The 57,671-nt window shown below is 37.1% G+C and carries 52 protein-coding genes, 2 tRNA genes and 4 pseudogenes (2 of these 58 cut by a window edge); 11 read left to right on the forward strand and 47 right to left on the reverse strand.

Annotation, left to right across the window (positions count from 1 at the left end; all coding sequences use genetic code 11):
* The 4 genes from J2S08_RS10395 to J2S08_RS10410 form a co-directional block, all read left to right on the forward strand.
* On the forward strand, positions 1-597 hold the 3' portion of the coding sequence (locus J2S08_RS10395; RefSeq protein WP_307229266.1) for an alpha/beta fold hydrolase. 129 nt of this gene lie to the left of the window's left edge; 597 of the gene's 726 nt are visible here — the last part of the coding sequence; the start codon falls outside the window, past its left edge; its stop codon occupies positions 595-597.
* 989 nt (positions 598-1,586) lie between these two features.
* The gene (locus J2S08_RS10400) at positions 1,587-2,720 is read left to right on the forward strand and encodes a response regulator aspartate phosphatase (protein WP_307229268.1); all 1,134 of its coding nucleotides are present in this window, start codon (positions 1,587-1,589) and stop codon (positions 2,718-2,720) included.
* A complete protein-coding gene (locus J2S08_RS10405) occupies positions 2,710-3,393 on the forward strand; it encodes a hypothetical protein (RefSeq protein WP_307229270.1) in 684 nt (227 codons plus the stop codon). The genes J2S08_RS10400 and J2S08_RS10405 overlap by 11 nt, the downstream gene beginning before the upstream one ends.
* 304 nt (positions 3,394-3,697) lie before the next feature.
* Positions 3,698-4,807: a response regulator aspartate phosphatase gene (locus J2S08_RS10410; protein ID WP_307229271.1), complete on the forward strand. Its 1,110-nt coding sequence runs from the start codon at positions 3,698-3,700 to the stop codon at positions 4,805-4,807.
* Positions 4,808-5,099: 292 nt separating this feature from the next.
* On the opposite strand, the gene J2S08_RS10415 is transcribed toward J2S08_RS10410, so the two are convergent.
* From J2S08_RS10415 to J2S08_RS10425, 3 genes are all read right to left on the reverse strand, one after another.
* Entirely contained in the window at positions 5,100-5,351 is a 252-nt protein-coding gene (locus J2S08_RS10415; RefSeq protein ID WP_307229272.1) for a hypothetical protein, read from the reverse strand.
* 109 nt (positions 5,352-5,460) lie between these two features.
* Positions 5,461-6,156, reverse strand: coding sequence for a GNAT family N-acetyltransferase (locus J2S08_RS10420; RefSeq protein WP_370875665.1), 696 nt, complete (start codon positions 6,154-6,156; stop codon positions 5,461-5,463).
* A 31-nt stretch (positions 6,157-6,187) separates the two neighbouring features.
* Positions 6,188-7,297: a mandelate racemase/muconate lactonizing enzyme family protein gene (locus J2S08_RS10425; protein ID WP_307229274.1), complete on the reverse strand. Its 1,110-nt coding sequence runs from the start codon at positions 7,295-7,297 to the stop codon at positions 6,188-6,190.
* 87 nt (positions 7,298-7,384) lie between these two features.
* Here J2S08_RS10425 and J2S08_RS10430 point away from each other — a divergent pair, with 87 nt between their 5' ends.
* Positions 7,385-8,650 (forward strand): transcriptional regulator, encoded by a 1,266-nt coding sequence (locus J2S08_RS10430; protein WP_307229276.1) that lies wholly within the window; start codon positions 7,385-7,387, stop codon positions 8,648-8,650.
* A gap of 36 nt (positions 8,651-8,686) precedes the next feature.
* Here the strand turns inward: J2S08_RS10430 and nhaC are convergent, their stop codons facing one another.
* Both nhaC and J2S08_RS10440 read right to left on the reverse strand, forming a co-directional pair.
* A complete protein-coding gene (gene nhaC, locus J2S08_RS10435) occupies positions 8,687-10,108 on the reverse strand; it encodes a Na+/H+ antiporter NhaC (RefSeq protein ID WP_307229278.1) in 1,422 nt (473 codons plus the stop codon).
* 301 nt (positions 10,109-10,409) lie between these two features.
* Positions 10,410-11,252, reverse strand: a complete 843-nt coding sequence (locus J2S08_RS10440) for an SAM hydrolase/SAM-dependent halogenase family protein (protein WP_307229280.1) — start codon at positions 11,250-11,252, stop codon at positions 10,410-10,412.
* Between the two features lie 928 nt (positions 11,253-12,180).
* Here J2S08_RS10440 and J2S08_RS10445 point away from each other — a divergent pair.
* Positions 12,181-13,218 carry an RpnC/YadD family protein gene (locus J2S08_RS10445; RefSeq protein ID WP_307229281.1) on the forward strand — a complete coding sequence of 346 codons (1,038 nt, stop codon included), beginning with the start codon at positions 12,181-12,183 and terminating at the stop codon, positions 13,216-13,218.
* Positions 13,219-13,297: 79 nt separating this feature from the next.
* Complete coding sequence (locus J2S08_RS10450) at positions 13,298-13,510, forward strand: hypothetical protein (protein ID WP_307229282.1); 213 nt, start codon at positions 13,298-13,300, stop codon at positions 13,508-13,510.
* A gap of 60 nt (positions 13,511-13,570) precedes the next feature.
* Here the strand turns inward: J2S08_RS10450 and J2S08_RS10455 are convergent, their stop codons facing one another.
* From J2S08_RS10455 to J2S08_RS10585, 27 genes and pseudogenes are all read right to left on the reverse strand, one after another.
* Positions 13,571-14,803: a peptidase U32 family protein gene (locus tag J2S08_RS10455; protein ID WP_307229284.1), complete on the reverse strand. Its 1,233-nt coding sequence runs from the start codon at positions 14,801-14,803 to the stop codon at positions 13,571-13,573.
* Between the two features lie 14 nt (positions 14,804-14,817).
* A complete protein-coding gene (locus J2S08_RS10460) occupies positions 14,818-15,735 on the reverse strand; it encodes a peptidase U32 family protein (protein WP_370875668.1) in 918 nt (305 codons plus the stop codon).
* A gap of 323 nt (positions 15,736-16,058) precedes the next feature.
* Positions 16,059-16,493: an ABC transporter substrate-binding protein gene (locus J2S08_RS10465; protein ID WP_307229407.1), complete on the reverse strand. Its 435-nt coding sequence runs from the start codon at positions 16,491-16,493 to the stop codon at positions 16,059-16,061.
* A 139-nt stretch (positions 16,494-16,632) separates the two neighbouring features.
* Entirely contained in the window at positions 16,633-17,262 is a 630-nt protein-coding gene (locus tag J2S08_RS10470) for a hypothetical protein (RefSeq protein WP_307229287.1), read from the reverse strand.
* Between the two features lie 457 nt (positions 17,263-17,719).
* On the reverse strand, positions 17,720-19,015 hold the full coding sequence (locus tag J2S08_RS10475; RefSeq protein WP_307229288.1) for a hypothetical protein: 1,296 nt from the start codon (positions 19,013-19,015) through the stop codon (positions 17,720-17,722).
* Complete coding sequence (locus J2S08_RS10480; RefSeq protein ID WP_307229289.1) at positions 19,012-20,310, reverse strand: hypothetical protein; 1,299 nt, start codon at positions 20,308-20,310, stop codon at positions 19,012-19,014. Before J2S08_RS10480 ends, J2S08_RS10475 begins: the two co-directional genes overlap by 4 nt.
* A gap of 1,116 nt (positions 20,311-21,426) precedes the next feature.
* A pseudogene (locus tag J2S08_RS10485) lies at positions 21,427-21,615 on the reverse strand (transposase); the annotation flags it as partial.
* Between the two features lie 278 nt (positions 21,616-21,893).
* Positions 21,894-22,373, reverse strand: a complete 480-nt coding sequence (rlmH, locus tag J2S08_RS10490; protein WP_307229291.1) for a 23S rRNA (pseudouridine(1915)-N(3))-methyltransferase RlmH — start codon at positions 22,371-22,373, stop codon at positions 21,894-21,896.
* Between the two features lie 50 nt (positions 22,374-22,423).
* Positions 22,424-22,633 (reverse strand): CxxH/CxxC protein, encoded by a 210-nt coding sequence (locus J2S08_RS10495; protein ID WP_307229293.1) that lies wholly within the window; start codon positions 22,631-22,633, stop codon positions 22,424-22,426.
* Between the two features lie 203 nt (positions 22,634-22,836).
* Positions 22,837-24,048 carry a S1C family serine protease gene (locus J2S08_RS10500; protein ID WP_307229295.1) on the reverse strand — a complete coding sequence of 404 codons (1,212 nt, stop codon included), beginning with the start codon at positions 24,046-24,048 and terminating at the stop codon, positions 22,837-22,839.
* Between the two features lie 428 nt (positions 24,049-24,476).
* A complete protein-coding gene (locus J2S08_RS10505) occupies positions 24,477-25,271 on the reverse strand; it encodes an MBL fold metallo-hydrolase (protein ID WP_307229296.1) in 795 nt (264 codons plus the stop codon).
* A gap of 117 nt (positions 25,272-25,388) precedes the next feature.
* Complete coding sequence (locus J2S08_RS10510; RefSeq protein WP_307229298.1) at positions 25,389-26,219, reverse strand: two-component system regulatory protein YycI; 831 nt, start codon at positions 26,217-26,219, stop codon at positions 25,389-25,391.
* Positions 26,206-27,540 carry a YycH family regulatory protein gene (locus tag J2S08_RS10515; RefSeq protein ID WP_307229300.1) on the reverse strand — a complete coding sequence of 445 codons (1,335 nt, stop codon included), beginning with the start codon at positions 27,538-27,540 and terminating at the stop codon, positions 26,206-26,208. Before J2S08_RS10515 ends, J2S08_RS10510 begins: the two co-directional genes overlap by 14 nt.
* Positions 27,537-29,360, reverse strand: a complete 1,824-nt coding sequence (walK, locus tag J2S08_RS10520) for a cell wall metabolism sensor histidine kinase WalK (protein ID WP_307229302.1) — start codon at positions 29,358-29,360, stop codon at positions 27,537-27,539. Before walK ends, J2S08_RS10515 begins: the two co-directional genes overlap by 4 nt.
* Before the next feature lie 6 nt (positions 29,361-29,366).
* Entirely contained in the window at positions 29,367-30,077 is a 711-nt protein-coding gene (gene yycF, locus J2S08_RS10525; protein ID WP_307229303.1) for a response regulator YycF, read from the reverse strand.
* A gap of 625 nt (positions 30,078-30,702) precedes the next feature.
* A complete protein-coding gene (locus J2S08_RS10530) occupies positions 30,703-32,184 on the reverse strand; it encodes a M23 family metallopeptidase (RefSeq protein ID WP_307229304.1) in 1,482 nt (493 codons plus the stop codon).
* Positions 32,185-32,994: 810 nt separating this feature from the next.
* Positions 32,995-33,067: transfer RNA gene (locus J2S08_RS10535), tRNA-Phe, on the reverse strand.
* 21 nt (positions 33,068-33,088) lie between these two features.
* Positions 33,089-33,164, reverse strand: a tRNA-Asp gene (locus J2S08_RS10540).
* A gap of 208 nt (positions 33,165-33,372) precedes the next feature.
* Entirely contained in the window at positions 33,373-33,606 is a 234-nt protein-coding gene (locus J2S08_RS10545) for a hypothetical protein (RefSeq protein WP_307229305.1), read from the reverse strand.
* A 192-nt stretch (positions 33,607-33,798) separates the two neighbouring features.
* Positions 33,799-34,016: pseudogene (locus J2S08_RS22515) on the reverse strand (IS1595 family transposase); the annotation flags it as partial.
* A gap of 38 nt (positions 34,017-34,054) precedes the next feature.
* Complete coding sequence (locus tag J2S08_RS10555; protein ID WP_307229307.1) at positions 34,055-34,453, reverse strand: GNAT family N-acetyltransferase; 399 nt, start codon at positions 34,451-34,453, stop codon at positions 34,055-34,057.
* An 81-nt stretch (positions 34,454-34,534) separates the two neighbouring features.
* Positions 34,535-35,827: an adenylosuccinate synthase gene (locus J2S08_RS10560; RefSeq protein ID WP_307229309.1), complete on the reverse strand. Its 1,293-nt coding sequence runs from the start codon at positions 35,825-35,827 to the stop codon at positions 34,535-34,537.
* A gap of 209 nt (positions 35,828-36,036) precedes the next feature.
* On the reverse strand, positions 36,037-37,167 hold the full coding sequence (locus J2S08_RS10565) for a serine hydrolase (protein ID WP_307229311.1): 1,131 nt from the start codon (positions 37,165-37,167) through the stop codon (positions 36,037-36,039).
* Positions 37,168-37,289: 122 nt separating this feature from the next.
* Positions 37,290-38,654, reverse strand: a complete 1,365-nt coding sequence (dnaB, locus tag J2S08_RS10570) for a replicative DNA helicase (protein ID WP_307229313.1) — start codon at positions 38,652-38,654, stop codon at positions 37,290-37,292.
* Between the two features lie 188 nt (positions 38,655-38,842).
* Complete coding sequence (gene rplI / locus J2S08_RS10575) at positions 38,843-39,289, reverse strand: 50S ribosomal protein L9 (protein ID WP_307229315.1); 447 nt, start codon at positions 39,287-39,289, stop codon at positions 38,843-38,845.
* On the reverse strand, positions 39,286-41,259 hold the full coding sequence (locus J2S08_RS10580) for a DHH family phosphoesterase (protein ID WP_307229317.1): 1,974 nt from the start codon (positions 41,257-41,259) through the stop codon (positions 39,286-39,288). Before J2S08_RS10580 ends, rplI begins: the two co-directional genes overlap by 4 nt.
* A 281-nt stretch (positions 41,260-41,540) precedes the next feature.
* Entirely contained in the window at positions 41,541-42,473 is a 933-nt protein-coding gene (locus tag J2S08_RS10585; protein ID WP_307229319.1) for a YybS family protein, read from the reverse strand.
* A gap of 338 nt (positions 42,474-42,811) precedes the next feature.
* Between J2S08_RS10585 and J2S08_RS10590 the strand changes: the two are divergent.
* Positions 42,812-43,569: pseudogene (locus tag J2S08_RS10590) on the forward strand (IS256 family transposase); the annotation flags it as partial.
* Positions 43,570-43,682: 113 nt separating this feature from the next.
* Here the strand turns inward: J2S08_RS10590 and J2S08_RS10595 are convergent.
* From J2S08_RS10595 to J2S08_RS10610, 4 genes are read right to left on the reverse strand one after another with little or no spacing between them, the layout of a single operon-like run.
* Positions 43,683-44,060, reverse strand: coding sequence for a thiol-disulfide oxidoreductase DCC family protein (locus J2S08_RS10595; protein WP_307229321.1), 378 nt, complete (start codon positions 44,058-44,060; stop codon positions 43,683-43,685).
* A gap of 31 nt (positions 44,061-44,091) precedes the next feature.
* A complete protein-coding gene (locus tag J2S08_RS10600; protein WP_307229323.1) occupies positions 44,092-45,297 on the reverse strand; it encodes a transglutaminase-like domain-containing protein in 1,206 nt (401 codons plus the stop codon).
* Complete coding sequence (locus J2S08_RS10605) at positions 45,294-46,238, reverse strand: HTTM domain-containing protein (RefSeq protein WP_307229324.1); 945 nt, start codon at positions 46,236-46,238, stop codon at positions 45,294-45,296. Before J2S08_RS10605 ends, J2S08_RS10600 begins: the two co-directional genes overlap by 4 nt.
* 21 nt (positions 46,239-46,259) lie before the next feature.
* Positions 46,260-46,904, reverse strand: a complete 645-nt coding sequence (locus J2S08_RS10610) for a DUF5819 family protein (RefSeq protein ID WP_307229326.1) — start codon at positions 46,902-46,904, stop codon at positions 46,260-46,262.
* A gap of 201 nt (positions 46,905-47,105) precedes the next feature.
* On the opposite strand from J2S08_RS10610, the gene J2S08_RS10615 reads away from it, so the two are divergent.
* Positions 47,106-47,408, forward strand: coding sequence for a hypothetical protein (locus tag J2S08_RS10615; RefSeq protein ID WP_307229328.1), 303 nt, complete (start codon positions 47,106-47,108; stop codon positions 47,406-47,408).
* Positions 47,409-47,672: 264 nt separating this feature from the next.
* Positions 47,673-47,903: pseudogene (locus J2S08_RS10620) on the forward strand (transposase); the annotation flags it as partial.
* A gap of 134 nt (positions 47,904-48,037) precedes the next feature.
* Here J2S08_RS10620 and J2S08_RS10625 read toward each other — a convergent pair.
* The 9 genes from J2S08_RS10625 to J2S08_RS10665 all read right to left on the reverse strand — a co-directional run bounded on the left by J2S08_RS10625 (position 48,038) and on the right by J2S08_RS10665 (position 55,686).
* On the reverse strand, positions 48,038-48,640 hold the full coding sequence (locus J2S08_RS10625) for a lysophospholipid acyltransferase family protein (RefSeq protein WP_307229330.1): 603 nt from the start codon (positions 48,638-48,640) through the stop codon (positions 48,038-48,040).
* A 32-nt stretch (positions 48,641-48,672) separates the two neighbouring features.
* Positions 48,673-49,677 carry a ketoacyl-ACP synthase III gene (locus J2S08_RS10630; RefSeq protein WP_307229332.1) on the reverse strand — a complete coding sequence of 335 codons (1,005 nt, stop codon included), beginning with the start codon at positions 49,675-49,677 and terminating at the stop codon, positions 48,673-48,675.
* Between the two features lie 77 nt (positions 49,678-49,754).
* The gene (locus J2S08_RS10635; RefSeq protein WP_307229334.1) at positions 49,755-50,786 is read right to left on the reverse strand and encodes a cytochrome d ubiquinol oxidase subunit II; all 1,032 of its coding nucleotides are present in this window, start codon (positions 50,784-50,786) and stop codon (positions 49,755-49,757) included.
* Positions 50,783-52,126: a cytochrome ubiquinol oxidase subunit I gene (locus tag J2S08_RS10640; protein ID WP_307229336.1), complete on the reverse strand. Its 1,344-nt coding sequence runs from the start codon at positions 52,124-52,126 to the stop codon at positions 50,783-50,785. The genes J2S08_RS10635 and J2S08_RS10640 overlap by 4 nt, the downstream gene beginning before the upstream one ends.
* Positions 52,127-52,534: 408 nt before the next feature.
* A complete protein-coding gene (gene rpsR, locus J2S08_RS10645; RefSeq protein ID WP_307229338.1) occupies positions 52,535-52,771 on the reverse strand; it encodes a 30S ribosomal protein S18 in 237 nt (78 codons plus the stop codon).
* A 130-nt stretch (positions 52,772-52,901) separates the two neighbouring features.
* A complete protein-coding gene (ssb, locus tag J2S08_RS10650; protein ID WP_307229340.1) occupies positions 52,902-53,405 on the reverse strand; it encodes a single-stranded DNA-binding protein in 504 nt (167 codons plus the stop codon).
* A 62-nt stretch (positions 53,406-53,467) separates the two neighbouring features.
* Positions 53,468-53,758, reverse strand: a complete 291-nt coding sequence (gene rpsF / locus J2S08_RS10655) for a 30S ribosomal protein S6 (RefSeq protein ID WP_307229341.1) — start codon at positions 53,756-53,758, stop codon at positions 53,468-53,470.
* A 190-nt stretch (positions 53,759-53,948) separates the two neighbouring features.
* Positions 53,949-55,049, reverse strand: coding sequence for a redox-regulated ATPase YchF (ychF, locus tag J2S08_RS10660; protein WP_307229343.1), 1,101 nt, complete (start codon positions 55,047-55,049; stop codon positions 53,949-53,951).
* A 439-nt stretch (positions 55,050-55,488) separates the two neighbouring features.
* Positions 55,489-55,686 (reverse strand): DUF951 domain-containing protein, encoded by a 198-nt coding sequence (locus tag J2S08_RS10665; protein ID WP_307229345.1) that lies wholly within the window; start codon positions 55,684-55,686, stop codon positions 55,489-55,491.
* A 371-nt stretch (positions 55,687-56,057) separates the two neighbouring features.
* Here J2S08_RS10665 and yyaC point away from each other — a divergent pair, with 371 nt between their 5' ends.
* Positions 56,058-56,678: a spore protease YyaC gene (gene yyaC / locus J2S08_RS10670; RefSeq protein ID WP_307229347.1), complete on the forward strand. Its 621-nt coding sequence runs from the start codon at positions 56,058-56,060 to the stop codon at positions 56,676-56,678.
* Between the two features lie 75 nt (positions 56,679-56,753).
* Here yyaC and J2S08_RS10675 read toward each other — a convergent pair whose 3' ends face one another.
* Positions 56,754-57,605, reverse strand: coding sequence for a ParB/RepB/Spo0J family partition protein (locus J2S08_RS10675; RefSeq protein WP_307229349.1), 852 nt, complete (start codon positions 57,603-57,605; stop codon positions 56,754-56,756).
* Positions 57,598-57,671: the end of a ParA family protein gene (locus J2S08_RS10680; protein WP_307229351.1), read on the reverse strand. 688 nt of this gene lie beyond the right edge of the window; the window shows 74 of its 762 coding nt (coding positions 689-762); its start codon lies off the right edge, out of view; its stop codon occupies positions 57,598-57,600. Before J2S08_RS10680 ends, J2S08_RS10675 begins: the two co-directional genes overlap by 8 nt.

Raw genomic sequence — 57,671 nt, forward strand, 5'->3', positions numbered from 1 at the left:
TGTCCAGATTTAAGAGGTCATGGCAAATCAGTTAATGACACTGATTACTTTTTTGCCCATTGTGCAAATGATATTAATGAAACATTAGCAACTTTACATGTTGATAGCTGTCATATTGCGGGCGTATCACTTGGTGGTTTAGCTGCATTATTGTTTGCTAAGCAATATCCAAGTAAAGTGAAGTCATTGACTTTCTCTGGCATCTTTCCAAAAAAACCAGATCATTGGGAAACCTTAATGAAGGAAGAAGAGGAACGTTTTGAAACGTTGTTTGAAAATGAAAAAATAGTTTCTCAATTAAATCAAATGCACGGGAAAAATAATTGGAAAGTACTGCTTAGATCATCGACTCAGCCTAATTGGTATCCTTTTCATGAGACCGGCAACATTGGCGGCCTTGCAGTTCCCGCTTTATGTATCGTTGGCGGAGCATCAGAACTTGAATTTTCAGCTGCTGTGTCTTTTAAACAATTAAATCCTACTATTCATATCGCAATCATTCCTTTTGCAGGACATTTAGTTCATAGAGAACAGCCAACATTATATACTCAAACGCTGCACACTTTTATCGAAACTTTAAAACAAGCCCAGCAGTAGATTTCTTCGTTTCCTAGCCAGCCTTCATCGAATAGACTTTTCTACATTGGGATTAAAGTTCGTTTTTACAAGTTGAAATATGAAATCCTTTCGCTATATTTTTATGTTTACATAGGTTGTTTAGATAAAGATCAAATTGTGGATGTTATAACCGTATACGAACCAAAAGTAAAAATAATTTAAATAAAACGGGTTTTCATTTTAATAACAAAGTCGTACATACAACCAATCAAACTAAACACTAAACAATTTTACAACCATAAGGTTAACTTATAAGGCTTATTCCAACTTGAACGATTAAAGAGGAATAAGCCTTTTTGTAGTAAAAAGGTTAAAAGTCTAGTGGCAGGAATTTATACGTCTCAAGGTTTGTTTTTATGTCGCTAGGTTCTACATCATTTCCCTTCATAACTCTGTTCTTTTTCTGTACACTAGACACTAGACAGCTATTTTTAAATCCTTCCCAACAAAGCTTTCAAAATGAAAAAGGAATATCTCCCCTACATGTCGAAATGAGTATAATGACAAAACAATTCGGTCTATTTGGAAGATGACCTATGCTTATTATCGACAAGAAAATTCATATGATCTTTATCATTTAGAACATACTACCATTCCAAATGTTCTTATTCAGGCATCAATATATTCGAAGTGATGTAAAAAAACCTTCAGAACATCATTGTAGCTAATAAATCGACATAATCATTATACATCTCTGAAAATAATCAACAAAATTGCTTTTACCAGTATTATTTTACATCATTCGAGCAAATTGGGTAATTAGACCTCTTTATTTGTAAACTAAACCCTATTATAATAAAAATATGTAATATTAGTATAAAATGGTTAAACATCTCTATATCCCCTTTAAACTGACATCTTCTGAAATAAAACATTTGAGGTGTTCCAGTGCATTGCTATTTTTTTGAGGCAACATTGATCACCTAGCTATAAATGGCGATGTTATGCTAATGAAAGGAGATGGATCAGTGAAACAGTTAATTTCTTCAGAAACCGTTGCAACAAAGCTAAACAACTGGTACGCTTTCATTCGAAAAAATCAAGTCTCAGAAGCACAGCACATAAAAGCTCAAATTGAAACAGAACTTGATCATATGGAGGAAGACCAAAACGTCTTGTTGTATTACTCCTTGCTAGATTTTCGCCACCAACTTATGCTCAGTTATGTAAAACCTCATTTGGCTACAGAAATAAATGGTTCACTAGCATTAATAGAAGAGAAAAAAGAAGTCATTGTCAACCACCAGCTAGGCGACATCATTCAATACTACTTTTGGTTTTTTAAAGGCATGTATGAATTTAGAAGAAATAATTTTCCTACCGCAATTTCTTTTTATAAGAAAGCAGAGAAAAAGATAACGATGGTAGTTGATGATGTAGAAAAAGCAGAATTTTATTACAAACTTTCTGAAATTTATTATCACATGAAACAAAACTATTACTCTATGCATTATGCCCACCTCGCTAGTAACATATTTAGTGCCCACAAAGGATTAGAAGAGAAAAAAATATATTGTGATTTCATTATTGCTGGAAACTTAAAAGACAGTTTGAAATATGATGAAGCTTTAGAAAAGTATACACAAGCACTATTTGCTGCAAGTAAAACCAACAATAAAAACTTAATTGCTTCAGCTTGCTATAATGTCGGTATTTGCTATTTTTACCGTCATGAATTAGACAAGGCTGCTAAGTATATGGAAGAAGCACTTGATATTTTTGGACAAGAAACCTCTTCTTATGTACCAAAGGTGTTGTACACTTTAATGTTTATAAAAGTAAAGCAAAGGAACAACGAAAAAGCAAGCATCCTCTATAAGCAAGGTATGCGTGCAGCTCATTCGTTAAACAATGAAGAGTACATCGCAAAATTGACTATTTTAAATGAATTGTACTTAGGAGAAGGCAACAATGAAATCATCGAACTAGAATTTGATTACTTAGAATCAAAAAATCTATATGAAGCTGTGGAAGAATTATCGATTGAAGCGGCTAAATATTATTCAGAAAATAGACTCTTTGAAGAATCGGTGTATTATTTCAACAAAAATATTAAAGCTAGACAAAAAATTCAAAAGGGAGATGAAGTGCATGAAGGTTAAGTATCTGTTAGGATTACTCATTTTGTTAGTCGTATTGGCAGCACCAACTAGTGGAATGATTCAAACAAAAAGCAGTAACGCTCAAATGCATGTTGCGGAAAGAGCGATTACCAGCTCCGTTCCTAATATGCAGCTGGCGGAAAGAGCGATTACTAGTTCTGTTCCTAGCATGTATCTAGCGGAAAGAGCGATTACTAGCTCGGTTCCTAATATTCAGCTGGCGGAAAGAGCGATTACTAGTTCTGTTCCTAGCATGTATCTGGCGGAAAGAGCGATTACTAGCTCGGTTCCTCGCATGCATCTGGCGGAAAGAGCAATTACTAGTTCTGTTCCTCGTATGCATCTGGCAGAAAGAGCGATTACTAGCTCCATTCCTAATATGCATCTGGCGGAAAGAGCAATTACTAGTTCTGTTCCTCGTATGCATCTGGCAGAAAGAGCGATTACTAGTTCTGTTCCTAATATGTACCTTGCAGAAAGAGCGATTACTAGTTCTGTTCCTAGCATGCATCTAGCGGAAAGAGCGATTACTAGCTCTGTTCCTCGTATGCATCTGGCAGAAAGAGCGATTACTAGCTCCATTCCTAATATGCAGCTGGCGGAAAGAGCGATTACTAGTTCCGTTCCTAATATGCATTTAGCGGAAAGAGCGATTACTAGCTCAGTTGCCTAGCATGTACATTGCATAAAGAGGGATCACAAGCTCTATTTCTCCGCAATACTATTAAAAGATGTGTTTACTGGATATATGCACGCACAAAACGTACTGGCTTAAACTTACTTTAATCACCTGGCCGAGTGCCAGGTTTTCTTTATCCTCGAATGATTTAAACCATAATAGTACGAATAGTATGATTAACTCTTATAAATTGACAGTTTCATTGTTGCGCCATTGGTAATTTTAGTATTTGTTGTATTATATTTCTATACTTGGTATTATAGTATTAGGTTAAAACTACAAAGGAGAGGAGTCTTGAATGAATGTAAAAGTCATTCCAAAAACAGAAGTTACTAGCCTTTTAAATGATTGGCATCAAGAAATTCGGTTTCGAAATTATACAAAGTCACAGGAGTTAAAAAAAGAAATTGACAACAAAATTCATCATATGGAAGAAGATCAATCAGTTCTTCTATACTATTCCCTATTAGATTATCGGTACAAAGCTTTCACAGAAGATTTTTCTACCGGTCTTCATTTAACAAAAGATAATTTCCAGGCTATTGAATCATTTGGTTCACCAACGAATGATCTTTTAAACTATTATTATTATTTTTTTAAAGCTTCCAATGAAACTGCTCTAGGTAACTATCGATATGCAGGTAAACTTTACAAACAAGCGGAAATCCTTTTAACACAAATCCCTGATGAAGTGGAGAAAGCTGATTTTTATTTTAAATATGCTGCATATTGTTACTGTATCCAACAACCTCTTTTGGTGATTAAATATACCTCAAAGTCAGAAAAAATTTTTTCTGAACAATTCGGATATGATTTTAATATTGCTTGTTGCAAAAATATGTTAGGAGTAGCTTGGATATCCTTAAAACAATTTGATCAAGCGGAAACCTTAATAATGGAAGCAATCGAGATTTTAAAAAGACGAAATAAAAAAAGCGAAGAACTAATTCTTTTAAGATTTCATCATAATTTAGGGATGCTTTATGCAGAAAAAAACCAGCCTATAGAAGCAATTAAATATTTTTCTAAAATATCAGCGAGAATACCTAACCATTTTAAATCGGTATTTTTAGAAGCGAGAGAACGAGTGAAATTAAAAGAAACAGAGGATGCTGCTAGGTTAATTGAAAGAGGATTAAAAATATGCCAGGAATTAAACAACAAACAATATAAATATCATTTTAACATTTTACAAGATCTAAACGAAAATGCTCCTGCAAAGGTTCTTGAAAAATCTGTATTGGATGCATTTACTTATTTTGAACATGAAGGCTTACATGAATATGTCCGGGAGTATGCTGAAACATTAGCAATCCGATTTCACGAAGAGGGAAATTATTCAAAAGCAAGCAACTATTTTTACTTAGTTCATAAAAAGAGAGAAAAACAATTTCAGAAAGGGAGATAAATATGAAGAAAAAAGTAATAGGACTATTAATGACTGTTGTTTTAATAAGTGGACTGTCAATTATAAACCAAAAACAAGAACATCCTACCCCATCCCATAGCAAGGTTATTCTACAATTTCATGGGGAGACACCTACAGGCTGGTAATAACAAAATGAATCCTAAAACAAAGGGTTCCCTTGTTCATTTTTCATCAGAATTCTTTCATACCTTACTTTTATTTCAATTATGAGAACAAGGCTAAGTTAAAAGAGTCCCCACTTAACGACCCTTTAACTTAGCCTTTTGTACTCTTAAAATGTAATAATCATCTGCAAAACAACGTTCGTATCATCATTGACTAATACATATAACGCTTTTGTTTTTGGGTGATTTGCAAAATATCTTATTGCCAAAGAATGTTTCAAGCTACCATCTAACATCCAGTTTTTCGGGAAAAAAATTTTTTCTTCCTTGCTCTGAGAAGCCAAGCATACATATTCAAATACTGTATTAAAATCATGATCATCTATATTTTTAATGACAGAACAATCCATTTTATCCAATCCATCTTAATCCTCCCCCAAAATATGTATTGGCCGGAAAAATACAAAAGAGTTGTCCCATCTATCAGTTTACCTGATTTTGGAACAACTCCCTAGTATTTCACTTGCTTTATTTCCTAAAATCAACCCAATAGTCGCCATTGCGGTTTGCCATTTGAAAGCAGCGCCAGCCATCTGCAAGCAGCGCCTGTTGACCAGCTGTGTCGTCCATGCGAAGTGTTCGAACTGCCGCTTCCGTTTTTTGTCTTCCTTCCTTTAGTTCCTTCACGAAAATATAGCGCAATTTGCCGCCGTATTTTTCTTTCAACGCTGCGATTTCCATTCCTTGAGCAAATTTATCCTTCAGGCTCGGAATATTAAAAGGTGCAACTGTACAGCATACATAGGCGTATGTCTTGTTTTGTTTTGCGAGCTCTTTCATGATAATCGTTGCCAAAGTTTGCTGCAAACGATTTCCGCGATAAGCGGGATGCACATTGGATATTTCTTGATAGATGACACTGGCTAACTCTTCTTTTGTTAAGCCAATATCTCTGCCTAAATGATCTTCATCTATCAAAGGAACCATCAACGCCCGAAAGGCAATGAGTTGTTCGTCTACGAACGCTCCGATCATGAGGCCGTTTCCTTCCAATATATATTGAAAATCGTCTCTCGTAAGCGGCGCTAATACTGCTTTATCTTCCAGAGAGGCAACAACTTTACCTTGCAACGTTAAAATGGCATCCAAATCTGTTAAAGATAATAGATGAACCTCAAATGGCTGCATCGAGTGCAGCAATATTCCTCTCTCAATCAGTTTCACTGCTTATCCCTCCTTACTTTTATTTTGTGCGTTATCTAATTGCATCTTGAAAAACGGTCATTTCTTGTAAGTGTTCATCATTGATGTCAATTCCTAACCCTGGTTGCTCGGTCAGTTGTATAAAAGGAACATCATAATGCAGATTGCCAACGTCTTTCGAAAACTTCAACGGTCCAGTCAGTTCCACACTTGTAATAATCTTTTTCGAAAAGGCGACATGAAATCCTGCCGCAGAACCAACTGATGACTCCACCATGGAACCAACTTGACATTCGATACCAACCATTTCTGCTTGATGCGCTAATTTTACAGCAGGATAAATACCCCCACATTTCATGAGTTTAATATTCACTTTATCAGCTGCGTTTTTCTGAATAATTTCCCGCATTTCCCGTATTCCTTTTAATCCCTCATCAATCATAAGCGGAATATCTGTCTTTGATCTAATAAACGCCATCCCATCAATATCATCGGCAAGAACAGGCTGCTCCAGCCAGTCAATTTCAAGATCGCGCAAAGAACGAATGGCAGTTAATGTTGCAGCGCTGTTTTTCCAGCCTTGGTTTACGTCGACGCGAATTGCTGGATTATTTCCTATTCGTTTTCGTACAGCCTCAATTCTTTTAACATCCTTTTTAATATCTGTGCCAACTTTCATTTTAAAAGAATCATAACCTTTAGCCATCATAGCAGCTGCTTCTTCAGCCATTTGTTCTGGCTCCGCTATGCTCAACACATGTGTGATTGGAAATTTATCATGATAGCGGCCGCCAATCAATTGGTAGACAGGTTGGCCAAGCTTTTTCCCCATTATGTCAAAGCAAGCAATGTCAATAGCGGCTTTTGCTGTTGGTGCTCCATAGATCGTACGATTCATGATTTCATGTAATTTCTCCATTTCCATTGGGTTTTGCCCTATTACTGCTGGACCCAACGTATTTTTCAACGTATGAAAAATGCCTTCCCACGTTTCTCCAGTTACATGTTCATCTGCAACACTTTCCCCATAACCGACAATCCCTTCGTCTGTTTCAATTTTGACAATAACAGATGGCATATATTGATAAGAGTGATAACTGATCACAAATGGTACATGAAGAGGCAAGTGAATGGCATATAGGTCAATCGCTTTAATTTTCAAAAAGTTCATTCCTTTCTGTTTACAATCATGGTTTATTTTGATATAGTTGTCGTAAAATAGACGCAAAATAGAGGAGTTGTAGCACTCATGACAAAAATTGCGGTTATCGGTTCAGCAGATTTTATCGCTCATATTTTGTCTGTTGCACCTCAAATAAAAGACATCGAAGTCGAACCATATGTGTATAAAGAGCCACAAGAAGCAGCGGAGCTGATCAAACATTTAAAGCCATGTGATGTTATCTTTTATTCAGGTGCATTGCCATTCTATTTTTCCAAAAACTTGCGAGAACAGCTGCCGATTCCGGCGCTCTATCTGGAGCAGGATGAAATGGCAATTGCTTCAACACTACTTTCTATTGTCCATCATCATAACATTCCGATTGAACGAATTTCAATCGATTTAACCGATGCTTCCTTTGTTGCTAATGTATTAACAGACATTGGTATTGAGCGTTCACCTGTTCATGTAATGGATTATACGAGCATGCTGCCAGACAAATTTGACACAGCAGCAATCGTTGACTTTCACCTTTCCCGCTTTAAATCGGGCGCAATTGATTTGGCATTAACGAGTGTCCATGCAGTATATGATCAACTACAAGCACTTCAAGTGCCGGCCAAGCGAATGATTGATCCAACTAAAGCAGTCATTCGCGGTTTGCAAGATGCCAAAGCACGTGCTGAATTAGCGAAACACCACGCTGCCACAGTTGCAGTCTGCTATTTGTCGTTAACGAAGCAGGATGAGTTTCAACATCAATATGTCGATGTTTTCGCTCATCTTTTACATGCTTCTGTTCAACAAATAGATGAATGTACTTTCACACTTTATAGTACACGCGGGCGTATTGAAGCACTTATGGAAAGCGGCGAATTTCATCACTTTCTATTAAAATGGCAAGATACAGTTGTAGCTGGTTTTGGCTATGGGACTACTGCTGCCGAAGCCGAACAAAACGCAAAAATTGCTCGGAGCTTTGCAGCTGATCACAAAACCGAAAGCTGCGGATATATTTTAACGGAAGAAAAAGAACTGCTTGGTCCTTTTCCAAAAGAAAAGAAAACACAACGTCTAAAAAATGACCATCCTGAATTGCTGCAAATTGCAAAACAAATAAAACTGAGCCCTGCAAACCTGTCAAAAATCATTCAGTTTAGCAAGTCTCGCCAGACGCTGCAATTTACCGCTGCCGATCTGTCCAGTTATTTGCAAGTGACACGCCGCTCCACCGAACGCATTTTAAAAAAATTAGTTGATCATGGATACGCCAAAATTGTCGGTCAAGAAATGACCTATCAGCAAGGCCGCCCTCGTTCAGTATATGAGCTCAATATACCAATCTATCAGTAAAAAGTGAAAAGTGCTTTTAGCAGACTTTTCGCTTTTTTATTCATTCAAAGTCATCTCTTCTGCTTTATTTAATGCGATTATTTCTGATTCTGTTAATTTTGTAATCGTGATTCCAGTAAACGCATAGATCATAGATATAATGGGAACAACGAAGTTCAGCACTGCATATGGAGCATATTCAAACGCATGCACGCCTAACGTACCAAATATAAAGACACCGCACGTATTCCATGGGATAAAGACAGATGTCAACGTTCCGCCGTCTTCAAGTGCACGCGATAAGTTTTTTGAATGGAGACCGTTATCTCTGTAAGCCTTTACATACATGCGCGACGGAATCACAATGGAAATGTATTGCTCAGAGCATGTAGCATTCGTTGCAAAACAAGATGCAATCGTTGATACAATAAGTCCTTTTGCTGTTTTTGCAAGCTTCAAAATTTGATTGACAATTGCTTTCAGCATGCCTGTCTGTTCCAAGACACCGCCAAATGTCATCGCTACAATTGTCATTGAAACCGTATTCATCATTGATTCTAGACCGCCGCTATTAAACAAATTATCAACCATTTCATTCCCTGTATTAATCACATAGCCATTTTGCAAAGCGCTAATTGCTTCAGCAAAAGAGCCTCCTTGTATGAAAACATGAGAAAGAAATCCAAGAAAAATCCCAATAATAAGTGCAGGAATTGCGGGCACTTTTTTGGCTACGAGGACAATAACAAACAATGGGATAATGAGTAGAAATGGTGAAATAACAAAGTTATTTTGCAATGCATGAATCGTTTGTTCAATATCCGTCGTGTCTACTCCACTTTTGCCAAAATTTTTCCCTAAAAACCAGTATACGGTCAAAGCAATGACCAGCCCTGGAACAGTTGTATAAAGCATATGGCGAATATGTTCAAATAAATTCGTATTCGTTAGTCCAGCTGCTAAGTTAGTTGTATCTGAAAGCGGTGACATTTTATCTCCAAAATAAGCACCAGAAATGATCGCACCTGCAACCATTGGTGCGGGAATTCCCATGCTCAGACCAATCCCCATGCCAGCGACACCGATCGTCCCCATCGTTGACCATGAACTTCCAACCGCTAATGAAACAATCGCACATATTAGAGTAATAGATATTAAGAAAAAGGAAGGTGTAATCATTTTTAATCCGTAGTAAATCATTGTTGCGACGATTCCGCCGCCTATCCAAGCACCAATAGTTAATCCAACAAGGATAATGATGACTACTGCTGGCAGTGCAAGGCGAATTCCTTTATACATCGCGTCCTCAATTTCTTTCCATTTAAATCCGTATCGAAGCGCAACAAGTGAAGCAACAGTCGTTCCGACAATAAGTGGAATATGTGGGCCTTGTTCGAATTTCACAACGCTGAGATACATTACTGTAATCATGATGACGAGCGGAATAATAGCGCTCCAAAACGGGATCTTTTTTTCCATACTTTTCCTCCTTGAAGACTTTACATTTTTTGACTATTTTTAATTGTCGTATAATAGACGCTATTAGCGTAATAATAAATGTTTTGTCTTAGCGTGTCAACTTGATTTTCACCTTCTCCCTATTAATATAATGGAAAAGGAAAGAACTTGTCTATGACATTAGATCGCACGCGCTTTTTAATGATACATGGTAAAAAAGGCAGATGTGTCTATTTTACCAAAAAAGTTTAAAAATACGAAGATTAAAAGAAAAAACCGTCTGCCATAAGCCAAACGGTTTAAATTCATGGTGCTAAGTTATTTAACATTTACAGATTATTATCTTTCTATTGATACTACCAGGCTCAATATGATACATTTCCGCAAATGAACCTTGATTAATAGCAATCCCAAGCTTTTCAAGTGAATTGACAAAGATTAATGGCTCTCCTACATGACTATCAGCGAAGGAACGGCCAAACGTCATCACATTTTGATATAATTGACGTTTTTCATCTTCTATGGTCACTTCAAATGAATCACCATACTGCACTTCTAATTCTTTAAAAAGGGATCGATCGATATTCGTCCATAGATTCCCAAAACGGATATCGAGAATATCAATATTTCCCATGATGACTCCATTTTTCATGCAAGCTTCCGATTTTGGCAGTTCAATGATAGAATCTACTGCAATTACTGGTCCTGCCTGTTCGAAAGTAATCACCTTTGATGCCAGTCTAGCCCCTGTATAAGCGTATACGTCACGGCCGTGAAAAGTATATGATTCTCCAGAATGCGGAAGCCGATTAATAGATTCATCAATGATTCTCGCTTCAATGATGCCGCTATTGTTCTTCATATGTGTCAGCGTACCGTTGTCTGGTGTAATGATATATTGGTTTGCAGCTGTCTTAGCAACAATACTTCTCCTTTCAGAACCGACACCAGGGTCGACGACAGATATAAATACGGTCTCTTCCGGCCAATAGGACATTGTCTGATAAAGACGATAGGAAGCCTCCCAAACATTATACTGCGGAATGTCATGTGTTAAATCAAAAATCCTGAGTGATGGATCAACCGACATTGCCACTCCATACATCGCACATACAGCCCCATCACTCGTGCCAAAATCAGTTTGTAATACCAATCTACTATTCACCATTCTCTCCTCCATTCATTTATAAAGTGAAACTTCTATCAGTGGGGGTTTTCTCTCATCCCCCACTGATGAGAAGTAGAACAAAGGCTAAGGTCGCAACGTCCTGTTGCAACGCCTTTGTGACCGACATCCTGTCGGCCCGAACCAATCGGACATTTACTGGCAGTTATCCCCCACCTTGACTTCTTCGATTCCTCTTAATCTTGAGGTGGGGGTCTTACTGCCAGTTAGATGTGGGATAAATAATGTCGTTAAAAACAAAAAAACCACGCCCCTATCGAATACGATAAGGACGTGGTTGAATACGTGGTACCACCTTATTTCGCTGTTTGCTCACGACAAACAGCCTTTGCCAGTACAAGAGTATCATACTCCTTATACTGTGGTATTGATAACGAGTACCAAATCTCGTCGGAACCTAATCACACCTATAAGGTCTATTCAAAAAGAAGTTGAATAAGCGTGCATCGTTGTCACTATGTTTTTACATTGACGAAATGCGTATAGATTTTCAGCAACTTTTTGAACATCCTATCAAATGTTTTCAGCACGAAACTTAGAGGCCATTGTTCAGATTCGTATTTTTGCTTCTTTTCAGCTCCCGAAGCTCTCTGTAAAAAATAACTTTATCCTACTTTCCCTCTTCACCGTTTTTAAAATATTTAGGTAATAAAGTGAAACTTCCATGAGTGGGGGTTTTCTTTCATCCCCTACTCATGGTTAGTTGAACCAATCGGACATTTACTGGCAGTATCCCCCACCTAGCGCTTCTGATTCCTCTTACTCCCTGAGGTAGGGGTCTACTGCCAGTTAGATGTGGGATAAATATTAAGATTCATTGTACGGGACTACTAAACAAAATGCAATATAGAACATACATTCGTTTTTTGTTATAATGGGAGTGAGAAACGGAAGGATGTGATAAAATATGTTAAAGATATTCGTATTAGAGAAACCAGTTCATTATGCATCTATTGACTATGATGGTCTTTGGAAAAAGTTAATTATCGAATTATTTGAAGAATTTGTTCTGTTCGTTGCCCCTGATTTGTATAAAGAGATTGATTTTACACACACACCGGATTTCTTGCAGCAGGAACTATTTAAAGAGGTGATAAAGGAAAAGAAAGGGAAAAAGATAGCAGATCAAATTGTTAAAGTTTTTTTAAAAGATGGACAAGAACAATGGATTCTGATCCATATTGAAGTACAAGGAGATCGTGATCCTGACTTTTCTAAAAGAATGTTTCGTTATTACTACCGTATCTTTGATCAATATGATCGAGATATTGTAGCAATTGCGCTTTTTACAGATTCTTCGAATCGTTTTCGACCTCATATGTTTCAAAAATCGTTATTTGGGACGAAGTTGACGTATGAATATAATGTATGTAAAATAATGGATCACCATGAAACAAAGCTTACACAATCCAAAAACCCATTTGCCATTGGTTTGTTAGCTGGAATCTTAGCTAATAAATCGAAAAAGGATGACAAGAAACGTTATCACTTCAAACGGAAATTAATAAAAATGATTTTAGAAAAAACTGACTTTCCCCCAAAAGAACAGCGCATCTACGTATCTACTCTCATCTATTTTATTGACTACTTATTACAAATTCCAGAAGATTTAACGACAAAACTGCGAAAAGAAATAAAAATTTCCAAGGAGGAAATCGACATGATGTACTTAGATAGAAATAATCTCCCGCCAACATTTGGGCATTGGATGAGGCTGGAAAGAGAAGAAGGAAAAGAAGAAGGGAGAAAAGAGGGTAGGAGAGAAGGAAGAAGAGAAGGAATAATGGAAGGGAGAAAAGCGGGTAAAGGAGAAGGAGAGCTTCAAGCGAAAAAAAGACTGGCCTATAAATTAATTCAGGAGCAGTTTTCTGAGGATTATGTTGCTCAGTTGACAGAATTACATTTAGAGGAGGTAAAGAAGCTACGGGATTCTGTGATGAATTAAGTATCCAAAGCTGAATTTATGCATTTTTGTGAATTAAAATAAAACTACGAAATGATAAATTTCCAAGGAGAAAATTGACATGATGTACTTAGACCGTAATAATTTGCCGCCAACATTTGGGCATTGGATGAGGGTGGAAAGAGAAGAAGGAAAAGGAGAAGGAGAGTTTCAGACGAAAAAAAGGCTAGCCTTGAAATTATTACAAGAGCAGTTTTCCGAGGATTATGTTGCTCAGTTGACAGAATTAAGTCTCGAAGAGGTAAAGAAACTGCGAGAGTCTACGATGAACTAGTGATTGTTGAATTTAACAAAAACCCCATTAAGAAATCTTAATGGGGTAGACAAAATAGAGCTATTTCTTTTTTCTCATCATATCAAATGGTTTAACTGGAGCATTTACTTTTGTTTTCACAATCATCATGGCATGTGCTGCTCGGTCAATCGGTGCATCATTCTCATCCCATAACGAATCGATTGTTTGACGTAAATGGGTGAAACCAGGTCCATAAAACTCGACTTCATCTCCAACACCAAAATGATTACGTTGTTGGATCGTTGCCATTTTCGTTTCTTCATCATAAGCTAACACTTGGCCTATAAATACATACGCTGGGATTTTACGACGTTTTCCAAATAGTTGCTGGTCCTCACTTGGTATACCGTAATAAAAACCAGTCGATAATTCTCGTTGCGCGACTTTCCATAATTCATCTTCCCACTCTTGCTTAAATTCATAATGATCTGGATCGTTGCAATAAGCATCAACTGCTTGCCGATATACATTCGAAACGGTCGACACATAATGAATCGACTTCATACGTCCTTCAATTTTCAAACTGTCTACACCGTTTTCAACTAAATCTGGAATATGGTGAATCATCGACATATCAACCGCACTCATGGAAAACGCCTCTACAGGGTCGCCTTCCAATAGTGATTCATGTTCGCCCGACTCCGGCATCTCAAATAAATCATATTTCCAGCGGCAAGACTGTGAGCAGCCGCCGCGATTTGCGTCACGTGCTGACATGTGATTAGATAACACACATCTTCCTGAATAAGAAATACACATTGCTCCATGAATAAACGCCTCAATTTCAACGTCTGTTTTTTGGCGAATTTCTTTAATCTCATCCATGCCGACTTCTCTAGCCAAGACAACACGCTCTAGCCCTTCTTGATGCCAAAAATTGAGTGTTTCATAATTAGTTGCAGAAGCTTGCGTTGATAAGTGAATTGGCAATCCCGGTGCTTCGGTTGCACAGATTTCAATTAAAGCTGGGTCTGATACAATCACCGCATTGATGCCAATATCTCGCAATGTCCGGAAAAAGTCTCCTGCGCCTTCCGCATCTTCTTCATGAGTAACCATATTTGAGGCTACATACACCTTGGCGTTGTGTTTTTTAGCAAATGCTACGCCTTCTCGCATTTCATCGAATGAAAAGTTTCCCGCTCGACTTCTTAACCCGTAAGCATTGCCGCCAATATATACAGCATCTGCACCGTAGTGAATAGCCATTTTTAACTTTTCAAGCGTCCCTGCTGGTGCTAAAACTTCTGGTTTTTTTGTTATTTTTCTCACTGTTGTTCACCTCCCTATTGTATATCGCTTGGGTCTTTTAAGAAAAAGCCTTCGTCTAGTGATCTTTCTGGTGGATGATGCGCGATGAGCTGTTCGTTTAAACGCTCCATTAATGCTGGTGTCCACGTACCTTCAGCAAAAGCTTTTTTCGCTTCAACAAAAAGCCTAGCGATAGCGATAAAATGTTCTCCTTTTGTAAAGATGCCATCTAATTTCCACTGTTTTAATCCTGTATAAACCAATTTATCTAAATGCGGCAAAAGATTGATATCATTTGTAGCAAAAATGTGCGTTCCATTTCTATCTTCGTAAACAGAGTAGTGGGTATCTTTATCTTTAGGTTCTGATAAAAATAAGCCCCGATCTTTTGTGAACGATTCTGCTTGATTTGTAAAATTAAAATAGTTTTCGACTAGCGGCCGTTTAGAATGGTGAATACATGTTGCTCCGTAAACGAGTACTTCAATTGGAACCTTAACTTGCGGCTGAATAGCTTCTAATTCTTTAAAGGTTAATTCTCTAGCAAGAACAGCCCCTTGCGCACCACGTTTTACCCAAAAATTAATTTGATTGGCGCTTGTCACCATCGTTTGCGCATCATAGACGAAAGGCAACTGAATTTGCTTTGTTTTTAAAAGATGAATGACTCCAGGATCACCAACAGTAATCAAATCAACACCGATTTCTTGTAAAAACTCCAAATAAGGTACAATTTTCTCAATTTGTTCATTATGCATGATCGCATTTACAGCGACACAAACCCGCTTCTGATGTTCGTGTGCATATGTGGTAATGGCTTCCATTTCTTCATGCGAAAATGATGCTGGCAAACGCAGCCCGAAAGATTCTTCCCCTATATATAGGGTATCAACGCCTGCAGAAACTAAAGATTTTACTTGATCAACTGATTCTGCTGTTGCGATTAGTTCAATCATTTCTTTGCCCCCTTTCATAAGTCCCTCATACTATCTATTAAAAAAACATTTTGCTCTGTGTAAAGGTTGTATTCAGTAACTCCATAGAAAAATCGTATCATAAAAAACAACTTAAAATATGAGCTTTTTGTGACAAAACTCTTTTTTTGGATTCCAACTATAAGTATTTCCTTTTTTCTAAAAAAACCACATTTTCTTTTGGTTAGGATAGGTGTGACGGTTGAAAGAGAAAAATTATCTTTCTTACACAAAAAAGACCAGGTCATCTAGACAAGGTCTTTTGCTGTTCTGATTATTTAGATGTCAACATGTCTACAATTTTATCGATCTGCATATCTTAAAGCAACTACGTCGCTATAGTAGAAGGCGTCAACATTATAGTTGTGAAAATTTCCATTTTTAACAGCAGGAAAATTGTTCCACAAAGAACTAGAAGTGATCGCTTTTTCGGCTGAATCGCCGGCATTTTCTTCTGCTGATGCATTGGAACGAACTCCTAAGAAGATATGATCCGCTTCTCCAAGAATATCAGGAATCGCTTCTTGAGAGATGCTCGCCCATCCTTTTTCAAATGCCTCTTCCTCTACTCTTTTTGGAGCTTGAAGTCCTAATACATTATAACCATACGTTTTTGTTTTTCCCATTAAGTAAATTTCTTTTTGACTTAATTCAACGATGGCTACTTTCGTGTTTTGATCCATTTTAGAAAAAAGTTCTGTTTTCTTTTCTTCGGCTTTTTTATCAAATGCCTTGATTCACTCTTTAGCCTCGTCTTCTTTATTTAACGCTTTTCCAATCTCTGTTAAACGTTTGCGAAATCTAATGGAATATAAATAGTTGAAGCAATTTTTGACAGTTCCTCATATAGCCCTTCTTCCATATGTAAAAATGATATCAGGATTTAAAGATTTTATTTATTAATCGTTCTTTAAATCCTTTTGATACCTCAAAAAACCTATCATTTCTATTTACCTTATATGCATAAATATTGTTTGAGCAGTCATCTGTACCGATGACATATACCCTTACATCTTTAACAGCTAATATATCCCCTAGATTTTCAATGTTTTCATTTGTTGAAGCAATTGCAGTATTTTCCTTAGGTAAAAAAATTCGAGGCATTGCATTCCTACCATCAATTCTTGAACGAACCTCAACTTCATTTACCTTGGATACAATTTTTAGTTTTTCTTCATTAGTATTAAGTGTAAATTGAGGGTCTAATATCTTTAATAAATAAATTATCGGCGCAATTACATAATCAGATTCATTATGATAATCCTTTAGGCACTGAATCAAAGTATATTGAATACCTTTTATGTCACATATTTGGTAAAGTTCATCTTGAACATTTTCAGCAATGATAAATTTCTCGATAGTTATAATATTCTTTTTGATAGCTTCTTTTATTAATGACTTATATTCATCTTTATACACCGCTCCTCTACTATCGTTGTAAAGAGCCTTATAATCAACCCCCTCATCTACTGCAACCCTTTTAATAAATAATTTTTCAATACTCAACTCACTCAACCCCTTTTCAAGAAAACTCTAGTTATTATACATCATAAAGACATGTCAACTCACCTCATTATACAAATTTTTATAAATATTGATTAAATTTTAATATTGAGTTGAGCTTTTGGGGTACTAACAATTCCCCTAAAAATACCAACTCTTAAAATGTTGTAAACTAGACCTTATATAAAAAAAGACACTCATTATAACTTATAAGACTAAACAAAGAAACTTTAGAGACATTAAGTCGTACTTTGACGTTTCTAAGAAAAATAACTATGTGATTACTTTTGTACAGTTCACAGTATATCTTCAAGACAAGAAATCAAGTTAAAAGTATTTATTAAAATATAAAAGAAAGACAATACCACTAATCTTTATAGTAAATGGTATTGTCTCGCTTATCTCTGCTATCAATTTTTTTATTATGAGACTTAATTTGTTGCTCATTAACTAACTGCTCCTACCCTTTTTCATCACTGATAGTATTAGCCTTTCCATTAATAGATTGATTAGATACATCTCTACTTGAAGTTAATACTTGTGCCTCAGTTGTTGATATTGTCTCGTTTTTTTCCTCCGTTACTACTGACTCTGTTTTAACAATTGTAGCTTTTGGTTGGATACTTTCGTTATTGTTAGATTTTTCCCAAATATGTTTCCAATCAATTCCACAAAAACTTTTAACAAATGCCAATACATTTCGAGATGCCTTCATTCTTTCATCAGACATACTGTGTCCAAAAATTTTTATAAATTCTTCGTCTGTATACTCTTTACCTTTAAATCCTTGCTCGAATAACAAAAAGTCAAGAAGTTGAGGCATTCTTAAATACATTTGTGGTCTTAATAAAGCCCTCTCTACTAAACCAATTAAACTATCAGTATATGGGGGAACTGTGATTTCACCAAAATCTACTTCCTTTGGTGCAACAGACTTCGGTACTGATGACTTAACAATCTCATTAGCCAAGTCCTTAGCATTTTTTATTATACCCTTTACAGCTCTTGGTTCCATTTCACCAAATGTTAATTTGTTTATAATATGCTCCCTTCTAACGTTTTCAGGAAGACTAAGAACATCAGAACAAATACAAAGTAGTTGGAGACCAACAATAGTGGTTAGTTCGCAGGCAAGGAATCTTAGTGCTTTATTAAATTCATCATTACTATCTGTGTACAACTGAAGCTCTTTTGAAACCTCTTCTAAGTAAGCAAGAGCAATATTTAATGCAAGGTAGGGATTCTCATTTAGATAAAGCTTCTTAAAATTTGAAAATATATTATTTATTACCCTATTTCTTTTGGAAATTTTTTCCAGAGTTTTTTCATATGCCTCATAATATGATGCATCTGCTAACCCATGGGGAGAATTAGAGCTCGTATATTTAGAAATTATATCACTAGTTAATACCTTTACACCACCAGTACCTGCAAAACGAATTATTTCTGATTGAGTTTTATTTAGAGCTACAAATACATTTGAGGTATTTACGAACTCACCAAGTCCCTTTGCCCAAAAGATTCTTTCATATGGTTTAGCCCTAGCTTTATTTTTACAATCACACACTATTCTATGTTTTTGAAACAGTCCTGTAAACATTATTCCCAAAACATCAATATCCGTGGCATCTTGATTTGTCGTACCAAATTGTAATGGTACACTCCTTCGGACAAGGTAACCCTGACTTTGAAACATATCTGAGATAGTATACTCAAATCCAAAGCCTTTTCTATCTGTTTTACTAGAAATGTTCACCTTACTTCCCCTCCCGTCCTTAAAGTCAAAAGCAATTTATTTCGCATAGATTCAACAGGAGCAGTTGACTTTGCTAAAATTTGATTTTTTCTTGTTTCAGGTATAATACATCCTGTTGGCTGATAATTTAACAAATCTCCAATATTTTCTCCCACCTCAAGAGTTACTTTATTATATGTAATCATTTGACGGACAAGTTCTCCTACCTCTTGTTGGCGTAATTTCATCTCGAATCCATAAGGGGTAGCCGACCTAGTCTGGATAACTCCATCTATCTCGAGTAATGCATAGTCTTGTCCAATCGCAGTAGCCGGCCCCACCCATTGACCTCTTAATAATTTATTTATGATATTTAACATTTTGTCGAGAGTGGAAATTTTTCCTCTTCCCCAAGTTGATTTTGTTTGCCCAAATCGCAAACAGCTCAATAACACCTTAGCCTTATGGAAGACATCTTCTGATAAATTAAAATTACCTACCCCCTGTCCCTTTAAGTGGGGAGTTGTAAAGAATGTTGCTGAACCAATAGGAGATTGAACTGTGACTCCATCTAATAATCCAACACCTTCCATCATTAATATTATTTCTGGCTTAATATTTGTAGGAATACTATCTGCTAGAAAACCCTGATTATCAGTTATTAGTTTTTGTATTTCTTGTACCATCTCTCGTTCAGAGTCTTTTAATGATGATAAAGCCTTTGTTACTCGATGGGGATCACCACTAAAAGAATATTCATTATATAAAACTATTTCTTCACCCTTACCACTAGACTTTACCAATCCAAAGATTTCCTGAAGCTTTATAGTAGTGTCAGCACATTCCTCGCCTATCCCTTTTTTCGTAAGAGCTTCTTTTAACTCTACTGGATAACGAGGTAGTATAAAGGTTTCATTTAGACCAAGTAAGCTAGCTTGCTCCTCATCGTGTGGACTAAGTTTATCATATAATGAGGAGACAGTCTCGAGTGCCTCTTTACCTGAAAAACAGTAAACTTCAATTTCTTTAGGTCTCCCCAATACATCAACATTATAATCAACCTTCTCCTCTTTTTTTAGATAATCTAAATATGTTACTAACTCAGCAGGGGAAATACTAGATTGACGTGCAAATATCTTTGCACTATTAATATCTACTATTTCCTGTTGATCAGCTACTAAACGTCCCAAGAAGGCGCCTGCTTTTCCGGCCTGCTCTGTTGCTTCAAAAAAAGAGAGTTCTGTCGTATTTTGTTTTAATTCCCCAAGATGTTTGACAGTATTTACAATCCATGTCCCTTTAGTTAATTTATCCATTTATTACACCCCATACCCTTTTCATATTGGCCTTGAAATACATATGTATATTAAGAATATACATGTATCATCCTTTATTTACAATAAATACCGTTGGCAATTTTAAATTTTTATAAATCATATTATATTCCTATTTAATTACCTAAAGACTTTTTAAATCGTGTAAAAGGGCGGTTGTCTAAACCACCATTATAATCACGAGGAATTTCAGTGAGTAAATCTTCGTACTTCTTAGCATACGTGAATAATAGGAAGACTTCTTTTCTTATGAATTTTTTGTGGTAACTTAATTATATCAAGAAAAGGTATTCCTTTTTTGTATATTTAATTATTACACAAAAGTCACGCAATTTGATAACTACAATCAATACTTTGAGACACATGTTGTCATCTTAATTTTAACCAGAAGCAATGTTGAATCACAAATCATAGAGGGGTGTACGAAATTTAGATTAAATTTGTTTATTGCTAAATAGAAATGGCTCTTACGTTCTTTTGATGAAAGAACTTATAATCAAAATGAATAAATGTAAATTATTCGGTTTTTACGGACTTCCCCTGCTCGAAAAACAGGATAAAATGCGAAATTGCTTCTATCTAACCACAAAAAATTGACTTTCCCCAACATTATGTAAGAGCCACTTTTCTATTGCAAAATGCATCTGCCGTTCTTCTCCTTACTAAAGACTTCACAATTTTTCGGTACAAGTTATCTCCACACCGCTACTTTCATTTCTCATTACATATCCTTCCATTTATGAGATTTTACATAAATAAAGACCTAACGTGCTTCCAAAGGAAGGACTGAAATCATACGCATATAAGTGCTGTAACGTTTAAAGGTACGCTTGCCATATTGGGGACACGAGGCAGAAGAAATTAGCTAATCAAAAAAGACAAAATATAAACTTTAGCCATATCAATCGCTGATACTTTAGAGATAGATGAATTAGAGAAATCATTGACCTAGTGGAAAAAAGGGAAAATAAAAAAGTCACCTTTTGTAGATGGATGACTTTTTTATTTCTCTAATTTAATTTTTATTCTTATTATTTGAATAATTTCATAATTACTTTTTTTAAAGAAACACAGACTTTTTTTAAAAATTTTTTTAGTTTATGCGACTTGTTGTTGGTTTAAAATGGCATTGATTCTATCTGTAGCTAACCTTGATACATTATAAACTAGTACCACTAAATCGAAGTGGACTTTGGCTCGTTTACTGGAACGGTATCAAACATTATCTAGTTGGAAGTATTCCTTTAAATAAGCATTTACACGCTCAACAGTAGTGCGACGTTTGTATTCCTGGTCCTCTATATATTCAAATGGCATAAAAAATTTCTGTGGCTTTATATAATCTGTAAGCGAATTATTTCTATAAGTCTCCATAATCACTGTTAACTGTGTTTTCATTATACCTGTTTCCTTTTAGCAATAATAAGTTTACATTCTTATATTAGAACATACCAAACGATTTAAAATCTTACCCTTGAAATACTATTTACTGCGTTCCTGCATATTAATATCTGATCGTCTCTTATCAAATAATTTTATATTTAAACTTTAATAAAGGTTTGCAGTTACTTATGATACGGCTCCCCCCTCATTATCCGAAACGCCCGATACACTTGCTCCACAAGCACCAACCGCATCAATTGGTGTGGGAAGGTCATTTTTGAAAATGATAGCTGCTCGTTGGCTCTTGCGAGTACGTCTTCGCTTAGGCCGAGTGAGCCGCCGATGACAAGCGCGATTTTGCTTTTTCCGTATGTCATGAGCCGCTCTAGGTCTGCTGCCAGCTGTTCGGAGGTTTTCATTTTGCCTTCGATAGCTAGTGCGATCACGTGGGCGTCGGTCGGGATTTTAGCGATGATTCGTTGGCCTTCTTTTTGTTTGACGAGGCGCATTTCGGTTTCGCTTAGTTCTTCCGGGGCTTTCTCATCGGGGATTTCGATGATTTGGATTTTGGCATAGGCTGATAGTCGTTTTACGTATTCGTCGATTCCTTGTTTTAAATATTTTTCTTTTAATTTTCCTACCGCTATAATGGTTATATTCACAGTTTATCCTCACTCTACAAACATGATATCCACAAAAGTTATCCACATATTCACAACACTGAGCTAGATTTTGTGTGAGAATGTGCGTTCGTCACAATATATGCTGACTTATCCTCACAGTATTCACAGGTTGTGGATAATTCTTTTTCTGTTTTACACGCCTGTAATATTGGCGGCGTTTCATATTTATTGACAATGTCATCTAATCCTAGTTCTATGTGCTCTTTACAGCAATAAATAGAGATATGTTCATCTTTCATTTGTTGTCACACAACTTCCTTTTTGATTTGCACAAACGTTACTTATCCACATTTTAACCATTAGCAATGAACAATACAAGAAAAAAAGCAGGTTCATCTATTACTAGATGCCTGCTTTTTAATTTATCCCCAAAAAGAATATTCCCAATGATCTATTCACATTATCCACAAAAGTATCGGTCATTTATCCACATCAGGATGTTTTATACCTGTCCTTCAGTAGTGAGTTTCACGGTTATTTCCTGTAATTTGCCTGCACGATAGATTTTCATATTTAGATCATCGCCGATTTTTTTCTTATCATATAGATATTTTTTTAACTCAATCGCATTGTTGACTGGATTTCCATCTAGTTCCACAATGACGTCAAATTCTTGTAACCCTGCCTGTTGTGCTGCTGATCCAGAGAATACTCGTTCAACCATGACACCTTCGGTAATGTCTTTTGGTAGTTTTAATGTTTCTTGTTGGTGGTATGCTGGTATTTCATTGACGTTACGAAGGGCAACTCCGATCGATGGCCTTTTAATCTCTCCATATGTTTCGAGATCCTGAATGATCGGCTGGGCATAATTGATTGGAATGGAGAAGCCGATGCCTTCAACTGCACTCTGCGCAATTTTCATCGAGTTAATCCCAACTACTTGACCTGCGATATTAATAAGAGCACCGCCGCTATTTCCTGGATTGATGGCTGCATCTGTTTGGATTACTTCTGCTTGCCAATCGACTAGTCCGTCATTGTTTACGTCGATTGGAACCGTACGTTCTGTTGCGGAAACAATTCCCTGGGTAACAGAGCCGGAAAATTGTAACCCTAGGGGATTTCCGATTGCAATCACTGGTTCACCGGCCTTTAATGCATCTGAATCGCCAAATTCAGCAACAGTATCAACATTTTTTCCGTCAATCTCAACCACTGCTAAATCCGTCCATTCGTCTTTACCGAGAAGCTTCGCAGGTTCTTTCGTACCGTCAGCCAATGTTACTTCTAATTGATCGGCTTGTTGGATGACGTGATTGTTTGTTACAATAAATGCTTTGCCATCCGTTTTTTTATAAATAACGCCAGAGCCTGTACCTGCTTCCTGCGTTTGTGACCAGAAGCTTTGTGCACGAATGTTCGTAATCCCTACAACGGCATTGCTCGATTTTGCAACTGCTTCCGTAACGTCGGTTGTCACATCAAGACTTACATTTTGTAAATTCTTTTCGCTGGCTGCCTCATTCGATTGTTCGATATTCTTTTCCGACATCCCGTTTTGGTTCAAGAATCCGCCTGAGATATGAGGAAAAATAATAGCAAATAGCATTGCACCAATGATAGCTCCAATAAAGCCGGAAAAGAAATAGCCTAACTTATTCCCTGATTGTTTTTTGGTTTTTTCCTCGTCAAATTGATTATAATAACCCATCGATATCATTCCTTTCTATATACTTTCTTTCTAAAACATCTCCTGACGGGTCTATCATAAGCAGTAAAAGTCTGCTTGCAAACGAGTCTCAAATGCAAGTATTAGATTAGAGCTGATATGTCTAAGTGTTCAAAAATGATGCTATATCAGCATTTTCTCAGACTTTTTGAACAACCTATTATAGTGTATCTCTTATAGTCATTATTATAATTGCCATTCATTAAAATTTGATGAAAAAGAAATAAGATTTTCCATAAACTCGCACTTTCTTCTATGAGAAAATATTCAAAATGGAGTCATCTGGAAACATCTATAAGTGCCTATCCAGCAGTCGAGAAATTATCTAACTCTTGGGGTTGGGAAAAATAAAGAAGCGGCTCAAAAACAACACATTAGGTTCTCTTTGAGCCGCTTTTAAGTATGTATTTTTACACTGCTGTTAATGGAGTTGGGATTTTCGGATCGGTATCATATAAATCAAATTGCTCTCCAACGATAATATCACGTGAAGCTAGTGTTTGCGTGACGCTCATCCGTGCGAGTTCCTTCATATTATTATCTTGGCTTAAATGAGCTAAGTAAACACGTTTCGTCTCTTCGCCAATAATTTCACTCAGTGCGATCGCTGCGTCCTCATTAGAAATATGGCCAACATCGCTTAATATCCGCCGCTTAATATTCCAAGGGTAGCGTCCCATTTGCAGCATTCTTACATCATGGTTGCTTTCAAATACAAAGGCGCCCGCATTGGAAATAATCCCCTTCATCCGATCACTCACATAACCGGTATCTGTCATAAGAACGAGCTTCTTCCCATTCGCATGGAAAACGTAGAACATTGGCTCGACAGCATCGTGCGATACTCCAAATGACTCAATATCGAGGGCGCCAAATGATTTGACCGTTTCCATTTCGAAGTGGAATTTTTGCTCTGAATCTACTACACCGATTGCCCCTTCCATCGCTCGCCACGTTTTTTCATTCGCATAGATGGGAAGTTTATATTTTCGTGCTATGACACCTAATCCTTTAATATGGTCAGTATGCTCATGTGTTACTAATATGCCGCTTAACTGATTCAGCTTGCGGTCAATTTTTTGAAAAAGCGCCTCTAATTGTTTGCCGCTTAAACCGCAATCAACTAAAAAAGCATGCTCACCATATTCTACATACATTGCATTCCCCGTACTTCCACTGGCAAGAACACTAAAATACATCGTCATTATTTATCACCTCTCACTCTTCCTTTTCTATACATGCTGGCGCGAGGAATGTCACTACAAAAGTGAAAGGGAGCTTTCACGAATAAGAAGGAAGTGCTAACGATGCTCGTTTCTTCCTCATTGTTCAAGATCGATCTCCCTTCCACTTTTAGCTTGCAATTCTATTTCATTATTTGTTTGAATGATTTGCCCTTCAAAAGCGTTGACAAGCAGGTTTTCTTTTGTTCCTTTTCTTTCGACAACAACATGCCATGTTGGCGTTAAGACTTGTGATGTTCCTAAATAGACAAGGGTAGAGTAGCCAAGCCCTATCTCAGTAATTTTACTATCTGGCTTTAACATTCCTTTTTGATGAAGAGTTTCAATCGCTTTGAAGGCAGGTAGAACCTCTTCTTTATTACGCAAAGGCTCAATAGAATCAAGCATTGTTTGCTCATACTCAGTAATTTCTTTGTCTTCATTTAATTGAAAAACTAAATGGCCACTAAGATTTTTGAAAAAGGGACGATCCTTATATTCCTGATAATAGATAATCAGCTGTTCCTCTTCATCATACTTCCAAAAACGATATTGCTCTCCGTTAATAACATTGTCCTTAACAAAATCATCAATCTGCTCAGGATCAAAATCATCCTTGATTTCCAATGGCACGTCTAGTTTAGATTTGAGAACAGTTTCTTCTGTTACCTTCACTTTTTGTTTTGATAATTTATTGACTTCTTCGTCAGTAAAAATTTTGCTTTTTGCACTCATATATTGATCCTGAATCAAATCTTTCGGAAGCTCAACGTATTCTATGCCATCGACTTTCAGCTTTTCTTCAAATGATAAATCTGCGATCACTTCATATTGATTCGTGGAGTGTTTTTTCATGAATTGGTACATTAAAAACGAATCTAGGATGAGAAACACAATAATAAAAATCGTTTTAGTTTTATTCCAATCCATGTGACAGCCCTCCTATATCATCCGTTGAAAGACGAACCCATGAGCCTGCATAGTTATAGTACCATGACGGTTCAAGCATGAGTACTTTATCATGTTGAGAATCCTTCGACATTTTGTAACCAATCACCATATCATGAAGCATTTCTGCTTCAAACGCATCATCAGCAAGCAGCATATTCAACGCCGTTTCTCCATCTGGAAGTGTCACTTCCTCTGACTCAGACGGCAGCGGAATATTTAAAGTAAAATAAGGCCGTGTATATTTAAAGACCTCTTCTTTCCCCCAATACTGCTTAATCTCGGCCATTTCGTCTTCATTAAAGACAGGATAGCCTTCTAGGAACAGTCTAAAAATTACTTTTTGTTCAAATAAATCTAGTGAAAAATAATGGTAATTATCTGTCCATCCTCCATGTTCATTTACGAAGTCAATGCTTTTTTTCAAGAGATCTTTACTGCTAATTAAAAATTCTTTCTCAATTGAAAGATCTGGTTCTCGGTCAGGATTTACATATAAGATCTTATTGTAAATGTGATCTGCTGTCATTAAACTTGTATCATTTTTATATTCATCTGAATATGGCAATTTATCTCTTTTTACTGAGCTCGGATCACCGAACAAAGCATACTTGAACTTATCTGGATCAATAAAATCCGGCAAGTATTTATAGCGTGTCATTTTTATTTCTGCCTCTGGCAAGTAAATTGTCTGTGTTTCATTGATTGTATGAGCGATATAAGGTTCATAGTCGCCAATTTCGGCAAGCAATTGCGGTTCTAAATTCGCAATGTCTGAATTTACATGCCCCTCATATATTTTACGCTCTTCATCGTGAAGGAAATATACTGCAGAGTCTTTGTATGCTTCATTTGGAAATTGAATCAAAATCCGATTAAATTCAAAAGAAGGATTGCTTTTTCCATCAAAGTGGAGAACATTTTTATATAAATCAAAAGGGATGACATTTGGATACACAATTTCAACCGTATTTCTTCCTTGCACCAATTGCTTCAAATCGTGTGCATTTAACACTTTTCCATCTTCAATATCATAAAAATTCCATCTCTGTATTTCTGTCAGCCATTTTCCAATTTTTTCTTCTTTTACAGTACCATAGTGATTTTCTGGTTGATGATACAATACTTTCATTGGTTTTATTAAAGCAGAAACATCTTTTTGATCCGAAATAGATACTTCGTGAACAAGTTCACTTTCAATCGTGTCATAATGGGGCTGGTATGTCCAAATCGCCCATGACAACACAGCACTAATGGCGACAAGAATGGTTAATATCAGGTTTTTGATGTTTTCATACTTCATGACCAATCATCCTCTTGTGAACGGTCATATGGAAGGGTGATATAAATAGTCGTTCCGCACCCTTCCACACTCTTCGCCCAAATTTGCCCACCATGGGCTGCAACCATTTCTTTTGCGATTGCAAGACCGAGCCCTGTTCCTCCCATTTGTCGTGAACGTGCACGATCAACACGATAAAACCGTTCAAATATCTTATCAAGATTTTCTTTTGGTATCCCCATCCCTTGGTCTGAAATGCTCACTTCAATCTCTTCTGCCTTTTCTTTTACTTTAAATGAGACTTGTCCACCTTCTGGGGAATATTTTAAAGCATTAGAAATAATGTTATCAATTACTTGTGTCAATTTATCTTCATCAATCTCCATTAAAATGGAATGTTTAGGCAGCTCCCGTTTAAACGTAACATCCTGCTGTTTTGTCATTTCAAAGCGATCAATAATTTGGCTAAAGAATTCACCAAAGTCCACCCAGTTTTTCTTTAATGTATAATCAGCATTATCCATTTTTGACAGTTTCAACAAATCGTTTACGAGCCGAATCATTCGTTCCGTTTCATTTTGCGTCACATTTAAAAACTGAGGAGCAATTTCTTTATCTTGCCAAGCACCTTCAGCTAATGCCTCTAAGTAGCTTCGCATCGTCGTTAATGGTGTCCGCAGTTCATGAGAAACATTAGCTACAAACTCACGTCGTTCCATTTCAATTTTTTCCTGCTCGGTAATATCATGGAGCACCGCAATGACGCCATTGACAAAACCAGTATCTCTTTGCATTACGGAAAAATTGGCTCTTAAAATATAATGCCGCTCTTTCGTACTGTAATCCAAAATGACAGATTCCTGCTCTGTAAGCAAATCTTCGAACGTATAACGATCATCGAGTTCCAAAAGCGACACAAGCGGCTGTGATAAACCTGTTTCACGTGGAACATTCAGCATCTCTTCAGCTGGCGTGTTTATTAAAATGACACGACCTCTTCGATCTGTTGCAATGACGCCATCAGTCATAAAGGCAAGCACTGTTGATAGCTTGCGCCTTTCTCCTTCCGTTGTTGCTTGGGCTTCTTGCAATTTCTTTGTCAAGTGATTAAACGAAAAAGCAAGCTGTCCAATTTCATCGTGGCCATATACTTTTACTTTTCGAGAAAAGTTCCCTTTTGCCATCGCTAATGCCTGTCTTCTCATATCCGATATCGGCCTTGTAATCGTTTGAGCCAGAAGCACTCCAAGCAAGGCTGTAATCACCATTGAGATAGCCGTACCAGTGATAAAGATTCCGTTAATTTCGTTCATTTGTTTAAAAACATTTTCAATTGTCCCAACGAGATAGATGACACCGATTACTTCCCCCTTGGATTTGATCGGTGACGTAAGAACCCAAATTCGATGTCCTGTTTTCTTCTCTATATAAATCTTATCTTCTTTTGATCCTAAGGCAAGAGCGCGCTTTACCATAAACTCAGTCGTTCTTTGCCCAACAATTCCTTGATTGTTTGGATCCGAAGTGCCGACAATGATACTTCGATTATCAATAACACGAACCTCGGCAATCCCCGAACTAATAAAGTCAGATAAAATACTTTTAACTTCCGTTCCAAGGGATGGATCGCTCTCATCTCGCTCTTTTGTCATTTCTTCACGCAAGTTATATTCAAGTAAATTGATGTGGCCTTCTATGGATTGTTTAAAATTGCTGACGAGTTGATCTTCAAGCTTTCTAACAAAATAGACGCCTATAATTTGCACAGCTAAAATAATCAGCAGCAAATAGATTAAAACAAATTTTAAGTGAATAGAGCGAAAAAAACCTACTTTGTTCATGTTTCATTACTCCTGTTCAGGATTGCGCAAATAGTAGCCTACTCCTCTTCTTGTTACAAGCCAGCCCGGATGGCTTGGATTATCCTCAATTTTTTCCCGCAGCCGACGAACAGTTACATCAACGGTTCGAACATCGCCAAAATAATCGTATCCCCAAACAGTTTGTAAAAGATGCTCACGGGTCATTACTTGTCCTAGATGTTTAGCAAGGTAGTGCAGCAATTCAAATTCCCTATGTGTCAGTTCAATCGTTTCCCCTCGTTTTGAGGCAACGTAGGCTTCAGGATGTATGACAAGAGAGCCAACTTCGATTTCACCATTTTCTTCTTGCTCGGTTTGATTCGCAACATGTTGGTGGCGACGAATATTCGCTTTAACGCGGGCAATTAATTCACGGTTGCTAAATGGCTTCGTCACATAATCATCAGCGCCAAGCTCCAATCCTAATACTTTGTCAATTTCAGAATCCTTTGCTGTCAACATAATAATCGGCATTTCGTATTTTTTTCGCACTTCGCGGCATACTTCCATCCCATCACGTTTAGGAAGCATAATATCTAGTAAAATCAAGTCAGGCTTAATCTCCTCGACAAGCTGCAATGCTTCCTCACCGTCATAGGCACAGTAAACCTCATATCCTTCTTTTTTTAAGTTAAATTGCAAAATGTCTGCAATTGGCTTTTCATCATCAACAACTAAGATTTTTTTATTCATCATTTAGATCTCCTTTGGTTTCCCATTTTACCATACCGCTTCTTATTTATCTTTTCTGCAGCGCCATTTTTGCTTAGTAAAACGTCTAAAAATAGTAAGATACTGCTGAACCTAGTAAGAGCTAATTTTTGAAAATGCTTTCCTAAAAAACCATTATTTACAACTCCCATAACTTCTGATGGAAGTAGGCATTTGTCTGATTGTGAGTAGGCAAGAAAAACATCTATCGTTCCTGCCAACATCGATTAAACAATGGAACGGATTCATCCTATCCTATCTCTCCTAATCATAACATAAGCATTGCTGCTATGAATTTATCATTTTTTTCCGCTTTCTATTATACGTAGTTCATCACTGGACCTCTTCTCTAAACTCCAAACGATCCTCGAAAAAAAACCGCTTTTTCCGCTAAATCGAATCGTTAGATAAAAGATAAAAACGCCTCTTTCGTTCCTTGAAAATCCATTCTTATCGGAATGGTAAAATGTTCTTTTATGAAAAAAAACACCTCTATCAAATATTAGAGATGTTTTCTTTATGTCTACAGAGCAATATTTAACGTTGACGCCTTGATCAATTCAGCGATCAAGCGTCTGCGCTTATGACGTCTCCTTGAACAACACCATTCTTATAGATAATCTAATGGATTTTGTAATGCTCCGTCTTTGTAAACCTCAAAATGGAGGTGTGTGCCTGTTGAGTCGCCTGTTTGTCCCATAATCCCGATTTGCTGGCCTTGGGTAACTGTATCTCCAACACTTACGGCAATGGAATCTAAATGTGCGTACATTGTTTTATAGCCATTATGATGATCAATGATAATTTGGTTTCCGTAGCCTCCATTGTCAAAACCAGCTGATACGACAACCCCGTTATCAGCAGCTTTAATTTCGTAGCTGTCTGGGCGGGCAATATCGATTCCTTTATGCATCTTCCCCCAGCGGTAGCCTTGTTTGCTGGAAATATAGCCTCCATTGGCTGGCCAAGTAAAGCTGCCAGTTCCCGTTCCATTTTCAGCTGGCACTTCCATCGTCCCTTTATGCACAATATGCTTTACCGGCTCTTGTAAAATTTCTTCTTTTATGATATTTTTTTCTCTTTGGATGCCGTTCTCTTCCTTAATGATATAAGTATGAGCAACTTTTCCTTCTTTTCCTTCTTGAACGATTTTTGTCTCGCCTTTATACATCGTGCTATCTTCTACAACTTCCTTTTCGTAGGCGAGCGTTTCAACAGTATAAGCTTCTTTTTCAACTAATACATGAAGCATTGGGTCAGAAACAGCAACACGGAAGGTTTGGCCGATTTCAATTGATTCTTCATTAATGCCTGGATTTAATGCTTTCAATTGCTCAGAGCTGAGACTATATTTGTTGGCAATTTTTTCAAATCCGTCTCCTTCAACAACGGTATGAACCGCTTCTTGTGATGCTCCACTAAAAAACGATAACGCTTTTTCTAGTGTATATATTTTATTAGGCTCCACTCTTGCAGGTTCCAAGGAAACGTTTTCTTTCCATTTTACGTTTACGATGCGCGATTCATTTTCAGCTAGTGCTGGCAGAGAAGCATCCAGCTCTTTTTGCATCTCGAAAGCTCTTATATCCGCTTCTGAAACGTACTCGTATTGAAGCTTGTCTAAAACAGCTTTTGCTTCACTTTCATCCTTTACATATACCACTGGCTGATTGTTGATTTTTATCGCAATCGCATCTGCTTGAATGACAATGCTTTGTTCAATTTTTTCAATCGTTTCTTCATTGTTTGCAATCGGACGGAAAACCTGTTCCGGTACATATGTAAGTTTTTTATTAATATCTATATGTAGTCCTTCAAATTCTTTTTCAGTATTGCTTACTTTTTGCTGAAGCAAATCTTCTACAAGGTTTTGATCTGTCACTGCTCCCATATACTCCTTGCCGATATATACGTGATACACAGTTGACAAATCTTTTTCTAAAGCTGTTGCAGATGCCTCAGCCGTCATTGTTATTGAGGAAAGAAGAATTCCGGTAATCACTAATTTTTTCGCTAAATCGGCTGTTCGTTTCATCCTGCCTTCTTTTGGAAAACTGCATGTTCTATTGGAAATGTTGCCTCTCCAATTCATCTAAAATTTCCTCCTAAAAAATAAAGTGAAACTTCCATCAGTGGGGTTTTCTCTCATCCCCCACTGATGGTTAGTTGAACCAATCGGACATTTACTGGCAGTTATCCCCACTAGCGCTTCTTCAATTCCTCTTACTCTTGAGATAGGGGTCTTACTGCCAGTTAGATGTGGGATAAAGTAACTCCCTATTCCTAATAACTTTCTCTCTATTTAGCAAATCTCTATAATACAATAACATAAAACAAAGATTTATTTAGACTGGTAGTCACAATGTAACAGAAATGTATAATTAGTGACATTTTACTATCTTATTGTAATGAATTGTAATTCATTAAAAGTCGTTGAAAACGAATAAACACGCCATGATCGCATCTTTAGAAGGAGAGAAATGGAAAAAGCATTATTTGGTATAAAATGGACTTTTCTTTTCGTTTTTGTAACAAACAATAGGGATTATTATTCATTTTCCGATAAGAAAATCACAAGTCAACATATTAAAATACTTCCAGCTGCCAGTCCTAGATAAAGTGAAACTTCTATGAGTGGGGTTTTTCTTTCGTCCCCCATACAAAGGATCTCAAGCTAAAAGCGCGACGTCCTCGAAAAAGAAGTTCACTTTTTCTTCGTGCGATGTTGATTCAAGAAGCTTTCCTTATCCCGTAGGCCCGAACCAATCGGACATTTGACTTTCAGTTATCCCCCACCTAGACTGCTTGATTCTTCTTGTGGTGGGGGTCTTACTGCCAGTTAGATGTGGGATAAAAAGAAAAAGCCCTGCGAGAGTCGATGTCGTCGCAGGACTTTTTTATATGGCTCGGGACGGAATCGAACCGCCGACACATGGATTTTCAGTCCATTGCTCTACCGACTGAGCTACCGAGCCGTGAAACTTATTATAAAACAATGGCGGTCCCGACGGGAATCGAACCCGCGATCTCCTGCGTGACAGGCAGGCATGTTAACCGCTACACCACGGGACCAGTTATTTTTGTAACAACGAGATTTATATTATCATATTACAGCGATAAAAAGCAATACTTTTCGACAAAAATTATCATTTTTTGTTTTTCTGATGACTGTGCTAAAATTTAATGTTGAAAATTGAAAGATATGAAGGGAAACACATTTTATTTCGAGTTTCCCTGTTCCCATTAGAAAAACGTATATGTCATTTTAATATATGTATGATTAATGATTAAAGTACTTAAAAAGTGTTTCTAACTCTCTAACATCATACATATCTTTATCGCTTATGAATTTCTCGATTTCTACTGTACCATCCTCCATAAATTCAACTTCCCAACGTTGTCCTGGAACAGCAATTTCAACCATAATTGCTTCATTTCTCACTTTATTGAGCTTATAAAATATATGACTGCTTTCTAATTGATTTAGAAAATTGATTAGTTCCTTCAGTTCCACAAAATACACACCTTTCAATAAGGGCTAACTACTCTGCCCGATTATGGGAAAAAGGGCTGCAAATTGAATGTTCACAAACGTTAGCTATCATAAGTGTCTGTCATTTCAAATATAAATGATGACAATTGAAAATTCTTTTATATTATGTTTTGTACTCTCGTTACTGCGGCTTACTACTAACAAGAACCAAGTGAGAGCATTTAGCAACTTTTGTCTCCAATAAAAAAGCGCAACCCAACAACCCCTATGATTTTAGCAGATTTACACAGGCAATAGCCTTTTAACATACATTCTACGAAAGTAATTCATTCGTTCCCTTTTCGAGTACGGTAAAGAACCGTATTTGTTGTATCCTAAAACGTCTTTCTACAACATTTACAACGATAACGCTGAAGACTATTGATTTTACCAGTTTTGCTAAGTAAAAATCTACATCATTCTCTCTCCGCTACATATGATTTGGACGCCACACTCCTCCGTGGCAGAATGTAAAACCACATTTTTTATAAAAATCTGTATGCTTGCTATCATAAGTCAAGGTGACAATTTCTATTCCAGTTCGCTCCGCTTCCGCTAACAGCGTTTTTACTAATGCGGTACCAATTCCCTTTCCCTGAACGCTAGGATGGACCATGATATCTTCCATATATCCATGCTGCAGCCCCATGCCAGCTAAATAGCCAAACGCAATTAAAATACCATTATTGTCACGCTTCCCAGCCCAAAATTGGCAGCGTTCAAATAGGATTGGATAATCATGCTTGCGACGCTCCCAACCGATTGATTCCCTTAAATCAGGTACTTCATGTGCTAAAATTGGCAAGTTGATTGTAATAGCTTCTGTCATGTGACTTATCCCCTTTCATAAAAAGAAAAATAAGAGGCGGCCCAACCGATTAATTGGTCAATTGGGCTAGCCTCTACGCTACTAAGACTGTCTCCAGACACTGCGGACGACATTCGTTTGTGAACGATCAGGTCCGACAGAGAATATGGATATTGGAATGCCAGTCAGCTGTGACACACGCTCTACATAATGGCGGGCATTAGCTGGCAGCTCATCTAGGGAACGGCAGCCTGTAATATCTTCCGTCCACCCTGGAAGTTCCTCATAAATAGGCTCACATTGAGACAAGACTTTCAAGCTTGCAGGAAATTCTTCTAAAACGGTTCCTTTATAGCGATATGATGTACAGATTTTGAGTGTTTCAATCCCTGTTAAAACATCGATTGAATTTAAAGAGAGATCTGTCAGGCCGCTCACACGGCGTGCGTGGCGAACAACGACGCTGTCGAACCAGCCAACGCGGCGTGGCCGGCCAGTAGTCGTTCCATATTCACGGCCTACTTCGCGAATTTGATCTCCGATTTCATCTTGTAATTCTGTTGGGAATGGGCCATCACCGACACGGCTTGTATATGCTTTTGATACTCCTACCACATGGTTTATTTTCGATGGGCCAACTCCTGAACCGATCGTCACGCCGCCTGCAACCGGATTAGAAGAAGTGACAAATGGGTAAGTGCCCTGGTCAATATCAAGCATAACACCTTGTGCTCCTTCGAATAACACACGACGGCCTTCATCTAGAGCATCGTTTAGCACAACGGACGTATCGCAAACATATTTTCTAATTTGCTGGCCGTACTCATAGTACTCATCTAATATTTCTTCTAATGTAAAGCCTTCTGTTTCATAAAAACGTTCTAAAAGACGATTCTTCTCTTCAAGGTTGCGAGCCAGCTTTTCCTCGAATACTTCGCGGTCTAAAAGGTCTGCAATTCGAATGCCGACACGAGCAGCCTTATCCATATAAGCTGGACCGATTCCTTTTTTTGTTGTGCCAATTTTATTTGCGCCTTTACGATCTTCTTCCACTTCATCAATTTTTAAGTGGTAAGGAAGAATAACATGAGCACGATTGCTTATGCGCAAATTATCTGTAGAAACGGACTGATCATAAAGATACTTTAATTCTTGAATAAGTGCTTTCGGATCGACAACCATCCCATTTCCAATAACACTGATTTTTTCCTTGTAAAAAATACCAGAAGGAATTAAGTGGAGCTTATATGTAACACCATTAAAACGAATCGTATGCCCGGCATTGTTTCCACCTTGGTAACGTGCAATTACTTCTGCATTTTCGGATAAAAAATCTGTGATCTTGCCTTTCCCTTCATCTCCCCATTGTGTACCTACAACAACAACTGAAGACATTGAAAGCACCTCCGCTAGATTTATCATTTTTAGAAAAATTTGGTTTCATCATGGCTGCTTTACTTTCATCACGAAGTTTTGTATCCGCTTTTTATTTTTGGCGAATGACGTAATGAACCTATGAACAATTTCATTTTATCAGCTTCTCCTATAAAAGGTCAATGTAAAACACGAACATTTATGAATGGTAATCTTAATTTGTTCGTTTTTTATTCTGTCAGTGCTGCTTTCACTTTTTCTCTAAACGTAGCATCTGTTAATATTTTTAATTTGAATCCGTTCATGTTTCGGGTCAGCTTCATTTGTTCCTTTAATTTCAAATTATTGGCAAACAAAGCAAATTCTGTCGTATTCCCTTTTTTATCAGTAGCATAAGTAGCATCTGTACTAACAAATGCAGTGGAGCCCCCTTTAGTACCTGCATGCTGCAGCCATTCTTGATTTGCTGGACTTTTCATTAAATGTTCAATAGACTCTTTCAGATATTGATACATCTCCTTGCTGAAATCTGCTTTGCTGTTAAGCTTTTGAAGCATGTCAATATATGCACTTGTTGTTGCTGCTGGCAAACGATCCGACCATACCTTTTGCATCTTCATATTCATGATTTTTAGCAGCGCTTTCTTTTTTTCTTCTGTAGGCGGCTCTGTCGTCCACTTCTCATGGATGGCAATCGCAAGCTCGCGATATTCTTCCATCGATATGTTTTGAATAACAGTCAGCAATTCTTTATTCGAAAGCTGCTGCTTTTCTTTTATATATAGTGGTACAAATAATGCACCTACTATTGGATACAATGGATCATGCGCATCTTTATGCATCGCTTTTACCGTTGCATTGATTTTTTCCTGCCCAAGCACGCGGATCAGATAATCCGTATTTGCATTTGAGCTGAATAACATCATCCCTTTTACTGCTTCAAGTAAAGCGACACTCTTCCCATCTGTGAGATTGTCTTTTTTTATTTGCTCTAACCAAGCTTCATGAGCACCACCATCTGTTTTAGGAATATAATAATGATCCAGCTCTTCCAAACTGACTTTTTGCTTCGTGTCTATTTCACGTTCAGCCGCTTGCCGGGCAAATTCAACTGCCACCATATATTTTACTGTACTGGCGAGAGGGAGTTTCGTATGCGGATTGCGTTTCACTAACGGTTCTCCATTGAATCGTACATAGAAAGATACATCGTTCGATTGACGTTGACCCTTTAAAAATTGAAGCACATATTCGGGATCTTCCTTTGTAATGTCTCTATGATATAACCAAATGCCGATTCCAAAAATACTTCCGATCACAAGCAGGATGCTTACGATAATCCAGAAAATGATATTCATCATCTTCCCACCTCCTTTATTCTCTTACGTTCATTGCTGGTAAATGTTTCATTTTTTTAAGACAAAAAAAACGCCTGAAAATGGCTTTCAGACGCAGATAAGAACGAAGCTTGCAATATTCTCTATTATGCACCAGGCGGAATGGATACATCATCCATGCGCCGCTCTAAATTAACAAATTTATTATATTCCTTTACAAATGCAAGCTGAACGGTGCCAACAGGGCCATTCCGCTGCTTGGCAATGATGATCTCAATAATGTTCTTATTTTCTGACTCGCTGTCATAATAATCATCCCGATACAAGAATGCGACGATATCGGCATCCTGCTCGATACTCCCAGATTCCCGAATATCAGACATCATTGGCCGCTTATCCTGTCTTTGCTCCACTCCACGGGAGAGCTGTGACAAGGCGATGACCGGCACTTCCAGTTCCCGAGCAAGTGCTTTTAAAGAACGAGAAATCTCTGATACTTCTTGCTGCCGGTTCTCCTTCATACGTCCGCTCCCTTGAATGAGCTGCAAATAATCAATAAGAATCATGCCTAGGCCATGTTCTTGTTTTAGCCTTCGGCATTTCGAGCGAATTTCACTAATGCGAATGCCTGGTGTATCATCGATAAAAATTCCTGAATTAGAAAGGCTTCCCATTGCCATTGTCAGCTTCCGCCAATCTTCACTCGTCAATGTTCCTGTCCGTAAATTCTGGGCATTGATATTGCCCTCGGAGCAAAGCATCCTCATTACAAGCTGTTCTGCTCCCATCTCTAAGCTAAAAATAGCCACATTCTCCTCTGTTTTCGTAGCCACATTTTGGGCAATATTTAACGCAAAAGCTGTTTTACCAACAGAAGGCCTTGCAGCTACAATGATTAAATCGTTTCGTTGAAACCCTGCTGTCATTCTATCTAATTCAGAGAAGCCGCTCGGAATGCCAGTTACATCACCTTTGCGATGATGAAGCAATTCAATATTGTCATAGGTTTTGACGAGTACATCTTTTATATTTTGAAAAGCACTCGTATTCTTGCGGTTTGCAACCTCCATTATATTGCGCTCTGCCTCATCCAAGACTTCTTCTACTTCATCTTGACGGGCATAGCCGTCTTGGGCGATTGTTGTAGCAGTTTTAATGAGTCTGCGCAGCAATGATTTTTCTTCGACGATTCGCGCATAATATTCGATGTTGGCTGCAGTAGGAACAGCACCAGCTAATTCACTTAAATAGCTAAGTCCACCTACATCCTCAAGCTGTTTTGCAGATGACAGCTCCTCCGTTACAGTAATGACATCAACTGCTTTCCCATCCTCATTGAGCTTTAACATGACATCGAAAAGCAGTTGATGGCTATTTCGATAAAAATCTTCTGGAATCAGAATCTCAGAAACTAATATTAAAGAAGCGGGCTCTAAAAAAATCGCTCCAAGTACAGCCTGCTCCGCTTCAATATTTTGCGGCGGCACTCGATCAGCAAGATAATCGCTCATGATTGAACCCCCTTCCTATAGAAAGATAGACTGTAATTTAAGAGCCTGATTCATTTTATTTCTTTATATGCTTTTAGAAATATCATATTCACAGAAAAAATGTGACCGACATGAAGTAGATCACATTTTTTTCTTTTTCGTCCTGTTGCTTTATTGTATGTTTAAAAATAAGTGCTGGCAAGGCTTCGTTATTGTTCTTCTGTTACATGGACATTTAATGTTGCGGTAACTTCAGTATGAAGTTTTACTGGAACCTTTGTATAGCCTAAAGCACGAATGGCATCCATTTCCATTTTGCGCTTATCGATTTTAATTCCATGGCTTTTGTGCAATGCATCTGAAATTTGCTTGCTTGTGATAGAGCCGAAGAGACGTCCGCCTGCACCAGATTTCGCCTTTAACTCCACTGTTAAAGCATCAAGCTTTTCTTTTAGCTTTTTCGCTTCTGCAAGTTCTTCAGCTGCAATATGCTGTTCTTTTTTCTTTTGTGCTTCTAAACTTTTTATATTTCCAGGTGTTGCTTCGACAGCATGGCCATTTTTAATAAGAAAATTGTTGGCATATCCATCAGCAACATTTTTAATTTCACCTTTTTTTCCTTTCCCTTTTACATCTTTTAGGAAGATAACCTTCATTCTTTTTTTCCTCCTTCAACATAATCTTCAATTGCTTGTTGTAATTGAAGCTCAGCTTCTTCAATTGTAATATCCTTAAGTTGAACCGCTGCATTAGATAAATGTCCGCCGCCGCCAAGTGTTTCCATAATGATCTGGACATTAATCTCTCCTAAGGAGCGGGCACTGATGCCAACCACATTCTCCTCGCGCTTTGAAATGACAAAAGAAGCACTGACACGATCCATTGAAAGCAGTGTATCGGCTGCTTGGGCAATCATGACTGGATGATAAATTGTCTTATTATCACCTTTTGCAATCGCAATTCCTTCTCGATAAAAAGCAACAGTTTCAATTAATGCTGCTCGTTTCATGAAAGTCTTAATGTCTTCCTTGAGGAATTGCTGGATAAGCACTGTATCTGCTCCAAATGATCTTAAATAGGAAGCAGCATCAAACGTTCGTGATCCGGTGCGTAGAGTAAAGCTTTTCGTATCGACAATAATTCCAGCCAACAAAGCGGTTGCTTCCAACATATTAATTTTATCATGCTTAGGCTGATATTCAAGCAGCTCTGTTACTAACTCAGCTGTTGATGAAGCATAAGGCTCCATATAGACTAGGACTGGGTTTTGAATGAATTCTTCACCACGGCGGTGATGATCGATGACAACAACATGGTTAACTTTACCTAACAATCTTTCCTCCATCACCATGGAAGGCTTATGCGTATCAACAACAACAATTAATGTATTTTCTGTCACAATGTTAAACGCTTCCTCTGGTGTAATAATACGAGAGTATAATTCAGGATATTGCTTCGTCTTCTCTACGAGCCTTTCGACGCCTTTATTTAATTCGTCAAAATTTAATACAATATAGCCTTCCTTTTGATTCATTTGAGCCACTTTTCGTATCCCTATGGCAGCGCCAATTGCATCCATGTCAGGAAATTTATGTCCCATTACGAACACTTTATCACTTTGAATCATTAATTCCTTTAATGCATGTGAAATAACACGCGCTCTTACTCTCGTTCTTTTCTCCATTGGATTTGTTTTGCCGCCATAAAATTGAACTTTGCCGCTAGGACGCTTGATGGCGACTTGGTCGCCGCCGCGTCCCAATGCGAGATCCAAACTTGATTGTGCAAGTGCTCCAAGCTCCGGCAAGGAAGCAACCTCGCACCCAATACCAATACTAAGGGTTAGCGGCACATTTTGCTTTGCGGTTGTTTCACGAACGGCGTCTAAAATGGAAAATTTATTTTTTTCTAGCTCTCGCAAAGTTTTTTCTTTTAAAACTGCAATAAAACGATCAGATGACACTCTTTTGAGGAACAAATCGTGAGCTTGAGCCCAGTTAATAAGCATGGACGTTACTAAGCTATTCAAGCTGCTTTTCGTCTGATCATCCATTCCTTGCGTCCATTCATCATAATTATCGAGATAAATAATAGCGATTACAGTTCGTTCCTCTTGGTAGCGTGTTTCGATTTCTCTTTGTTCTGTTACATCAAAAAGATAAAGCAGCTTTTCCTCACGTTTAAAAATAGTACGAAACTTGCGCTTATGCAGTGTAATGATCTCCGTATCTACATCATTTTTTACTACTGGTACTAACGGTTCGCCGACTTCATATAAAGATCGTCCGATAAGTGTTGATACTTTAAAGCAAGAAATCATGTAAGGATTTGCCCATTCAATATCAAGATGATCATTCAGGAGCATGATGCCTACAGGCAGATTCATCACCGCTTCTTCGCCAACCTTATTTATTCGATGCGATAAAGTTGTGATATAATGCTCCATTTCTAAATGGATTTTTTGCTCAGCATAAAATAGCATATAAAATAAACCGCTGAGTACAACAATCCCAATCACCGTCATCCACCAATAAAAAAAATAAATGACAATTAGTAAAACGCACGATACTGCCATTAGCCCATATAGGGAATAGCGTAACATTCTTTTTTCAACAAAAGTTGGCATTGCTTCAGCTCCCAAACAGTGAACTCATTATCATCATGACCTTTAGGTTCCCTGCAAAAATCCCTTTGAAAAACGAGGGGATCGAACGTTCAATCACTCAAGCTTTTTCATTGTTCGATTCCCCATTTCTTTAAACAAACATGTGCCAATTCCCCTTTTAGTTGGTTCTACATTTTGTGATTTTGTGATGATGCAGCGTACATACCCTTTGCTTAACTGGGCTCCACATCAGACCTTTTAAACTTGGCGTCCTGATACCAACTCTTTTTGAATATCGACCATTAACGATTTTTTCCAAGACGCTGCCGTAAATCAAATCCTAAGTCAATGATCCCTAAAATCCTTATAAATGGAAATAACAACATAGATAGTAATGTTGCAATAATTGGGATTGTTTTCGACCACTTTTTCCAATTGCTATAGAAATAAATAAATGAAATGCCTTGAATAAACATCAATAATTGTAAAACAAAGGAAATATTCACTAAGGCTGTGAACAAATATGTCCCTTCCTCCATTTTAAAAAGAAGTGATATAAGAAGGGTAATTAAATAATACCACAATAAGCTTTTTGGTAGACACCAATTTCGAAAAGGCTCCCATTTCCTTACTTTCATTCCTAAACGCTTAGCGATAGGCAGATTGACTAGCACAACTGGCAGTGCACTTAAAAAAGCGAAGCAAACCATTAAACTTGGCGTCAATGTCTGGATGAGGGAAAACATATGATTTACATTATCTTGCAGTGTTCCATCCATTGTCTGTCCCATTGATTCCAACATTTCGACTGATTGTTCAAATGATGCTTGAAAAGTATTCATTGCACCTTCTAAGATATCGATTTTGAAAATGACATTTGATGTAACATATAGCAAGATAATATTCATTAAAAAGATTAAGCTAATGGATATGTATAGCTGGATATTACTTTTGCCTTTCTTGATACAAATGCCCATCGCAAAACCTGCTGCACTATACGCCAATGTGACCGGGATAAAAGCCCATAATCCTATAAAGGCAGTCGCTAAAATACTTGCAACTACTAACAGAAGCGAAGCTTTACTGGAATGCTTCACACTATAGATTAATATTGGCAATGGCAGGAGAAGATGAACGATGATATAAATAAATGGAATATAAACAGAAATGACAATCATTGTCATAAAAATAGCGAGCATCAATGCGCCTTCTGTTATTGCTTTGCTATTTTTCACAGCTTCACCTCTCATATAAACTTCATTCTTCATGATTCTATTTTAACGATGATGGAATCTGCATTCAACTTAAGAAGTTATATTCAATCTTGGCTAACTGATTGTTTTTCTGTTTTTGTTAAACAATGTGTACCCTTATCATGAATAAGAAAGAAGGAATCATTTATTATTTTCCATATATAAGGAAATGCTATGAAGCATGATTAAATGTTATGGAAAGGACGTTATTATTATTCCTATTGGTAAGGGTTTCACTCTATAACGACTTAAAACTTGGATAAATCGTCTGTGTACTTGCCTGTATTGACTCTTTTTTTGGAGGAGATTGCTGATGAATTTGGCAAACGGGTCCGTTAAGCAACTGCTATGCGTTTATCTTTGTAGATGTTTACAACCATCCGGAATCAGTATGAAACAAAGAAATATGTTGTTTATACGATTTTGGATATACCATGGAAGGCAAGAAGGAAATTCTTGGTCTTTGGCTGAACGAGACGGAAAGCAAGCATAAATGGATACAGATCTTGATGAAATTAAGGCACGAGGCGTGGAAACATCTTCTTTCTCTCAATGGATGGAGTCAGTGGATTAGAGGAAGATATCAAGGCTATTTTTCCTTAAGTCATCGTGCAGCGCTGCATCGTCCATTTGATCCGTCATTTCATCAAATACGTACCAAGCAAGGATTATAAAGCATTCACGCAGGCAGTAAGAAAGGTATACAGTGCTCCAAGCCTGAAGGGCTTGCCAGCGTGCCTTTGAATCCTTCAAACAACAATGGACGGCCTATCTAGGAGCCATTGACGTATGGACGAGAAACTTTGACCATGTCGAGCAACTCTTTGACTATGGCAACGCTATCCGTAAAATCATGTATGCCACTAATGCCGTTGAGAGCATCCACTCCAGCTTCAGGAGAGTGACCAAAAAAGGAGCATTCCCCAATGAGAATACCCTGTTAAAAGTATTGTATTTGTGCATTAAGGAACTGGAAACAAAGTGGGATGGCGGTCGTATCCAAAACTGGGCTATTGTCAGGAACCAACTGCTCCTTCATGATAAGCTGAAAGATAGGATTTTAAAATACCTTGAGTAAAGTGGACTTACACACTTTATTTGACAAACCTAAAAATTACAAATAAAATGTTTACTTAATAAATATAGAAGGCTTCTAATATTAATATAAGATATTGATTATGGATATCTAAGTTATTCAAGATACATGCTCTTTAATTTATCTGTAGGTAACGGACATGCATTGTTATTCATCATTTTCCTTCTATTTTTAGCTAAAAATTTATACCCTCTATCTCTACATGATTTTGGGATTATTTTTGCTATTTTTAAAGGAATAAAAATCCTATTTGTACTAGATAATAATTCAATTATTGAATCAGAATATATATATTTTTTATTTTTCTTTATAAAGATCATGCTATCCACATTAGGGTCTAGCTTAACATTTTTATTTGTCCAATTACTATTAAAATCAGTTATATGCAAGTTAGGATTCTTGTTTACTTTTGAAATAAATCTAATAAATCGGCTGCACATATTACATTCACCATCATAAATCAATATCTCCATATTCTATTCCCTCCTTTTTAATTTGAAGGTTTTACGCAATTGCAATCTTTATTAACTGATATACAAATCCAAATAAACTTAATGAAAAGAGTAAAGATAATATTAGAATCGGAGCATTATATTCTCTTCGAATTAAGGACAATACACCAAAAATACCAAGTAACACACTATAAGCACCCTGTACCAACATTTCTACTACATGATGTACTTCTACATTGAATAAACTAGTTATGATCGAAAAGTATACAAGTACAGCTGCGATTAAAAATGAGTTAATCTTCATTCTTAACGAATAATGATCAACGATATTATTTGGGTTATTATTAAAACTTCCAACAACATCTTGAATTTTTATTTTTTTATATGTTTGATTTAATTGAGGATAGATAGGCTGCATGTATGGTGCTTTACCATCTAAACTCTGATAACCCCAAGATAGGTTTTTATCTCCTACAGAGAATGTCATATCATCTACTGGACTCTTTATATCATCATAGAAAGGGGTCAGTTCCCTTTCTGGATCTATTGAAAATACAACCCTTCCACTTTCGACTTCTCCAAAATATCTTTCTTTATTTCTAAGTGCTCCCACATTTATTGTAGTACCGATATTGGCTAATGGCATACGGAAAAATTTAAACATTGCAATTGATACATCAATTGGTATCCATCCAATTCCCTCAAAATAGGCCTCGTTCCAAGCATGATGTTTACTTCTCCCTCGAAATGCTCCGACCATCACCCTACAAGGGATACCCAATGATCTACAATAAGAAGCAAAAACAGCAGATAATTCACCACAATCGCCTTTTTTGTTAGTCGTACAAGCATTGAATCCTCTTTCTTTTATTCGAGATGTATATTTATAATTCTTAACAATATATAAAAATATCGCTTTAGCTTTTTCAATTTCATCTTGAATACCTGTTGTAATATCTTTAGCCTTTTTTATGGTTGACTCATTAACAGGAATTAATTTACAATCCCTCAAAAAATATTCTTTCTCCCTTTCAGTTATCTTATCCATACAGCTGTAAGTATATTTTGCCTTGTAAATAAGCTTTTTCTTTTTAGGAATTTCAAAATAATAGATTTTTCCAAGATAGGAGTCGTCCTTTTCTATAACAGGTGAAAGATTAAATTGAATCTGGCTTGTATTGGGGGCTGTAGACAACCAAACCTTCACTAAATCATTACTTTTATTTTTATATTCAAATTTAATTTTATTTGTACTCATGCTGACTTCCTTTCGTATCGTTTTCCTCCAAACTTCCCAATAGACTTTTTAATTTTTAATGCTATATATCTATATTCTTTATCCGTAATTAAAAGTGAATCCACTGCAATCATAGTTAGGGAAAAAGTTACCAATCCCATTTCTACTAATATACCTAAATGGAAACCAATAATTCCCATTATTACTATGTATTTTGTGTATTTATTAAATATAGCAAAAGGGAACGCTATCTTTATAAGAATGGAAGCATATGTTGCTAATACAATAAATATTGAATTATTTAAAAGAAATTCCGGAATAATGTTTAAAGAATATTGCTCGACTTGAAGTATGTAATATACAGCTGTACCACTATTCCATCTTTCGCCCATTACTTGATATAATCCTGATAGCAAATACATAGTACACAGTTGAACAATAATAAATATAAATCCAAAATTATGAAAAATGCTTATATAGTCTTTATGCTTTATTCTAAACTTTTCTAATAATTTAGCTTTATTTGTTTTTTTACTCCATGTAAAATATGCAGTGACGTTCATAAACAACATGTAAAACAATACAAGGTATAATAAATTTTCTCCACCATCACTAATTAGGCCGTTACGATTAAAAAGAGATAAAGTAAAAATATAATTAAAAATTTGAACAATTTTCCCACCCATACCAATTGTAAATAATAGAGTAATTAATATTCCTAGATGGTAAGTAATTTCAAAGATAATAACACTATCAGTCCAACCATAAACAGAGAAGAAAATTCGGTTCATTTCACTATATGTTTGATTATCTATTATGCCCGTATTCCCCCAAAAGAAGTGCCGTAGAGGGTAATTAACAATATATGTGTATAGAATAATACATCCCAATAATATTCTAAGTACGCTTGCTCCGATTAAATAGTGAGGTTCTTGTAACCACTTATAAAATTTCCCAAACATTTTTTATACTTCCCTTCACTTTTATAAATACCCTTCTACCCACTTGTACTTTTTCCAATCAAAATCTATGTACTCTCTAGTGTTCTCGTAATCTTCATTATATCTTTCAGAAAAAGGTACACTATTTACATTCATAATTCGTACCCTAACATCTTTTACATCTTTATCCGTTATTATTGGAACAGCTGAAAATGCAAATCGATACAAAATATCAATTTGTTTCGATTTACCCTGTTCAATCAATTCGGTATCTACATTTTTGTCAAATTCTTCTTCAGTTGTTTTATCTTTATATGACCTAACAACTTCATCCATATTGAAGATTCCATAATAAACTCCTGAAGTTATTCGTGCCGCTTTATTATAAGCACTTATAATATTATCTCTATTGGCTTGATTAATTGGCGATGTTATATTATACCAGTCTGAGATTTCCCCCGATTCTGTTCTGTATTGTATTAAAACATTTGTTGTCATTTGAACAGGATCAGGTGCGAACAAATTCCAAGTTTGCACAAATAATGGTTCTGTATAACCTTTTGAAAGATCTCTTAAATAAATTGATAATGGATTTTTTGGCCCTGTTTGTAAAAAAATCATAGAGAAATGAAAAATCATAAATGTACTAATAAAAAATATTAGCAAAACTTTGGCGTACTTGGACAAGTTAACTACCTCCCACTCATTAACTACAAAAACATTTATTGGTTACTTAGAAAATATAAACATTACTAATTTTACCTGTACTACTTGTAAATGTAAAGTGTTTTGTGAGAATTGTGAGAAAAGATCCAATTTTGGATTTTTTTATTGACAATTAGCAATTATTGCTTATGATGTAATTATTAAGAAAAAGGTGGTGAGAAAATGGTTAGGAAAAAACTTATGGCATTCATTTTTGCAGGTACTTTACTGACGGCAACCGGTGTTTCTACTGCTGGGGCTTCTAGTAATGTTGTAGTACCATCGAAAGAAAACTTAGTAGGACAGGCAACTGAATCAGTTGAACCAAATGCTGTACCTGCTATAGTGGTAACAGCTTTCGTTACAGGGGCTGCATCTGCTGCAGGCGCTAAAGTAGGTGACTGGGTAGCAGACAAGGTTACAGGAATTTGGAGTGCAGATAGTACTATTGATGGTAACACTGATTTAGACGTTATCTTTGATTAATTCCCAACATAAAAACTTATAGAGTAGCGTGGTGAATTACATATATTTCCCAAAACGCTACTCTATTACTTTAGCGGAACCTTGCACTTTCTCTATAAAAAAAGCACCTACTCATAGGTACTTTTATCATGAATATGTAAGCAATAATCTCACTAAAATTCACTCGACTATATAGAGGATGTTCACACCAAGCATTAGATTTATAATATGATAATTTGATAGATGGCCAACTACAAAAAAGCGTGTGCTACCGTTCAAGATACCTTTCTTTTTCGATTAAGAAAGGTATACAGTGCTTCAAGCATGAAGGCTTGCCAGAGTTGCCTTTGAATCCTTCAAACAACAATGGACGGCCTATCCAATCCAGGAACCATTGACGTATGGACGAGAAACTTTGACCATGTCGAGCAGCTCTTTGGGACTATGGCGACACTATCCGTAAAATCATGTATACCACTAACTTCCGTTGAAAGCATCCACTTCAGCTTCCGGAAAGAATGAGTTTTATCTTGGAGGCTTATGGTTGATAACTCATTCCTTAGTGTATCGTTTTCTTGTGAAAGTTTACATCCCTATATAATAAGAGTAAGAGACTGCTCCATTCATGAAGCAGTCTCCTTCTCAACATTTTAATGAAGCTCTTTTTTAGTATTTATTTGTATTGTATTTAGCTGCCCATTCAGCTCGTCCATCATTTGTTGAATTTGAATTTTCTTTGGCTGTTCGTCATCTTTGAGCAAGATTGGATCTCCGAAAATAAGACGGGGCTTTTTTCTTTGCAAAAGTTCCCGAAAATTACTTGGTCCAATATATACCGCTGGCACTAATGGTACATTTGAGCTGCAAGCGATTGTTACTGCTCCTCTTTTTAACGGCGCTTCTTCACTGGTTCTTGTGCCGCTTGGAAAAATACCAACGATTTTGCCTTCATTTAATAGTTTGCGAGGAATTTTTAACGAACTTGGCCCTGGATTTTCACGATCAACTGGAAAGGCATTTAGTTTTCCCATTAGCCATTTAGACCATCGTTTCTGAAAGAGTTCTTTTTTTGCCATATAGTGAATTTTCATTGGTAAAATCGCAATTCCTAGCCAAAGTACATCTACCCAGCCTATATGGGTACATGCAATCACAAAGCCGCCGTTCGCTGGCAGTTTTTCCTTCTGCTCCACTTGTAATCTTCCAAATAAACTAAGCAGAAATTTTAACAGATAAGCCGCAACATGATACATCTGTTTCCTCCCCTTTCTTATGCTAGACTAATTTACTTTATAGCTGGCACGCCCCATCTCACTATAAGTCCAGCGTGTGTCAGCCCGCCGCCAAATCCATAAATCAATACTGTATCTCCTTGTTCTAGCTTCTTTTCTTTCACGCCAAGATAAAGCGACAGTGGGATGGATGCGGATGAAGTGTTTCCAAAGTATTCCACACTCGTTAATGTTCGCTCTAATGGCATCCTTGCTTTTTCACAGATGGATTCAATCATTCTTAAATTAACGCTATGGGGGGCAAACCAATCGATATTTGCAGTCGTCATGTTTGCTTTATTTAATACCGTCTGGATGCCGCTTGAAACGGTACGGACTGCCCACTTATATACTTCCCGGCCATTTTGGACAATGAAGCCATTGCCGCGAAGCTTCTCTCCATCCATTTCATCTGCGACTCCTGCCCGATAAAGGTGTATACCGCCTTCCCCATTTGTTCCGAGTAAAGAAGCGAGAAAACCTGGGTTTTCGTCATCCTTCTCGATGAGTACGGCACCAGCACCATCCCCGAATAGAATACATGTAGAACGATCCGTATAATCGGTTGCTTTTGATAGTGTTTCCCCGCCAATGACTAACACTTTCTTGTGCAATCCTGCAGTGATCATGCCATTCGCTAGATGCAAGCCATAAGCGAATCCAGCACAGGTGGCATTTACATCGATTGCACCAGTCTGTTTCATGTGAAATGCTTTTTGCACTTGAGCAGCTGTACTTGGAAACGGATAATCGGCCGTAGTCGTTGCCACAATGATCAGATCAACATCGTCGACTCGTTTCTTATAGGTCCGTACAAGATTTTCCACAGCTTTTATACATAAATGAGACGTATATTCTTTTTTATCTGCTACTCGTCTTTCTCTTATACCTGTTCTTTGTACAATCCATTCGTTATTTGTTTCAACTAATTTTGCTAAATCGGCATTTGTCAACACCCGTCTTGGAACATAAGCGCCAATCGCTGTAATCTGTGCTCTCGATTTCGTTGCAAAATCCATATGGCCACTCCTTTTTAGTTAATTATAACATCAAGTATTAGTACTTGGTACTAATTTTTTAAAAAAAGAGTGCATGATTATTTTTGTCTCAAATAAGAACGATCTTTCATAAATAAACGCCAAAAATAGATAAAGAAAGGCAGCAGCAAAAGGGAACCAACGATAAAGGAAATAAGCAGGGCTTGCAGCATCGGGGAGTTCGTAATGCTTTCCTCTATTGAAATCATCGGATAAACGATATAAGGCCAATGAGCAGATGCATAAGCGAAGGTGGCAAGACCGTATTGAGCCACAATCCCTAATACTGCTATTCTTGGTCTTCCTTTTGAATGAGTTTTCTGCTTTGCAGGCCACCATAATGCACTATATCCAATGATAAAAGCAGCCACTGACAAACTAAACCAACCGCGCTGTTCCATTATATTAACCTTTAGCCATTGAGCTTCAGGCTCCATAAAAATAACGGTTAATACCGCTGCTGCGAGCGTCATCGGTCCAAGCCAAATCGCTAGTGATCGATAAGTGCGATACGCAGCTTCCTCTAGTGCTTCACGTGCGTAATCAGATAAAAATAAAGCCGATAAAAAAAGTTGGCTAGAAAGGCCAAATGCCAAATAAGTATATTCTGATGGACTCCGAAACAACTTTCCTAACAGTAATTGCTCCTGTCCATTGATTATTTCAATAAAACCTCCAGAAGTAATTGGAAGGACGCTGACTAACAGAGCGGGAACTAAAAGTCCAGATATGCCAGAAATATATTTTAACGTTGTTCGATAGCTTTCTGTTGTAAATGAAAACACCATAAAAGCGCTCCGCAGCGTTAAAAAAATCAAAATGAGGCTTCCTGGAATTAGAAGGACAGTTCCAAGCGTATAGGCGGCACTCGGAAAAAAACTAAAGACGGAAATCACGAGAAGTACGAGAAAAACATTCGTAACCTCCCATGATGGCGAAAGAAAGCGATTGGCTAACAAGCCTGCTTTCGTTTTTTTTCTTGTTTCAAACACCATTGCCCAAAAACCTGCACCAAAGTCAATGGAACCAAGAATGGCGTACACATATATAAAGACCCATAATAATGTCGTCGCAATGAATGTATTTGTCATGTTTCCAAGCCCTTTCTTTTTACGTTATTTAGATCGTTTGCTAATGGTTTTCGTTTAAAATATGCCAGTAAGACAATGACGACAATGATCGCCAATAAGAGGTAGAGGGAGAGAAATAATACTAAGAGCATTGTATTTGCAGAAGCCGTTGCCGCATCCTCTACTCTTTGGATATGATACACAGTCCAAGGCTGACGGCCGCTGCAGCTAAACACCCACCCTGCTTCAATGCCGAGCATTGACAATGGGCCAACTAGCACTAAAAGTCGAAAAAGCCAACGCGGCAAGCCTTTCTTTTTTCGAACAAAATAAACGACAAATACAAATCCAACTAGAAAAATTAAAAAAGTTCCAATTCCGACCATTATATTAAATAACGTATGTGTATATAAAGGCGGCCAATTTTCTTCTGGAAATTCATACAGTCCTCTCACATATTCATCAAATGAATTGCCGGCAAGTAAGCTTAGCATTCCAGGAATTTCGATTCCGTACTTCACAGTGTGTGTTTTTGGGTCCGCAAAGCCTCCTAAAACGAGTGGCGCGTTCGTTTGTGATTCAAATAAACCTTCTGCTGCCGCCAATTTTTCAGGCTGATATTGGTGAAGCTCCTGTGCTGCCTGATGGCCATTAACAGCGGTTCCTACTGACATGATGCCGCCGATAATTAACGATAATATAAAAGCCTTATGATGAAAAATTGCTTCACGAGGCTTGTTCCTCGTTTTTAGTAATTTATATGCTGCCACAGACGTAATCGCAAATGCACCTGTCATGAGGGCTGATAATAGTACATGTATAGCTGAAGTAACATAGCTTGGATTGAAAAAAGCAGCCCATGGATCGACATCAATAATCTCTCCATTTTCATAAGTGAAGCCAGCAGGTGTGTTCATAAATGTATTGGCAGCGGTAATTAATACTGCTGAGGCACTTGCCCCCAACGCAACAAAGAAAACAGTAATGATACGAATATTCGGCGATAAACGATCGGCAGCATACACATAAATAGACATAAAGATCGCTTCAAGAAAAAATGCATAGATCTCAATTTGAAACGGCAAAGCAATGGTTTGTCCGACCAATTCCATAAACCCAGGCCAGAGTAAATTCATCTGCACCCCAACGATTGTTCCGGATGGAATTGCCACACCTAAAAGGACGGCAAAGCCTTTTGTCCAACGCTTTGCCATCACGCCATAATCCTCATCACCTGTTATTTTTCTAAGTATCTCTACAATCAGAATCATAAAAGGAATACCGACCCCTAATGTAGCGAATATAATATGAAATGCTAACGATGATCCAAACAATGAACGAGATATGATGACACTATCCATTTTCTCCTCCTAATGATTTAAAAAATCCTAAGTGCTACGCTTTTAAATTCCCCCAATATAGGTGATTTTATCCACTGCATAAACAATAAAAAAGCAGTATTAAAACTACGTTTTTTACTAATGTCATGATAGAATCATATAACTGTTTTTTTATCTATCTAGAGTAAATAATAGTCTGATTACTCGTTCTAACAACTGAAGAAAGATCGTTTCATAGGCGGGTTTGTGTGAAGATGCAAACGCATAACAGCAGCGTGAACAATGTAGAAGAAATCGAAGAACATCATTACTTCTATTGTAATAGAGAAAATTTTCTTTCTTAATATTTTCCAAAAAAAAACATCCACTAAGATTTATACTCTTAGTGGATGTTTTTTTAAAGGTATAGAAATTGTCCTTTAGACTATATTATTCACCAGAAACGAAAGGTAAAAGTGCCATTTGACGAGCACGTTTAATTGCCACTGTCAATTTACGTTGATATTTTGCACTTGTTCCTGTTACTCGACGAGGAAGAATTTTCCCACGTTCAGAGATGAATTTTTTCAAAAGATCTACATCTTTATAGTCAATATGTGTAATGCCATTTGCTGTGAAATAACACACTTTACGGCGTTTACGACCACCTCTTCGTCCACCAGCCATGAAATTCTCCTCCTTTCTTTATTCATTTTGTATAAAAAGTTACATAGAATGGCGACTCATACACTGTATGTAATGACAGTGATGCTGCATCGCTTCCTTAGCAATCACGTACATGAAGCATTTCGGGTCATTAGAATGGCAAATCATCATCGGAAATATCGATTGGCTGGCCATCCTTCATAAACGGATCTTCATCCATCCGTGTATAACTTTGTTGATTCTGCTGCTGATTCTGTTGTTGATTATATGGAGGATTTTGCGATCTCTGACTATCTCCATATGGTTGGTAGTCTTCACCACGACCTGATGCAGCGTTTCTTGGCTCTAGAAATTGAACACTTTCCGCTACAACTTCAGTGACATATACACGTCTGCCATCTTGTCCTTCATAATTACGCGTCTGAATCCGGCCATCAACACCTGCCATACTTCCTTTTTTCAAAAAGTTTGCTACGTTTTCAGCAGGCCTGCGCCATACAACACAATTAATAAAGTCTGCTTCTCTCTCACCTTGCTGATTCGAAAAAGTACGATTTACTGCAAGTGTAAAAGAGGCAACAGGCACTCCGTTCGGTGTATAACGCAAATCAGGATCTTTTGTTAATCGGCCAACTAATACAACACGGTTCATCATCAGAATCAACCCCTTCCATTTCATTTCATGTTTCACGTGAAACAATATTCGTTATCTATCCATTAAGCTTCTACTTTAATAACCATATGACGGATGATATCGTCGCTAATTTTAGCAAGACGGTCAAATTCTTGAACCGCTTCAGCATTTTGAGATGTTAGAGTTACGAGACGGTAAAAACCATCACGGAAGTCTTCGATTTCATATGCAAGACGACGCTTACCCCAGTCTTTTGATTCGATGATTTCCGCTCCCTCAGAAGTGAAAACATTATCAAATCGTTCGATTACTGATTTTTTCGCTTCCTCTTCAATGTTCGGGCGGATAATGTACATGATTTCGTACTTATTCATCTTTTCGTCACCTCCTTATGGACTATGCGGCTCTATTAAATACTGCAATAGAGCAAGGAGCAATTATTCATTACTCACAAGTCGTAATTATAGCATAATCATTGTCAAGATGCAATGTCTCATTCATCTATCTATCGAGTTTTATACGATGTTTTCCTACCTTTAACTCCTTTATTCTTATCCGGGTTTATTAAACATTAAAACGGAAATGGATAACATCGCCGTCCTGCACTAAGTAATCCTTGCCCTCTAAACGGACTTTTCCAGCTTCACGGGCGGCAGTCATTGATCCCGCTGCTACTAAATCATCATAGGATACTGTTTCTGCCCGAATAAATCCTCGTTCAAAGTCAGTATGAATGATGCCAGCACATTGTGGCGCTTTCATCCCTGTACGGAATGTCCAAGCTCGCACTTCTTGGACTCCAGCCGTAAAATAAGTTGCAAGTCCCAGCAAGCGATAAGTCGCCCGAATCAATTGATCTAAACCTGATTCTTCAATTCCCAGCTCTTCCAAAAACATTGCTTTTTCATCATCGTCTAGTTCCGCGATTTCTTCTTCAATTTTCGCACAAACTACAATAACCTCTGCATGTTCTTTTGCTGCGAAATCACGCACCTGCTGAACAAATTCATTTGCTGATGGGTCGACAACATCTTCTTCCGACACATTCGCTACATATAAAACTGGCTTGCTCGTTAACAAATGTAGTCCTTTTACAATTTTCATTTGTTCTTCTGTGAATGAAATCGCACGAGCAGGCTGCTCCGCCTCAAATGCTTCCTTTAATTTAGCCAGTACTTCAAATTCTGCCATTGCAGCTTTATCTTTCTGTTTCGCCATTTTCTCTACACGGCCAATCCGTTTGTCTACTGATTCAAGATCAGCCAGAATTAATTCAAGATTAATCGTTTCTATATCATCTATTGGATCGACTTTTCCAGAAACATGAGTAATATTCCCATCTGAAAAACAGCGTACAACATGACAGATCGCATCTACCTGACGGATATGGGATAAAAATTTATTTCCTAAGCCTTCTCCTTTACTTGCTCCCTTTACAATTCCTGCAATATCTGTAAACTCAAATGCTGTCGGAACAGTTTTTTTCGGAACAACTAGCTCTGTTAATTTTAATAATCGCTGATCAGGAACCTCTACGATCCCAACATTTGGATCAATCGTACAAAAAGGATAATTCGCTGATTCCGCACCTGCTTTTGTAATCGCATTAAATAAAGTGGACTTTCCAACGTTTGGCAAACCTACAATTCCAGCGGTAAGAGCCATCTATCTATTCACTCCTTCTATTTTCTCCCTATGTAAAGGCATTTTGGTACAAGCGTACACTCCAACTTCGGCTGCTTATATTAACAGCCCTCCGTTGCCATCACTTATTTCATTTTGAATTTTACTTAAAAATTAGCCATTTCTATACATAAAAAAACAACAAAACTTCACTTTTAAAAAATAATAGACCATTGATCATTATAGATTTTAAAGATAAAAAAAACAAGCGACGCCTTGATTACCGAGCTAATAAAATGTCGAAATTGAAGCACAGGTTTCTAGATTTCTTCTCAACTTGTACTTCGTTTCATGTAACCTTGTAAATAGTATTGCATTTCTATTTATTAGAATGAGACCCTCAAGCTAAAAAAAACTGCATCCTTGAAAATCTGTACTTTATTTAAGGACATTTGTTATGGGATAAAAAAACAGCATGAGTTTACTCCTCATGCTTCTCTAAAACCCGCTTTAGCTTTCTAGTAAATTCTTTCCTCGGTATTAAGACACTATGTTGACATCCTTCACATTTTATTCGAATATCCATTCCCATACGAATAATTTTCCAACGGTTTGTGCCACATGGATGTTGTTTTTTCATTTCAACAATGTCATGTAAATCAAATTCCTTTTGCAACAATTCCGCCCCCTCCTGTTTTTACTATCATAAACGGATTCCCATTCTTTCTCCATAAAAATAGCTATGCAGAAAGTAGTCTTCATTCACTGTATCTTGTCCTTTATCTAAGAATTTAGTTGTGAGAGTTAATCTAATTCGTTTTTATGTGTTGGAAGGATGACTTAAATCAACTGATTAAAAGTACCATTCTAAAGCGCGATCTAAGCGTACTTTTTTATAAGTTTTTCTCAATCAATTCCTATTTTATCAATAATGTTCTTGTTTTTGCACTTAAAATGAAAATTAAAAATAATAGATCGTAAACATGTATAGAAAATCTGATCTGTCCGTATACTGTTTAATACGAATTGAAGGGATTGGAGGAATGGAATATGGAAAAAGAATGTTCTTCTCATGACCCAGTATGCACACCGTTCAGAATCGATTATCATGATAAACAAATAGCAAGAAAGCTATCGGAATATTTATTACAAATGCTCCCTCATGAAGAAAACAGACCAATTGTTTTTGTCTGCATTGGTACAGATCGCTCTACTGGAGATGCTTTAGGCCCGCTAGTTGGAATGATGTTAGAAGAAAAGAAAATTTGTTCCTTCCATATATATGGAACGCTAGAAGAGCCTGTACATGCGGTCAACCTAAAAGATAAATTAGCTTTGATTGAAAAAGAACACGAAAACCCTTTTATCATTGCTATTGATGCCTGTCTTGGACGCTTAAAAAATGTTGGTATTATTCAAATTGGGGAAGGTCCAGTTAAGCCGGGAGCTGGAGTGAAAAAAGAATTGCCATTTGTCGGTGATATGCATATTACTGGCATCGTCAATATGAGTGGTTTTATGGAATTTTTGGTTTTGCAAAATACTCGTCTTAATATTGTCATGAAAATGGCAAAGAGAATCGCAGACGGAATTCATGCGGCAAGTATTGATTATCGTCGAAAGTATTCGGTTTTACCTATGTTAAAAAATCAAAAAGAGCATTTATCCTAAAAGCAGCAGCACCAAAAAATAAAGCAGGTAGATTCATGACTCTACCTGCCTGATTTTTGAATTTAATTAGTTTTCTCATACACTGCCATGATCGATTATTTCTAGTATTCTTTCTAAATCGTCCTTTGACATGAACTCGATTTCAATTTTTCCTTTGTTGCTCGTTTGTTTTATTGTAACCGTTGTGCCAAACTTCTCTCGAAGTATATCCTCACGTTCTCTTATGAATATATCTTTCGCCTGCTTAGGCTTTTTTGTTTCACGTGGAACATTGTTGTTTAATTGCTGAACTAACTTTTCTAGTTGGCGAACATTTAAGCTTTCTTTTATTATTTTTTGGACAACTGCATTCATTTTTTCTTTTTGTTTTAAGCCAAGCAATGCTCGTCCATGTCCCATGGAGATTTTCCCATCTGTTATCATATCTTGGATATTTGTTGGCAAAGATAGAAGTCGAAGATGGTTCGCGATATGCGGCCTGCTTTTTCCGAGCCTCTGTGCTAGTTCTTCTTGAGTTAATTTCAATCGCTCCATTAACATGTGATATGCTAACGCTTCTTCTACAGGGGTTAAGTCCTCTCTTTGCAGGTTTTCTAAGACGGCAAGCTCCATCATTTGCTGCTCATCCAGTTCTCTTACAACGACAGGAATTGTTTTTAATTTGGCAGCCTTTGCCGCTCGGTATCTTCTTTCTCCAACGACGATCTCATATCCTTTAATACTTTTTCTGACGATTATTGGCTGTAGGATACCATGCTGTTCAATAGACTTTGTTAATTCTTCGATTGATTCCTCATCGAATACTTTACGTGGTTGATAAGGGTTTGGACGTAATTCTTTTATGTTTAATTCTTGGATCGTTTCTTCGCTTTCCACATCGATATTCGCAAACAAAGCGTTTATTCCTTTACCTAGACCTTTAGCCATTGGCTGCCACTTCCTTTGCTAAATCTAAATACACTTCTGCACCTCGTGACTTAGGATCATATACAA

It is taken from the genome of Bacillus chungangensis (assembly GCF_030812995.1).
Classification (GTDB): Bacteria; Bacillota; Bacilli; order Bacillales; family Bacillaceae_C; genus Bacillus_CF; species Bacillus_CF chungangensis.

Excerpts from the sequence above, each read along its gene's own strand:
- J2S08_RS10405 (WP_307229270.1), top strand. The coding sequence starts at position 2,710 with ATGAAGGTTAAGTATCTGTTAGGATTACTCATTTTGTTAGTCGTATTG.
- J2S08_RS10410 (WP_307229271.1), top strand. The coding sequence starts at position 3,698 with ATGAATGTAAAAGTCATTCCAAAAACAGAAGTTACTAGCCTTTTAAAT.
- J2S08_RS10430 (WP_307229276.1), top strand. The coding sequence starts at position 7,385 with ATGACAAAAATTGCGGTTATCGGTTCAGCAGATTTTATCGCTCATATT.
- nhaC (WP_307229278.1), bottom strand. The coding sequence starts at position 10,108 with ATGGAAAAAAAGATCCCGTTTTGGAGCGCTATTATTCCGCTCGTCATC.
- J2S08_RS10445 (WP_307229281.1), top strand. The coding sequence starts at position 12,181 with ATGTTAAAGATATTCGTATTAGAGAAACCAGTTCATTATGCATCTATT.
- J2S08_RS10450 (WP_307229282.1), top strand. The coding sequence starts at position 13,298 with ATGATGTACTTAGACCGTAATAATTTGCCGCCAACATTTGGGCATTGG.
- J2S08_RS10480 (WP_307229289.1), bottom strand. The coding sequence starts at position 20,310 with ATGGATAAATTAACTAAAGGGACATGGATTGTAAATACTGTCAAACAT.
- J2S08_RS10495 (WP_307229293.1), bottom strand. The coding sequence starts at position 22,633 with ATGAAAGATGAACATATCTCTATTTATTGCTGTAAAGAGCACATAGAA.
- J2S08_RS10500 (WP_307229295.1), bottom strand. The coding sequence starts at position 24,048 with ATGGGTTATTATAATCAATTTGACGAGGAAAAAACCAAAAAACAATCA.
- J2S08_RS10505 (WP_307229296.1), bottom strand. The coding sequence starts at position 25,271 with ATGACGATGTATTTTAGTGTTCTTGCCAGTGGAAGTACGGGGAATGCA.
- J2S08_RS10510 (WP_307229298.1), bottom strand. The coding sequence starts at position 26,219 with ATGGATTGGAATAAAACTAAAACGATTTTTATTATTGTGTTTCTCATC.
- J2S08_RS10515 (WP_307229300.1), bottom strand. The coding sequence starts at position 27,540 with ATGAAGTATGAAAACATCAAAAACCTGATATTAACCATTCTTGTCGCC.
- walK (WP_307229302.1), bottom strand. The coding sequence starts at position 29,360 with ATGAACAAAGTAGGTTTTTTTCGCTCTATTCACTTAAAATTTGTTTTA.
- yycF (WP_307229303.1), bottom strand. The coding sequence starts at position 30,077 with ATGATGAATAAAAAAATCTTAGTTGTTGATGATGAAAAGCCAATTGCA.
- J2S08_RS10530 (WP_307229304.1), bottom strand. The coding sequence starts at position 32,184 with ATGAATTGGAGAGGCAACATTTCCAATAGAACATGCAGTTTTCCAAAA.
- J2S08_RS10555 (WP_307229307.1), bottom strand. The coding sequence starts at position 34,453 with ATGACAGAAGCTATTACAATCAACTTGCCAATTTTAGCACATGAAGTA.
- J2S08_RS10560 (WP_307229309.1), bottom strand. The coding sequence starts at position 35,827 with ATGTCTTCAGTTGTTGTTGTAGGTACACAATGGGGAGATGAAGGGAAA.
- J2S08_RS10565 (WP_307229311.1), bottom strand. The coding sequence starts at position 37,167 with ATGATGAATATCATTTTCTGGATTATCGTAAGCATCCTGCTTGTGATC.
- dnaB (WP_307229313.1), bottom strand. The coding sequence starts at position 38,654 with ATGAGCGATTATCTTGCTGATCGAGTGCCGCCGCAAAATATTGAAGCG.
- rplI (WP_307229315.1), bottom strand. The coding sequence starts at position 39,289 with ATGAAGGTTATCTTCCTAAAAGATGTAAAAGGGAAAGGAAAAAAAGGT.
- J2S08_RS10580 (WP_307229317.1), bottom strand. The coding sequence starts at position 41,259 with ATGCCAACTTTTGTTGAAAAAAGAATGTTACGCTATTCCCTATATGGG.
- J2S08_RS10595 (WP_307229321.1), bottom strand. The coding sequence starts at position 44,060 with ATGGAGATATTGATTTATGATGGTGAATGTAATATGTGCAGCCGATTT.
- J2S08_RS10600 (WP_307229323.1), bottom strand. The coding sequence starts at position 45,297 with ATGAGTACAAATAAAATTAAATTTGAATATAAAAATAAAAGTAATGAT.
- J2S08_RS10605 (WP_307229324.1), bottom strand. The coding sequence starts at position 46,238 with ATGTTTGGGAAATTTTATAAGTGGTTACAAGAACCTCACTATTTAATC.
- J2S08_RS10615 (WP_307229328.1), top strand. The coding sequence starts at position 47,106 with ATGGTTAGGAAAAAACTTATGGCATTCATTTTTGCAGGTACTTTACTG.
- J2S08_RS10625 (WP_307229330.1), bottom strand. The coding sequence starts at position 48,640 with ATGTATCATGTTGCGGCTTATCTGTTAAAATTTCTGCTTAGTTTATTT.
- J2S08_RS10630 (WP_307229332.1), bottom strand. The coding sequence starts at position 49,677 with ATGGATTTTGCAACGAAATCGAGAGCACAGATTACAGCGATTGGCGCT.
- J2S08_RS10635 (WP_307229334.1), bottom strand. The coding sequence starts at position 50,786 with ATGACAAATACATTCATTGCGACGACATTATTATGGGTCTTTATATAT.
- J2S08_RS10640 (WP_307229336.1), bottom strand. The coding sequence starts at position 52,126 with ATGGATAGTGTCATCATATCTCGTTCATTGTTTGGATCATCGTTAGCA.
- rpsR (WP_307229338.1), bottom strand. The coding sequence starts at position 52,771 with ATGGCTGGTGGACGAAGAGGTGGTCGTAAACGCCGTAAAGTGTGTTAT.
- ssb (WP_307229340.1), bottom strand. The coding sequence starts at position 53,405 with ATGATGAACCGTGTTGTATTAGTTGGCCGATTAACAAAAGATCCTGAT.
- rpsF (WP_307229341.1), bottom strand. The coding sequence starts at position 53,758 with ATGAATAAGTACGAAATCATGTACATTATCCGCCCGAACATTGAAGAG.
- ychF (WP_307229343.1), bottom strand. The coding sequence starts at position 55,049 with ATGGCTCTTACCGCTGGAATTGTAGGTTTGCCAAACGTTGGAAAGTCC.
- yyaC (WP_307229347.1), top strand. The coding sequence starts at position 56,058 with ATGGAAAAAGAATGTTCTTCTCATGACCCAGTATGCACACCGTTCAGA.
- J2S08_RS10675 (WP_307229349.1), bottom strand. The coding sequence starts at position 57,605 with ATGGCTAAAGGTCTAGGTAAAGGAATAAACGCTTTGTTTGCGAATATC.